At 71.9% G+C, this 45,507-nt stretch carries 41 protein-coding genes, 1 pseudogene and 1 riboswitch; of the genes and pseudogenes, 26 read left to right on the top strand and 16 right to left on the bottom strand.

Features of this window, described 5'->3' with window-relative positions; all coding sequences use genetic code 11:
- Positions 1-189, top strand: a pseudogene (locus tag ACWV17_RS30290) (hypothetical protein); the annotation flags it as partial.
- 14 nt (positions 190-203) lie between these two features.
- Here ACWV17_RS30290 and ACWV17_RS30285 read toward each other — a convergent pair.
- The 6 genes from ACWV17_RS30285 to thiO all read right to left on the bottom strand — a co-directional run bounded on the left by ACWV17_RS30285 (position 204) and on the right by thiO (position 6,084).
- Complete coding sequence (locus tag ACWV17_RS30285; protein ID WP_455362180.1) at positions 204-785, bottom strand: DUF4396 domain-containing protein; 582 nt, start codon at positions 783-785, stop codon at positions 204-206.
- 80 nt (positions 786-865) lie between these two features.
- Entirely contained in the window at positions 866-1,753 is an 888-nt protein-coding gene (locus ACWV17_RS30280) for a deoxyribonuclease IV (RefSeq protein WP_455362179.1), read from the bottom strand.
- 7 nt (positions 1,754-1,760) lie between these two features.
- The gene (pknB, locus tag ACWV17_RS30275; protein WP_455362178.1) at positions 1,761-3,725 is read right to left on the bottom strand and encodes a Stk1 family PASTA domain-containing Ser/Thr kinase; all 1,965 of its coding nucleotides are present in this window, start codon (positions 3,723-3,725) and stop codon (positions 1,761-1,763) included.
- A gap of 116 nt (positions 3,726-3,841) precedes the next feature.
- Positions 3,842-4,636, bottom strand: coding sequence for a thiazole synthase (locus ACWV17_RS30270; RefSeq protein ID WP_455355547.1), 795 nt, complete (start codon positions 4,634-4,636; stop codon positions 3,842-3,844).
- Between the two features lie 6 nt (positions 4,637-4,642).
- Positions 4,643-4,897, bottom strand: a complete 255-nt coding sequence (gene thiS, locus ACWV17_RS30265; RefSeq protein WP_455362177.1) for a sulfur carrier protein ThiS — start codon at positions 4,895-4,897, stop codon at positions 4,643-4,645.
- Positions 4,894-6,084, bottom strand: coding sequence for a glycine oxidase ThiO (gene thiO / locus ACWV17_RS30260; RefSeq protein WP_455362176.1), 1,191 nt, complete (start codon positions 6,082-6,084; stop codon positions 4,894-4,896). Before thiO ends, thiS begins: the two co-directional genes overlap by 4 nt.
- A riboswitch (TPP riboswitch) is annotated at positions 6,082-6,194 on the bottom strand. Its footprint overlaps the gene before it by 3 nt.
- A gap of 120 nt (positions 6,195-6,314) precedes the next feature.
- Between thiO and ACWV17_RS30255 the strand changes: the two genes are divergently transcribed.
- The 6 genes from ACWV17_RS30255 to ACWV17_RS30230 all read left to right on the top strand — a co-directional run bounded on the left by ACWV17_RS30255 (position 6,315) and on the right by ACWV17_RS30230 (position 11,128).
- Complete coding sequence (locus ACWV17_RS30255; RefSeq protein WP_455355550.1) at positions 6,315-6,656, top strand: hypothetical protein; 342 nt, start codon at positions 6,315-6,317, stop codon at positions 6,654-6,656.
- A gap of 28 nt (positions 6,657-6,684) precedes the next feature.
- Positions 6,685-7,923: an NAD(P)/FAD-dependent oxidoreductase gene (locus tag ACWV17_RS30250; RefSeq protein ID WP_455362175.1), complete on the top strand. Its 1,239-nt coding sequence runs from the start codon at positions 6,685-6,687 to the stop codon at positions 7,921-7,923.
- A 130-nt stretch (positions 7,924-8,053) separates the two neighbouring features.
- A complete protein-coding gene (locus ACWV17_RS30245; protein ID WP_455355552.1) occupies positions 8,054-8,419 on the top strand; it encodes an Rv2175c family DNA-binding protein in 366 nt (121 codons plus the stop codon).
- A 73-nt stretch (positions 8,420-8,492) separates the two neighbouring features.
- Positions 8,493-9,173 carry a thiamine phosphate synthase gene (gene thiE, locus ACWV17_RS30240; protein ID WP_455362174.1) on the top strand — a complete coding sequence of 227 codons (681 nt, stop codon included), beginning with the start codon at positions 8,493-8,495 and terminating at the stop codon, positions 9,171-9,173.
- A 122-nt stretch (positions 9,174-9,295) separates the two neighbouring features.
- Positions 9,296-10,213 (top strand): methylenetetrahydrofolate reductase [NAD(P)H], encoded by a 918-nt coding sequence (gene metF / locus ACWV17_RS30235; protein ID WP_455355554.1) that lies wholly within the window; start codon positions 9,296-9,298, stop codon positions 10,211-10,213.
- A gap of 42 nt (positions 10,214-10,255) precedes the next feature.
- Entirely contained in the window at positions 10,256-11,128 is an 873-nt protein-coding gene (locus ACWV17_RS30230) for a hypothetical protein (RefSeq protein WP_455362173.1), read from the top strand.
- Positions 11,129-11,704: 576 nt separating this feature from the next.
- Here the strand turns inward: ACWV17_RS30230 and ACWV17_RS30225 are convergent.
- The 6 genes from ACWV17_RS30225 to ACWV17_RS30200 all read right to left on the bottom strand — a co-directional run bounded on the left by ACWV17_RS30225 (position 11,705) and on the right by ACWV17_RS30200 (position 19,010).
- Positions 11,705-13,195: a phytoene desaturase family protein gene (locus ACWV17_RS30225; protein WP_455362172.1), complete on the bottom strand. Its 1,491-nt coding sequence runs from the start codon at positions 13,193-13,195 to the stop codon at positions 11,705-11,707.
- Between the two features lie 421 nt (positions 13,196-13,616).
- Complete coding sequence (locus ACWV17_RS30220) at positions 13,617-14,228, bottom strand: TetR/AcrR family transcriptional regulator (protein WP_455362171.1); 612 nt, start codon at positions 14,226-14,228, stop codon at positions 13,617-13,619.
- A gap of 47 nt (positions 14,229-14,275) precedes the next feature.
- Positions 14,276-16,360, bottom strand: a complete 2,085-nt coding sequence (locus ACWV17_RS30215; RefSeq protein ID WP_455362170.1) for a YhgE/Pip family protein — start codon at positions 16,358-16,360, stop codon at positions 14,276-14,278.
- Positions 16,332-17,114 carry an ATP-binding cassette domain-containing protein gene (locus ACWV17_RS30210; protein WP_455362169.1) on the bottom strand — a complete coding sequence of 261 codons (783 nt, stop codon included), beginning with the start codon at positions 17,112-17,114 and terminating at the stop codon, positions 16,332-16,334. The genes ACWV17_RS30215 and ACWV17_RS30210 overlap by 29 nt, the downstream gene beginning before the upstream one ends.
- A 73-nt stretch (positions 17,115-17,187) precedes the next feature.
- Positions 17,188-18,144, bottom strand: coding sequence for an MASE1 domain-containing protein (locus tag ACWV17_RS30205; RefSeq protein ID WP_455362168.1), 957 nt, complete (start codon positions 18,142-18,144; stop codon positions 17,188-17,190).
- Between the two features lie 41 nt (positions 18,145-18,185).
- Positions 18,186-19,010, bottom strand: a complete 825-nt coding sequence (locus ACWV17_RS30200) for a PP2C family protein-serine/threonine phosphatase (protein ID WP_455362181.1) — start codon at positions 19,008-19,010, stop codon at positions 18,186-18,188.
- 191 nt (positions 19,011-19,201) lie between these two features.
- Between ACWV17_RS30200 and ACWV17_RS30195 the strand changes: the two genes are divergently transcribed.
- The 3 genes from ACWV17_RS30195 to ACWV17_RS30185 all read left to right on the top strand — a co-directional run bounded on the left by ACWV17_RS30195 (position 19,202) and on the right by ACWV17_RS30185 (position 21,330).
- Positions 19,202-19,729, top strand: coding sequence for an SAV_6107 family HEPN domain-containing protein (locus tag ACWV17_RS30195; protein ID WP_455355561.1), 528 nt, complete (start codon positions 19,202-19,204; stop codon positions 19,727-19,729).
- Positions 19,730-19,913: 184 nt separating this feature from the next.
- Complete coding sequence (locus tag ACWV17_RS30190; protein ID WP_455362167.1) at positions 19,914-20,672, top strand: methyltransferase; 759 nt, start codon at positions 19,914-19,916, stop codon at positions 20,670-20,672.
- A 250-nt stretch (positions 20,673-20,922) separates the two neighbouring features.
- Positions 20,923-21,330 carry a DUF3040 domain-containing protein gene (locus ACWV17_RS30185; protein ID WP_455355563.1) on the top strand — a complete coding sequence of 136 codons (408 nt, stop codon included), beginning with the start codon at positions 20,923-20,925 and terminating at the stop codon, positions 21,328-21,330.
- 128 nt (positions 21,331-21,458) lie between these two features.
- Here the strand turns inward: ACWV17_RS30185 and ACWV17_RS30180 are convergent, their stop codons facing one another.
- The 4 genes from ACWV17_RS30180 to ACWV17_RS30165 all read right to left on the bottom strand — a co-directional run bounded on the left by ACWV17_RS30180 (position 21,459) and on the right by ACWV17_RS30165 (position 27,122).
- Positions 21,459-23,891, bottom strand: a complete 2,433-nt coding sequence (locus ACWV17_RS30180) for a transglutaminase family protein (protein WP_455362166.1) — start codon at positions 23,889-23,891, stop codon at positions 21,459-21,461.
- Positions 23,888-25,252, bottom strand: coding sequence for a DUF58 domain-containing protein (locus tag ACWV17_RS30175; protein WP_455362165.1), 1,365 nt, complete (start codon positions 25,250-25,252; stop codon positions 23,888-23,890). Before ACWV17_RS30175 ends, ACWV17_RS30180 begins: the two co-directional genes overlap by 4 nt.
- Positions 25,252-26,325 (bottom strand): AAA family ATPase, encoded by a 1,074-nt coding sequence (locus tag ACWV17_RS30170; RefSeq protein ID WP_455362164.1) that lies wholly within the window; start codon positions 26,323-26,325, stop codon positions 25,252-25,254. Before ACWV17_RS30170 ends, ACWV17_RS30175 begins: the two co-directional genes overlap by 1 nt.
- Before the next feature lie 245 nt (positions 26,326-26,570).
- A complete protein-coding gene (locus ACWV17_RS30165) occupies positions 26,571-27,122 on the bottom strand; it encodes a beta-class carbonic anhydrase (protein ID WP_455362163.1) in 552 nt (183 codons plus the stop codon).
- A gap of 272 nt (positions 27,123-27,394) precedes the next feature.
- Between ACWV17_RS30165 and rsmH the strand changes: the two genes are divergently transcribed.
- From rsmH to ACWV17_RS30085, 16 genes are all read left to right on the top strand, one after another.
- On the top strand, positions 27,395-28,351 hold the full coding sequence (rsmH, locus tag ACWV17_RS30160) for a 16S rRNA (cytosine(1402)-N(4))-methyltransferase RsmH (RefSeq protein ID WP_455357196.1): 957 nt from the start codon (positions 27,395-27,397) through the stop codon (positions 28,349-28,351).
- An 85-nt stretch (positions 28,352-28,436) separates the two neighbouring features.
- On the top strand, positions 28,437-29,015 hold the full coding sequence (locus ACWV17_RS30155; protein WP_455362162.1) for an FtsB family cell division protein: 579 nt from the start codon (positions 28,437-28,439) through the stop codon (positions 29,013-29,015).
- A gap of 4 nt (positions 29,016-29,019) precedes the next feature.
- A complete protein-coding gene (locus ACWV17_RS30150) occupies positions 29,020-30,972 on the top strand; it encodes a peptidoglycan D,D-transpeptidase FtsI family protein (protein ID WP_455362161.1) in 1,953 nt (650 codons plus the stop codon).
- 59 nt (positions 30,973-31,031) lie between these two features.
- Positions 31,032-32,729, top strand: coding sequence for a UDP-N-acetylmuramoyl-L-alanyl-D-glutamate--2,6-diaminopimelate ligase (locus ACWV17_RS30145; RefSeq protein WP_455362160.1), 1,698 nt, complete (start codon positions 31,032-31,034; stop codon positions 32,727-32,729).
- 4 nt (positions 32,730-32,733) lie between these two features.
- Complete coding sequence (locus ACWV17_RS30140; RefSeq protein WP_455357200.1) at positions 32,734-34,155, top strand: UDP-N-acetylmuramoyl-tripeptide--D-alanyl-D-alanine ligase; 1,422 nt, start codon at positions 32,734-32,736, stop codon at positions 34,153-34,155.
- Positions 34,152-35,222, top strand: coding sequence for a phospho-N-acetylmuramoyl-pentapeptide-transferase (gene mraY, locus ACWV17_RS30135; protein ID WP_455357201.1), 1,071 nt, complete (start codon positions 34,152-34,154; stop codon positions 35,220-35,222). Before ACWV17_RS30140 ends, mraY begins: the two co-directional genes overlap by 4 nt.
- The gene (murD, locus tag ACWV17_RS30130; protein WP_455362159.1) at positions 35,219-36,637 is read left to right on the top strand and encodes a UDP-N-acetylmuramoyl-L-alanine--D-glutamate ligase; all 1,419 of its coding nucleotides are present in this window, start codon (positions 35,219-35,221) and stop codon (positions 36,635-36,637) included. The genes mraY and murD overlap by 4 nt, the downstream gene beginning before the upstream one ends.
- An 86-nt stretch (positions 36,638-36,723) precedes the next feature.
- Positions 36,724-38,124 carry a putative lipid II flippase FtsW gene (ftsW, locus tag ACWV17_RS30125; RefSeq protein ID WP_455362158.1) on the top strand — a complete coding sequence of 467 codons (1,401 nt, stop codon included), beginning with the start codon at positions 36,724-36,726 and terminating at the stop codon, positions 38,122-38,124.
- Between the two features lie 6 nt (positions 38,125-38,130).
- Positions 38,131-39,225, top strand: coding sequence for an undecaprenyldiphospho-muramoylpentapeptide beta-N-acetylglucosaminyltransferase (murG, locus tag ACWV17_RS30120; RefSeq protein WP_455357203.1), 1,095 nt, complete (start codon positions 38,131-38,133; stop codon positions 39,223-39,225).
- A gap of 41 nt (positions 39,226-39,266) precedes the next feature.
- Complete coding sequence (locus tag ACWV17_RS30115; protein WP_455357204.1) at positions 39,267-40,067, top strand: cell division protein FtsQ/DivIB; 801 nt, start codon at positions 39,267-39,269, stop codon at positions 40,065-40,067.
- Between the two features lie 288 nt (positions 40,068-40,355).
- On the top strand, positions 40,356-41,570 hold the full coding sequence (gene ftsZ / locus ACWV17_RS30110) for a cell division protein FtsZ (protein ID WP_455357205.1): 1,215 nt from the start codon (positions 40,356-40,358) through the stop codon (positions 41,568-41,570).
- Between the two features lie 26 nt (positions 41,571-41,596).
- A complete protein-coding gene (pgeF, locus tag ACWV17_RS30105) occupies positions 41,597-42,307 on the top strand; it encodes a peptidoglycan editing factor PgeF (protein ID WP_455362157.1) in 711 nt (236 codons plus the stop codon).
- 3 nt (positions 42,308-42,310) lie between these two features.
- A complete protein-coding gene (locus tag ACWV17_RS30100; protein WP_455357206.1) occupies positions 42,311-43,030 on the top strand; it encodes a YggS family pyridoxal phosphate-dependent enzyme in 720 nt (239 codons plus the stop codon).
- A gap of 123 nt (positions 43,031-43,153) precedes the next feature.
- Positions 43,154-43,759 carry a cell division protein SepF gene (locus ACWV17_RS30095; protein ID WP_455362156.1) on the top strand — a complete coding sequence of 202 codons (606 nt, stop codon included), beginning with the start codon at positions 43,154-43,156 and terminating at the stop codon, positions 43,757-43,759.
- 70 nt (positions 43,760-43,829) lie between these two features.
- The gene (locus ACWV17_RS30090; protein WP_455357208.1) at positions 43,830-44,120 is read left to right on the top strand and encodes a YggT family protein; all 291 of its coding nucleotides are present in this window, start codon (positions 43,830-43,832) and stop codon (positions 44,118-44,120) included.
- 55 nt (positions 44,121-44,175) lie between these two features.
- Positions 44,176-45,306 (top strand): DivIVA domain-containing protein, encoded by a 1,131-nt coding sequence (locus ACWV17_RS30085; RefSeq protein WP_455357209.1) that lies wholly within the window; start codon positions 44,176-44,178, stop codon positions 45,304-45,306.
- The last annotated feature ends 201 nt before the right edge of the window (positions 45,307-45,507 follow it).

The following is a 45,507-nucleotide window of genomic DNA, read 5'->3' as shown; positions in this document are numbered from 1 at the left end:
AGGTGTCCCTTCAAGGCATCAAGAACTGGGGACGTTCATCCGTACGCGGGTGGGGACGTTCACGTGTACGCCGACACGGCCGACCGCCGCGGCTTCTGGGAGGAGCGGGGCTACCACAACATCGGTGACCCCTGGCGCGAGCAGCGTTACTCGTACCAGGAAGAGCCGGGGGACGGCCCGGAGCTCTGAACCCCGGACCGCCCTCAGTGGTGGTACTGGTGGACCACCGCGTGGCCCTTGCCGCGGCCGATCATCCACTTGTTCACGGGGGTGGTGATCAGGAAGGCGGCGAAGAGGGCGAAGGCGAGTACGGCCCAGAAGAACGCGTCGGAGAGGTGGGCGTCCATGGCGCCCGGCCACAGCGCGAGCACCCCGTTGTCGATCAGTTCCATCACGGCGATCGAGAGGGTGTCGGCGGCGAGCGCGACCCGGAACGCCGTCCGGAAGTCGACGCCGGCCTTGAGGATGCCGCGCAGGGTGAGCGCGTAGCCGAAGAAGAAGGCCAGGGTGATCGCGAGGATCATGGTCTGCACGTTGCCCCAGCCGAGGGCCGTGCCGATGACCATGCCGAGTACCTCGCCGATGGCGCAACCGGTGAGGCAGTGCAGCGTGGCCTTCGCGGCCATGGACCAGCTGACCTTGCCGCCGCCGTGACCCGCGTGCGCCGCGTGTCCCGCATGCGCGGCGGCCCCGTGGCCGGGTTCCGCATGGCCGGGTTCCGCATGGCCGTGTTCCGCGTGGTCGTGTTCGCCGTGCACGTGCTGGGCGTGAGCGTCGTGCTGCATGAGAGGGCCCCCAATGCCGGGTAGCGGTTCCTGCCTACAAGCAGGAACCGTATACCCCCATGGGGTATTCCTCAACGGCGTTAGAACTCGCGCAGCTCCTTCAGCCGTGCCACATCCGCCGCATGCCCTTCCTTGCCGCCCGGGGTCTCGATGATCAGCGGTACGCCCTCCGTCGCCGGATGCGAGTACAGCTCCCGGAACGGCTCCTCGCCGATGTGACCTGCGCCGATGTTCTCGTGCCGGTCCTTGTGCGCCCCGGCCACGTCCTTGGAGTCATTGGCGTGGATCAGCTTCAGCCGGCCCTCGCCGACCGTGTCGACCAGCAGATCGAGCGTCTGCTTCATCCCGCCCGGCTCGGCCAGATCGTGGCCCGCCGCGAAGATGTGGCAGGTGTCGAGACAGACGCCCAGCTTGGGGTGGGCGTCCAGCGCCTCGAAGTACGGCCCGAAGTCCCACGTGCGCGAGCAGAGCGAGAAGCCCTGGCCCGCCGTCGACTCCAGCAGCAGCTGAGGATCGTCGTCGTGCGTCAGCTCGTCGAGCAGCGGCAGCAGGTGCGCGCGTACCTGCGCGAGCGCCTCGGTACGCGGGCGGCCCCCGGTCGCCGAACCGGTGTGCACCACGACGCCGAGAGCGCCGATCTCGCGGCCGCGGCGCAGCGAATGCCGCAGTGATTCGACGGACTTCTCCACCGTGGCCTCGGTGTGCGAGCCGAAGTTGATGAGATACGGCGCGTGGATGTACGCGGGTATCCCCTCGGCGGCGCAGACCGCCCGGAACTCCTCGTCCTGGGCAGGGTTCCCGGTCGGCGTCGCCCAGCCGCGCGGATTGGCGACGAAGACCTGAACGGTCTCCGCGCCCATCTCACGGGCGTACGCGAGACCGGTCGAGGCGAGGCCCCCGGCCACCGGAACATGCCCGCCGACGGGATTGCGCAGGGTGTTCCGGGTGTGCCGGGTGTGCTCGCGCATGGTGTTCTTAAAGCCCCTTGGTCTTGATGGTGATCGTGCTGCCCTCGGGGGCCTGCGAGCCGCCCTCCACGGACTGGCTCTCGATGGTGTCGCTGAAGGACAGGAACGGGCGGTCCACCTCGACCTCGAAGCCGGCCGACTCCAGCTTGCTCCTCGCGTCGTCGACGCTCTGCCCGGTGACGTCCGGGACCGGCAGCATGCGCGGCCCCTTGGAGACGGTCAGGGTGATCGTGTCGCCGCGCGCGGCCTCGGCGCCCTCGGCGGCGGACTGCCTGGCAACCGTGCCCTGCTCCTGCGGGGAGTTGATCTGCTCGGCGGCGATCGTCACCTTGAAGCCGGCGTCCTCCAGCTCGGCCCTGGCGCCCTCGACCGGCTCGCCCACGACCCCCGGCACCTCGACCGGAGACCCCTTGCTCACGACCAGCGCCACGGCCGAGTCGGGCTTCCGCCTGGCCTCGGCCGCCGGGTCCGTACGGATCACCGAGCCCTGCGGGACCTCTTCGCTGAACTCCCGGCTGACGACGCCCGGGGCCAGCCCGATGTCCTTGAGCTCACGTTTCGCGCTCGCCAGCGGCAGGCCCGTGACGTCAGGGACCTTCACGATCTCCGGGCCACGGGAGAGGGTCAGCGTCACCGAGCCGTTGCCGCGGATGCGCGCGCCGGACGCCGGATCGCTGTTCATCACCGTGCCGCGTGCGAAGGAGTCGCTGAACCCGCGCTTGACCGCCTTCACGTCCAGCCCTGCGTCGCCGAGCCGGTTCCTGGCCTCCTGCTCGGTCTGGCCGAGGAGGCTGGGGACCCGGGTGAACTGGCCGGAGTTGATGTACCAGACGCCGGCGCCCAGCCCCAGGGCGAGCAGCACCGCGGTGATGACCGCGATCATGCCGCGCCGGGGGCGACGGAGGGCGGGACGCCTGCGGCCGGCCGGTCCCGGCGGCCCGGCGGGCGGCATCTCCAGTCGGCTGGTGTGGCTGACGTCACCGGCCTGGGAGTCGTTCCCACGGATCCGTACGGCCCGGGGGATCACGCTCGTCCGGTCCTCCGAGCCGTCATGACCCCCGGCGCGGGCCTGCGGCGGCGCCGCGTCGAGCTGCGCGTCGGTCAGGCCCGCGCGCACCTCCCGGGCGCGGCCGAGCAGCGCCACCGCGTCGTGCGGACGGATGCCGGGGTTGCGGGCGGTCGCGCCCGCGACCAGGTCGTCCAGCTCGAACGGGAGCCCGGGGACCACGGCCGACGGCGCCGGCACGTCCTCGTGCAGATGCTGGTAGAGGACCTGGGCGGGGCTGCCGCCGGTGTGCGGCTTGGCGCCGGTCAGCATCTCGTACAGGACGACGCCGCACGCGTACACGTCGACCCGGGGGTCGGCCGCGCCGCTCTCGATCTGCTCCGGGGCGAGATACGAGACGGTGCCGAGGACGGAGCCGGTGGTGCTGGTGACCGTGTCCACGGCCCGTACCAGGCCGAAGTCGGCGACCTTGACCCGGCCGTCGTCCCCTATCAGGACGTTCTCGGGCTTCATGTCGCGGTGCACGAACCCGGCCCGGTGCGCGGCGCCGAGGGCCGCGAGGACCGGCTCCAGGATGTCCAGAGCGGCCCGGGGCTGGAGCGCGCCGCGCTCGCGCAGCACGTCACGCAGGGTGCAGCCGGCGATGTACTCCATGGCCAGATAGACGTACGGGCCGTCCGTGCCCTGGTCGTACACCCCCACCACATTGGGGTGGTCGAGCCGGGCGACGGACTTGGCCTCGCGGATGAACCGGTCCACGAACGACGCGTCGGCGGCCAGCGCCGGGTGCATCACCTTCAGCGCGAGAATGCGGTCGAGACGCGTGTCCACGGCCCGGTAGACCGTGGCCATGCCGCCGACGGCGATGCGCGCGTCGATGCGGTAGCGGCCGTCGAGCACCTGCCCGACCATGGGGTCGTCTCCCCGGCCGGGGGCCGGGGAAGGGTCCTGAAGGGTCGTATCCACGCAGGAGAGTGTACGAGCGGACGCTGTGACCCCCGACCGGGCGGCGCTGTGCCCTCCGACCGGGCGGCACGGCGTCCGCCGCAGGACCGGGTCGTGTCCGCAGGCCCTGGCCGGGCTCAGAACGCCGGGCGCTCCGGGTCCAGCGCCGCCATGCCCGCCACCGGTGACGAGGCCTCCGCGAAGTGCCGGCGGGGGATCCGGCCCGCCCGGTACGCCAGCCGGCCCGCCTCCACCGCGTGCCGCATCGCCTCCGCCATCAGGACCGGCTCCTGGGCCCGGGTGACCGCCGAGGCGAGCATCACCGCCGCGCAGCCCAGCTCCATGGCGAGCGCCGCGTCGGACGCCGTGCCGGCGCCCGCGTCGAGGATGACCGGGACGGTTGCGCGCTCGGTGATCAGCTGGAAGTTGTGCGGGTTGCGGATGCCGAGGCCCGAGCCGATGGGGGAGCCGAGCGGCATGATCGCCGCGCAGCCCACGTCCTCCAGCTTGCGGGCGAGCACCGGGTCGTCGTTCGTGTACGGCAGGACCGTGAAGCCGTCGTCGACCAGGATCTCCGCCGCGTCCAGCAGCTCGACCGGATCGGGCAGCAGCGTGCGCTCGTCGGCGACGACCTCCAGCTTGATCCAGTCGGTGCCGAGCGCCTCACGGGCCAGCCGGGCGGTGAGCACGGCCTCGCCGGCGGTGAAGCAGCCCGCCGTGTTCGGCAGGACGCGGATGGAGAGCTTGTCCAGGACGGACAGGACGGAGCCCTGCACGGTCGGGTCGAGGCGGCGCATCGCGACGGTGGTCAGTTCGGTGCCGGACGCGGCCAGGGAGCGTTCGAGGACATCGAGGCTGGGCGCGCCGCCCGTCCCCATGATCAGCCGGGACGAGAACGTGGTGTCGCCGAGGGTGAGAAGGTCGTCGGCCATGTCGGGTCAGCCTCCCTGGACTGCGGTGAGGACTTCGACGCGGTCGCCGTCGCCGAGTGGGGTGGTGGGCCACTGGCCGCGCGGGACGACGGTCTCGTTGACGGCCGCGGCGACGCCGGAGCGTGCCCGGGTGAGCGTGGAGACCAGGCTGTCGAGGGTGGTGCCGCCGGGGATCGCACGGAGCTCGCCGTTCACGGACACGTTCACGTTCGCGGGTACGGGCGCGGATGCGGAAGCGCTCGGGGGCGGGGTCGCGGTCATGCGGGCTGCTCCTCACGCACGGGAGAGACGGCGGGCGGGAATCGGAGGGGGCTGAACGGGCGGGCCACCTCGGGGAGTTCGCCGGTGGTCAGTACGGCGGCCATCGCCTCGCCGGTTATGGGCGTCAGCAGTACGCCGTTGCGGTAGTGCCCGGTGGCGAGGTGCAGGCCGGGCAGGGCGGTGGGGCCGAGCAGCGGTGCGTTGTCGGGGGAGCCGGGGCGCAGGCCGGCCCGGGTCTCCGTCAGCGGCAGTTCGGTGATGCCGGGCACCAGCTCGTGCGCGTCGCGCAGGAGCTCGTACACACCGCCGGCGGTGACGGTCGTGTCCCAGCCGAGCTCCTCGCTCGTGGCCCCGACGACCAGTTCGCCGTTGGTGCGCGGCACCAGGTAGACATGGCTGCCGCGGACCACGGCCCGTACGGTCCGGGTGAGGAACGGGGCGTACGCGCGGGGCACCGTCAGCCGCAGCACCTGGCCCTTGACGGGCCGCACCGGCGGCAGCACCTCCGCCGGAACGCCGTCCAGCCGACCGCTGAAACTGCCCGCGGCCAGTACCACCTGGCCGGCGTCCAGCTCGGTGCCCCCGTCCAGGACGGCCCCGCGGGCCCGGTCGCGTACGACCGACAGGCGCGCGACCGTGGCGCGGTGGAAGACCACCCCGGCCCGCTCGCACGCGGCCAGCAGGGCGGCCGCGAGCCGGCGCGGGTCGACCTGGTGGTCACCGTCGACGCGCAGGCCCCCGCGTACGCCCGGCGCGAGCATCGGCTCCAGGCGGCGGCACTCGCGGCCCGTGAGCCACTCCGACTCCAGCCCGCAGCGCCGTTGCAGGGCGTGGAGTTCGCGGAGATGGGCCCGGTCGTCGGCGTCGAGCGCCACGGCGAGCGTGCCGCAGGTGCGGAAGCCGATGTCCTGGCCGCTCGCCTCGGCGAGTTCGGCGGCGAAGGCCGGATAGCGCTGCGCGGAGGCGAGGTTGAGCCCGAGCAGGGTCTCCTCGCCGTAGTGGAGTTCGGTGACGGCGGCGAGCATGCCGGCCGCGACCTGGGCGGCTCCGCCGCCGGGCGCGGGGTCGACGACGGCGGTGCGCAGCCCGCGTCCGGCTGCGCGCCAGGCCGTGACCAGGCCGATGATCCCGCCCCCGATGACGAGGACGTCGGATCCCGTCGGGGATCCCTTCCGAGATGCGTGCATGGGCGTCCAGCCCCTCCCTTCGCCGGCATGACCCGGATCAGGTTCGTACGGTCGGAGGCCGCCCAGCCTCCCTCTCAGCCCGGTACGTCCGGACTCCCGCGGTGGTTTTCTCTCCTGCTGGGGGTCCGGGGGCCCGCGGCGGCAGCCGCTGGTGTCCGAGCCCCCGGGTGGCAGCAGTACGGTGGCCACACTAACCCCCGGCCTCAGCGCGCAGTAAGGGAGCCGCCCCCGTGGCACGGTCGCTCGACGGCATGGTCCTCGCCCCGGTCGCCGATCAGGCGCCCGGTCAGGTCGGCACGCGGACCCGCTTCACGTACCACGAGGACGACGGCCGGATCTGGGCCGAGTACGCGGGCGGCGACATCGTGCACGGCCACCTCGTCGGCACTCGCGAGGGCGACCGGCTGGACTTCCGGTACGTCCAGCTGAAGACGGACAACACCACCTCCTCCGGGCACTGCGTGTCCCTCGTCAGCGAACTGCCCGACGGGCGCGTCCGGCTGGACGAGAGCTGGGCATGGGAGTCGCGGGCGGGCAGCGGGACGAGTGTGGTGGAGCAGGTCCCTTCCTGACGTTTAGTCAGCTGCGTATGGTGATCGGGTGAGCGAGCAGAGGCAGGCAGAGCAGCGCATCGTCGTCGTCGGCGCCGGGATGGCCGGTGTGCAGACCGCCGTCGCCCTGCGCGAACTGGGTTTCACCGGACCGGTCACCCTGCTGGGGGCCGAGCCGCACCAGCCGTACGACCGGCCACCGCTGTCCAAGGCGGTCCTGCTGGGCAAGGCCGAGGGGTCCGCGTTCGACGTGGACTTCGAGACGCTGGCCGTCGAGCTCCAGCTCGGGCGCGAGGTGACGGGCGTGCGCCCGGAGGCGCACGAGATCGACACCCCGGCCGGCCCCGTCCCGTACGACGTCCTGGTGATCGCCACCGGGGCCGAACCGATCACGCTGCCCGGCGGCGAGGGCGTGCCCGGCGTGCATCTGCTGCGGACCCTCGACGACGCGGAGCGGCTGCGGCCGGTGCTCGCCGACCAGCACGAGATCGTGGTCGTCGGCGCGGGTTGGATCGGGGCGGAGTTCGCGACGGCCGCCCGGGAGGCCGGCTGCGAGGTGACCGTCGTGGAGGCCGCCGACCGGCCGCTCGCGGGTGCGCTGCCCGCCGAGGTGGCCGCCCCGATGGCCGGCTGGTACGCGGACAGCGGCGCGCGCCTGATCACCGGTGCGCGGGTGGCGCGGATCGAGCCGGGCGCGGTGATCCTCGCCGACGCCGAAGGGACCCGGCTCGCGGCCGGGGCGGTCGTCGTCGGCATCGGCGCCCGGCCCGCGACCGGCTGGCTGGCCGGCTCGGGCATCGCGCTGGGACAGGACGGATCCGTCACCGCCGACGAACGGCTGCGCACCTCGCTGCCCGACGTGTACGCGGTGGGGGACTGCGCCTCCTTCCCGTCCGCGCGCTACGGCGAGCGGCTGCTTGTCCACCACTGGGACAACGCCCTCCAGGGACCGCGGACGGTCGCGGCCAACATCATCGCGGGTGCGGCGGGTCCCGGTGGTGTGCCGGAGGTCTACGACCCGGTCCCGTACTTCTGGTCGGAGCAGTTCGGCAGGTTCGTCCAGTACGCCGGCCATCACGGCGCCGCCGACACGATGCTGTGGCGCGGCGATCCGGCCGGTGCCGCCTGGTCGGTGTGCTGGCTGCGGGACGAGGAGCTGGTCGCCCTGCTCGCCGTGGGCCGGCCGCGCGACCTCGCCCAGGGGCGCCGGCTGATCGAGGCCGGGATGCATCTGGATCCGGTGCGGGCCGCCGACCCGTCCGTACCGCTGAAGTCCGCCGTCCGCTGACGGTCCGTGACGGACCGCGGCAGTGGGTGACGGCTGTCGGGGGCACCGTGACAGCCCGCCGGGGGACCGGCGACGCCCCGTCCGCCCTATCCGGCTACCGACTGTCAGTCCGGGATGGCACGCTTGTCCCGTGACCGAGATTGACGCAAAGATCGATGCTCTCGTCCCCGCCTGGCTCAACCTCCCCGACATCGCGGAAATGCTCGATGTCGAGGTGACGCGCGTCCGGCAGCTGGTCAAGGAGGGCCAGCTGATCGCGGTGCGCCGTGGTGAGAACCGGGTGCTCCAGGTGCCCGCCGCCTTCATCGGCGACGGGAAGGTGATCAAGGGCCTTTCGGGGACCCTGACCCTCCTGCGGGACGACGGCTTCAGCGACGAAGAGATGCTGGAGTGGCTCTTCACTCCCGACCCGACCCTGCCGGGCACCCCGGCCCAGGCCCTGAGCGAGAATCGCGGCACGGAGGTGAAGCGCCGCGCCCAGGCGCTCGCCGTCTGACCTGATCCGACACCGCGGTGTGCGGGCCGGCCCGCCCGGCGCGCACACCGCCCACCACGGGGGGAACGTCTCCATGTCCACCGCAGGGTCCAGCGCGGGGGCCACCGCCACCGCACGCGCACTGTTGTCCGACGCCCGGCTGTACCTGTGCACGGACGCGCGCAAGCGCCAGGGAGACCTTCCCGAGTTCCTGGACGCCGTGCTGTCCTCCGGCGTGGACATCGTGCAGCTGCGCGACAAGGGCATGGAGGCCGGCGAGGAGCTGGAGCACCTCCAGGTGTTCGCCGACGCGTGCCGCAGGCACGGCAGGCTGCTCTCCGTGAACGACCGCGCCGATGTCGCGCACGCCATCGGCTCCGAGGTGCTGCACCTGGGGCAGGGGGACCTCCCGGTCCCGGCCGCGCGGGCCGTCCTCGGCTCCGACGTGCTGATAGGCCGTTCCACCCATGCCGAGTCCGAGGTGGACGCGGCGGTCGCGGAGCCCGGCGTGGACTACTTCTGCACCGGCCCGTGCTGGCCCACCCCGACCAAGCCGGGGCGGTACGCGCCGGGGCTCGGCCTCGTGCGGTACGCCGCCTCGATCGGCCAGGACCGGCCGTGGTTCGCGATCGGCGGGATCGATGCGGGCAACCTGGACGAGGTGCTGGACGCGGGCGCCCGGCGGGTCGTGGTCGTACGGGCGATCACCGAGGCGGACGACCCCGGTGCGGCGGCGGCGGAGCTCGCGAAGCGGGTCGCGGCGCGGAGCGAGTAGGCCGCGCCCTGCCCTTTGGGCCGGAACGTCCCCGACTGTCCTCGGCTGTCCATCGCTGTCCACGGCTGTCCGAGTGGTGGACGCTCTTGGGTCTGTCCGCGGACCCTGGCTAATCTTCCGGTATGGCCCTTGGCACAGCTTCCACCAGGACAGATCGCGCACGAACCGTGCGCGAGATGCTTGAGACGGGTGAAACCTCGTACTCCTTCGAGTTCTGGGCGCCCAAGACCGAGAAGGGCGAGCGCAATCTGTGGAACGCGCTGCGCCGGGTGGAGGCCGTGGCTCCGAGCTTTGTCTCCGTGACGTACGGCGCGGGTGGCTCGACCCGGGCCGGCACCGTGAAGGCCACCGAGCAGATCGCCGCCGACTCCACGCTCACACCGGTCGCGCATCTGACGGCCGTCGGCCACTCGGTCGCCGAACTGCGCAACATGGTGGGCCAGTACGCCGACGCCGGAATCCGGAACATCCTCGCGGTGCGCGGTGACCCGCCGGGCGACCCGATGGGGGAGTGGGTCGAACACCCCGCAGGCGTGCGGTACGCCGCCGAGCTCGTCCGGCTGATCAAGGAGTCGGGCGACTTCTGTGTCGGCGTGGCGGCCTTCCCCGAGATGCACCCGCGGTCCACGGACTGGGACACGGACATCCAGTTCTTCGTGGACAAGTGCCGGGCAGGTGCGGACTACGCGATCACTCAGATGTTCTTCGACCCCGAGAGCTATCTGCGGATGCGTGACCGAGTCGCCGCGGCCGGCTGCGAGACCCCGATCATCCCCGAGATCATGCCGGTCACCAGCGTCAAGCAGCTGGAGCGGCTCGCGCAGCTCAGCAACGCGCATTTCCCGCCCGAACTGAAAGACCGGATCCTCGCCGTCAAGGACGATCCGGCCGCTGTACGCTCCATTGGCATCGAGTTCGCTACGTCGTTCTGTGCGAGGCTGCTCTCCGAGGGTGTCCCGGGGCTGCACTTCATCACGCTGAACAACTCCACGGCGACGCTCGAGATATACGAGAACCTGGGGCTGAATCAGCGGCCCTGACCGGCCGTAACCAGGGGCGACGGCCGTACGAGAGGGGCGTACATGGGCTGGACGGTCCTCTACATCGCGTTCGGAGTCGTCGCGCTGTGGCTGCTGGGCGAGGTGCTGCTGCAGTACAAGGCGCGGCTGCGCTGGCGGCTGCTCGCCTTCGTCGGCTTCCTGGGCGTCGTCTTCGGTGTGCTGCTGTCCTCGGTGATCGTCATCGGGGTCGGCGCCATCGCGTTCGCGATAGGGCAGACGTACGTCACGCTCTCCTTCCGCCGGGGCTTCTCGACGGGCTGGGCGATCGGCGGCAATCCCGGGGCGAGCCGACGGCGGAAGTCCGGCGGGGAGGCCCCGCCGCGGCCCGAGCCGACGCTGGAGGTCTCGGACCTGGCGTACGAGCCGGTGCCGGAACCCGCGGAAGCGGCGGCCGACGTGTACGAGCCGCAGCCGCTGCCGGACGACACCGGGCAGTACGGCGTCTACCGCGAGTCGGCGTTCGCGACGGCCGCGGAGAGCGGTGACCAGGGCGGCGGGTACGACGCGGGCGCCGGTGCCGGCGCGGGGACGTCGGCGTATGCGGGCTACTACGACCCGCAGGGCCAGAACCAGGCCGACCAGGGCCAGGACGCGTACGCCGGCGCCGGCCAGTACGACTACGGGACCGGCCAGCAGCAGTACGCCGCGTACTCCGACCCGTACATCGGCACCCAGCAGTACAGCCCGTACGACTACGGCACCGCCGGCGGCCAGCAGTACGCCGAGCCGTACGCCCAGCAGCCGCAGCCGTACGGCGAGACCCCGCCGGGCGGGGTCTGGGTCCCGCAGCAGCGCGACGGCGAGGAGCCGTACGCAGCGGGAGCCGACCAGCGCTACCCGTACCAGAACGACGGCCAGGACACGGGCGACTACAACGAGCAATACCGCTACTAACCCCCGGCGGGTACCCGCCCGGCGCCCTCCGGGCCCCGGCCGCTTGCCCCGGCCTTCGTGGTCCCCTGGACCGCGCGCCCTCCAGTGCCCGCGCCCGTCCGGTGCGCGAGCGCGCCCGATGCCCGCCCGTGCCGGTGTCCTCCGACCCCGGCCGCCGTGCCCAGCCCGTGGACCGCGCGCCCCCGGCCCGGCACCGTCGGCCTCGCCCCCTCCAGGCCCCGCTGCCCGCAGCGCCTGGTGCCCGCCCGTCCCGGTGTCCCCCGACCCCGGCCGCTTCGCGGCCCCGTGGACCGCGCGCCCTCCAGCGCCCGCGCCCGTTCGGTGCGCGACCGCGCCCGATGCCCGCCCGTCCCGGTGTCCCCCGATCCCGGCCGCTTCGCGGCCCCGTGGACCGCGCGCCCTCCAGCGCCCGCGCCCGTCCGGTGCGCGACCGCGTCCGATGCCCGCCCGTGCCGATGTCCTCCGACCCCGGCCGCCGTGCCCAGCCCGTGGACCGCGCGCCCCCGGCCCGGCACCGTCGGCCTCGCCCCCTCCCCGCCCCGGCCCCGCCCCGCCCCGGCCCGGCCGCCCGCCCGGCTACTGCGAGCCGCGGAAGGCCGCTCCCTCCGTGATCAGGCCGGCCACCAGCGCGCCCGACATTCCCGCGTGTGCCAGGCCGCCGCCCGGGTGGGCGAAGCCGCCGGCGAAGAGCAGGCCCGGGACCGGCGAGCGGTTGTCCGCGGGCAGGTAGTCGCCCCGCGCTCCCGCCAGTGCGGGCGCGGGTACCTGCCGCAGGCCCGTCTCCCGCAGGGTGTCGTCCGGCGTCCGCACCTCGCGCCACAGCAGCCGCTCGCGCAGGCCGGGCACGGCGGCGGCAGCCGCCTCCAGCACGCCGTCCGCGAAGCGGTCGGTGACGTCCGCCGACCACAGGTCCGCCGCCGGGACGACGGCGGACAGCGTGACCGACTCGTGGCCCTCGGGGCGGAGTGCGGGATCGTCCGGGCGCAGCACCGTCACGGTGGGCCGCTCGCAGAGCCGGCCGTCGAAGAGCGCAGACAGCTCGGCGGACCGGTCCACCGCGTGCACCACCGTGCGGTGCGCCACGTCGCCCGGCCGCGCGCCGCGCAGCGCCACGCACATCACGAACCGCCCGGTGGCCGGGCCCCGCTGCCAACGGGGCCAGTCGTCGGAGTACTGCCAGTCCAGTACATGGTCCTGGTAGAGCGCCGGGACAGGGGCGCCCGAGACGACGAAGTCCGCCTCCGCGCCCGCCTCGTCGTCCGCCAGCTCCACCCCCGCCGCCCGGCCGTCCTTCTCCCGGACGCCCACGACCTCCGCGCCGAAGGCGAACTCGACACCGCGGGCCAGGCAGCGCTCGTACAGTGCCCGCGCGAGCGCCCGCATCCCGCCGCGCACATACCAGCTGCCGAAGGTCTGCTCCATGTACGGCAGCACCGCCGCCGCGGCCGGCGCGCTGCGCGGATCGAGACCGTACGCCAGCGCGCTGCTCTCCAGCACCGCCACCAGCCGGGGATCGCCCAACTCGCGACGCGCGACCTCGGCGAGCGTCGGCGGCCGGCGCCGCAGCAGCCCGCTCTTGCGCACCGCCGGATACGGATCGCGCCCCAGCCCTCTCAGGTCCCCCCGCAGCGGCTCCTCCAGCAGCGGCCTGCGGGTGGCGTCCCAGGCGTCCCGCGCGCGGACGAGGTACGCGCTCCAGCGTTCCCCCGCACCCGCGCCCAGCGCCTGGTCCAGCGCGGAAGAGACGCCTCCGCGCGAGGCGTTGGGCAGCGAGACGTCCGTACCGTCCGCGAAGACGTGCCGCACGGCCGGGTCCACCTGGGTCAGCTCGACGCACCGCTCCAGCGGCTCCTTGCCCGTCTTGACGAACAAGTCGCGGTACACGGCGGGCAGGTGGAGCAGCCCCGGGCCGGTGTCGAAGGCGAAGCCCTCGCGCTCGAACCGGCCGACCGAGCCGCCGTACGTGCCGGAGCGCTCGAACACCGTCACCCCGTGGCCTGCCACGGCCAGCCGGGCGGCCGCCGCCATCGCGCCCATCCCGGCGCCGATCACCGCAATACGTGCCATGTCAGGGACTTTATCCGCCCCCACTGACAGCCCGGACGGCCCAGGTGGCCAGGTGTAACCAGTTGGCGGTCACCGGTCCTGGGGATGAGCACGTAGGACTGAGTACCCGTACCTAGTGGTGCAGATGAGTAGGTGCGCGGATGGGCCCCCACCTGCGGAGAAGGAAGAGTGGAGGCCACGGAAGGGGCGCGGCGCCGGCACCGCCGACACGGGGCGGCGGATACGGCGCGGCACCCCCGACGGGTACGGGGGCGGGGGAGGTACGGGGGGAAACGCCAGGCCGGCGGGGCTCGGGGGGATCGAGCCTCGCCGGCCCGGTGCTGTCCCGGCCCCGCGCGGGTGCTGTTCCGGCCCTGTCCCGGCCCGCGCCGGTGCCGTGTACCGGGCCCGCGCGGGTGCCGTTACGGGGGCTGCGCCGCGGCTACTGGTGCCCGCTCACCCGCCCGTGCAGCAGTCGCGAGAGCGCCGCGTGCACCTCGTCGATCGACCGCTCACGCTGGAACGCCTGCCAGTCGAGCGCCGCCACCAGCACCATCCCCACCAGCGCCGCGGCCGTCAGCGGGATGTCGATCTCCGCGCTGAGCTCGCCGTTGTCGATGGCCTCCCGCAGCACGGTCTCGACCACCGCCACCGCCTGCTGCCGTACCACCAGGAGCGTGGACTGCCAGGCACGATTGGTGCGCCACAGCTCGGCCACGTACAGCTGCGTGAACGCCGGATAGCGGTCGATGAACTCCAGCCCGGCCCGGATCATCGCGTCCAGCGCCTCGACCTTGCTGCCGCCGCGCTTCTCCGTGTCGTCGGCCGCGGCTTGGAGCGAGTCGGTGAGCAGGCCGACGCCGTGCCGCAGCAGCTCCTCGAACAGCACCGTCTTGCTCGCGAAGTTGTAGTAGACCGTGCCCTTCGCGACCCCGGCGCGCTCGGCGATCTCGTCCACCGTCGTCGCGGAGAAACCCTGCTCGGCGATGAGCGTGACGGCCGCCTCGTAGAGCTTCTGCCGGGTGGCCTGCCGTCTGGTGCTGCTGCTGTCCATGACGTCGATTCTCACAGGTCTCGCAGGTCTCGAAGCTCTCGAAGGTCTCACAGGCTCAGCTCCGGATGCAGGCGGTCGAGGGTCCACACCTGCTTGCGCCGTGCCGACCACGCGGTCAGCGCGAGCGCGCCGGCCGTGAACGCGAGCAGCACCGCGCAGCCGTGCCAGACCGGGCCGAGCCCGCCGCCGGTGATGAGTCTGCGGAGCCCCTCGACCACATAAGTCATGGGCAGGTAGGGGTGGATGGCATTGAAGAAGCCCGGACTGGTCTGTACGGGGTAGGTGCCGCCGGCCGAGGTCAGCTGGAGCATCAGCACCGCGAGGACGAGGATCCGGCCGGCCGCGCCGAAGCGGGCGTTGAGCCACTGGACGATGGCGGCGAAGCAGCCGGTCACCAGGACGAGGAAGCCGACCGTACCGGCGGCCCGCTCCATCTGGAGGCCAAGTCCCCAGTGCAGTACGGACATCAGCGCCCCGACCTGGAGGACGCCGAGCGCGGCGACCGGCAGCCAGCCGGCGAGCGCGATCCGCCAGGCGGAGGCGCCGGCGGCGAGCGCGCGCCGGTTGAGCGGCTGGATCAGCATGTACGCGACCATGGCGCCCACCCAGAGGGAGAGCGGGATGAAGTACGGGGCGAAACCGGTGCCGTAGTTGGGCGCGGTGTGCAGCGACCGGGAGGCGAGCTGCACCGGATCGGCCATGACCTCGGTGCGCCGGTCGCGCTCGCCCTTGTCGTAGTCGGGGATCTTGGCGGCTCCGTCGTGGAGTCCGCCGGCCAGCTCGCCCGAGCCGCCGACGAGTTTGAACAGGCCGCCGTCGAGGCTGTTGGCCCCCGTCGTCAGCTTGCCGATGCCGGCGTCGAGGTCGTTCGCGCCGGTCTTGGCGGAGGTCAGGCCGGTGTGGAGCTTGTCCGCGCCCTTGGCGACCTTCTGGGCCCCGGCGTTGAGCGCGTTGATCCTGGCGACCGCCGCGTCCAGGTCCTTGCCCAGGTTCGGCGCGCGGTCGGCGAGCGCCTGGGCCTGTTTCTGCAGCGTGGCCAGGTGCCCGTCGAGCTTGGCCATGTCCCCTTCGTAGCCCTGCACCACCTGGTTGACGCCCTTGGCGACCTTGGCCGAGTCGGCGGCGGCGTCCTTGGCCCGCTTGATCTGGGGGCAGGCCGGGTTGGGCACCGGCGCGTCCACGCAGAGCTCCGTGTGGACGGCGGTCAGGTCGTCGGCTGCCTTGCGGGAGGCGGTCTCCGCGATCGGCGCGGCCTTCACGAACGTGCCGAGGTGGTCCCGGATAACGCGTGAGGAGTCGGCCACCAGCTGGGCGGTGTCGCCGATCGTCCTGTCGTTGTCCTTCAGGAACGGGCCCACCTTCGCCGCGGTCCCGTTGACCTTGTCCGCGAGCGTCTGGGTGCCGGCCGCCACCTGCTTCGCGCCCGTCTCCAGATCAGCCGCGCCCTTGTCGAGCTTCCTGACCCCGCCGGCCAGCTTGCCGCTGCCCTCCTTGGCGTCCCCGAGGCCGGTCGCCAGGTCCTGTGAGCCCTTCTTGGCCTTGCCGATACCGCTCTTGAGGCTGTCCGCTCCCTTGGCTGCCTTCTCGGTGGCGCCGTGGATGTCGGAGAAGTTGATGAAGATCTTGTCCAGGAAGGAGCGGGAGGCGTTGGTCGAGGCGGCGGTCCGCACCTCGGAGAACACCGTCCGGGAGATCTGTCCCACGATGTAGTTGTTGGCGTCGTTCGTACGCACCTGGAGGGCGCCGGTCTCCGGGGAGGCGCCCGAGCTGGAGGCGATACGGCTGCTGAAGTCGGACGGCATGGTGAGGGAGAGGTAGTACGTGCCCTCCTCGACACCCGCGCGGGCCTCGGCGGCGCTCACCTCGTGCCACTCGAAGACCTTGCTGTCGTGCAGTCCCGCGGTGATCTCGTCACCGGCCCTGATCTTCTTGCCGGCGGCCACGACACCCTTGTCGTCGTTGACGAGGGCGACGGGTATCCGGTCCAGGCGCCCGTACGGGTCCCAGAACGACCAGAGGTAGAGCGCGCCGTACAGCAGCGGCAGCAGCAGGAGCGCGGCGAGTGCGGCCCGTGGCAGCTTGCCCCTGCCGAAACGCTTCAGCTCAAGCGCGGCCAGTCTCGGCGATCGCATCCGCCGCCCCCTTCTCGTCGATGTCCGTGGTGTCCGTGGTGTGCGCGGTGTCCGTGGTGTCCTCCACCGTCGAGACGCGGACCGCGCCCTCGGGCGCCTCGCTGCACACCGCCACCACCGTCGTCCCGCTCGCGGCCACGGAACGCAGCAGCGCCCAGGCCTCCTCGCGTTCCGCGTCGGAGAGCTTCATGTCGGCGTCGTCCACGCCGAGCAGCCGCGGGCCCCCGATCAGCGCGAGCGCCACGGACAGCCGCAGCGCGTCGAGCCGCTCCAGGTCGCGCACGGAGGTGCGGGGCCCCTTGGGCAGCGCCTCCAGGTCCAGGCCGGCGGCGGTCAGCGCGGTGTCGACGCGTGCGCGGGCCCCGGCCGCGCGCTCGGAGCGGGGCCGCAGCCATGTGCGTACCGAGCTGCCGAAGCGGCGCTGGAGCAGGGCGCGTTCGCGGAGGTGCTCGCCGACGGTCAGGGCCGGGTCGAGATCGGTGACCCCGGACACCGGACCCAGCGCGCTGATCCGCCGTACGGCAGCCATCCGCTTCGGCAGCGGATGGCCCCCGGTCTCGGCCCGGCCCGCGGTGGCCCGCATCCGGCCGGTGAGCGCGAGCAGCAGGCAGGTGCGGCCGGAGCCCGAGGGGCCCTCGATGGCGACGAGTGATCCGGGCCGCGCGTCCAGCCGCACCCCGCGGAAGGCCCAGCCGCGTGGGCCCTTCAGTCCGAAGTCCTCGGCCGTGACGGCTGCGCCGTGCGGGCTGTCCACGGACCCTCCCCCTGGTAGTGAAAGTATTCTGTACTGACTGGTCAGTACAGAAACTAGCACGCCGGAAAGGTGCCTAGCGGTCGCGGTCCTCGTCGGCGACCAGCTCGGCAAGCTGTGCGCAGACCCGCTTGATCTCTTCGTGGGTGTGGTTCCGCTCGGCGATGACCGCCGCGAGCAGCAGTGCCGTCAGCGCGGTCACGCCGTTGAACGCCTGGAGGGTGATCATGTTCATGATGAGGTCGTGATGGGCGAACGGCCCGACCTCCCGCGCCGCGGCGAGAATCGCCAGCGTCGACACGGCCAGCGCGCAGGGCGCCGCGCCGGCCAGCTGGAAGCGGAACGCGGCCCAGATCAGGAACGGGAAGACGAGGAAGAGCAGGGAGGCGTTGCCGATGCCTGTCGCCATGTACGCGGCGAAGAGGGTGCTCAGTGCCAGAGCGGCCGCCTCGGCCCAGCGGGCGGGAGACGCGGTCCGCGGCCACTGAGCCGTACGGATGGCGAGCAGGAAGGGGGCGACCACGAGCACGCCCATCGCGTCACCCGTCCACCACACCCACCACGTCGGCCACAGGTCACTCGCGGGCAGCGCACCGGCGAGCACCAGTACCCCGCTGCCGATGGTCGAGCTGATCAGCATCGCGCCCAGGGCGCCGAGGAAGACCAGCGCCAGCACGTCCCGCAGCCGGTCCAGTGTGTTGTGGAACCCAGCGCGTCGCAGGAGCAGAAAGGCGCAGAGCGGGGCGACGGTGTTCCCCGCGGCGATGGCCAGGACGGCGAGGAGGGTCGGTCCGATGGACACGTTGACCAGGAAGGCGCCGAGGGCGATGCCCGGCCAGATCCGCAGGCCGAGGAGGAGCAGCCCGGCCACGGCCACGCCGGTCGGCGGCCACAGTGGGGTGACCTGGCCGCGCACCAGTTGCTGGAGGAGTCCCAGCTCCGCGGACGCGTAGTACACGGCCGTGACAGCGAGGATCCACAGCGCGGCGGAACCGTACCGCCGGATCTCCTCGTTGCGCGCCACAGCAGTCACCGGCCCAGCTTATGTATCACCACATTCAGGGGCGTATCGAACTATTCCGGCATGCCGTCGTAGCGGGCGACGAGAACGGCGGCATCGTCGATGTGGCCGGTCAGATCGGCCACCCTGATGACTTCGGCGGCCAGCATCTCGGGGTCGGCGTCGAACCCGGCGCACACCAGCCGGGCCACCTCGGCCAGCCCCTCGTCGATCGGATACGTCGGGCCTTCCACGACTCCGTCGGTGAGCAGGGCCAGGGACCCCGCGGCCGTCAGCCGCCGACGGGTCACGGGATAGCGCTCCCCGGGCACGATCCCCAGCGGTGGGCCGCCGTCGTGGAGGGTGATGCCGGAGTCTCCGTCGGAGTTCGCCCAGACCATCGGGACATGCCCCGCACGGGAGAGGGCGAGATCGCCGCGGACCGGGTCGAAACGCAGAAAGCAGCAGGTCGCGAAGAGTTCGCACCCCATCGCGATGAGCAGGTCATTGGTGTGGCTCAGCACCTCGCCGGGATCGGTCGCGGCGCCGGCGAGGGCGCGCAGACTGGTGCGGACCTGCCCCGCGAACGCGATGGCCTCCACGTCGTGGCCCTGCGCGTCGCCGATCGTGATCCCGACCGATCCGTCCGCCAGCGGGAAGGCGTCGTACCAGTCGCCGCCGACATCCAGGCCGTCCTGCGAGGGCGAGTACCGGGCCGCGAGACGCAGGCCGGGCACCTGCGGAAGTCCGGGCGGAAGCATGTGGCGCTGCAGGGCCATGGCCAGCTCCACCCGGGCCCGCTGGAGCTTGATCCGCTCGAGAGCCAGGTCGACCAGATGCCCGAGGGTGACGAGGAGTTCCTGTGCGTCGTCGGGCGAGTGGGTGCGGCGTTCGCGCATGACCGCTCCGGACATGTCCCTTTGATCCTTTAATCACCTTAGCCGCTCGCTCTCGCGAGAGCCCTGCCGCCGATCGCCCGTCATCCCCTTCCGCGGGGAGAGAGGCCCAGGTCAGGGCCAATTGTCAGTGGTGGCCTCCACGATGGACACATACGGCCACAGAGCCGTCACAAGACGACAGGAGGTTCGTCATGGCCAGTCCGTCCGCAGCCGCCGCCCGTCGGCGTCGCGCCGCCGGCCCTGCCCCCTCACTGACCGGTCCCGCGAGCGATGTCCACCCCGTGCTGCGCCGTGCCACCGCTCCGCCCGCAGCCCTCGACCTGCTCGCCCAGGCGCGTACCGGCCTCGAAGAGGCCGCCGTCCTGGACTTCCCGAACGAGCGCTACGCCACCGCCCACCTCGCGGCCCTGCGCACCGCGGCCGCCGTACTGGCCGCGCGCGGCCGCCCCGAGACCAGCCCGCGCCGTCGGCAGAGGATCCGCAGCGCCTGGGAGGTCCTGCCCGAGATCGCGCCGGAACTGACCGAGTGGAGCGCCCTGTTCGCGTCGGGAGCCCAGCGCAGGGCCCGGGCGGAAGCAGGCATACGCGACGCGGCCAGCAGCCGCGACGCCGACGATCTGCTGCGCGACGCCGCCATGTTCCTGCGCCTGGTGGAGCGGATGCTGGTGCTTCAGCCGGTACTGCCGCAACCACGCCCGGAGCGGCCCGACGCGGGGTGACCCGTCCCGGTCGGCGAGCGGGTCGGGATGGCGTTACCCGGCCTCGCCGGCGGGGACGGCGCTCCGGGCTGAGCGTGGCACCGGGGATGACGCTCCGCCCCGTCGCCGACCACTAGGGTGGAGTGCGCCGTTCACCGTTCGAGACCGCCGCCCGAGGCGGCACCGCGCCGAGGAGTCACCTGCCGTGTCGGACCGTCCCCGCCCCCGAGCCTCTCTCCGTACCGCCGTGGTGTGGGAGGTGCTCAAGGACGCCCTGGAGCGCCGGGTCAAGGCGACCGGGCGCGATGTCCTGGACGTGCTCGACACCGGCGGCGGTACGGGCAACTTCGCCGTGCCCGTCGCCAGTCTGGGCCACCGGGTCACCGTGGTGGACCCGAACCCCAACGCCCTCTTCGGGCTTGAGCGCCGCGTCGCCGAGGCCGGGGTCGCCGACCGGGTCCGCGGGGTACAGGGCGACGTGCAGGGGCTGCTCGACGTCGTCGAGCGCGAGGGGTACGACGCGGTGCTCTGCCACGGCGTCCTGGAGTACGTGGACGACCCGGCCGAGGGCGTCCGGAACGCGGTCGCGGCCCTTCGCCCCTCCGGCACCCTCAGCCTGCTCGCCGCGGGGCTGGGCGGCGCGGTCCTGGCCCGCGCGCTGGCCGGGCACTTCACCGACGCGCGGCACGCGCTCAGCGACCCGGCCGGCCGCTGGGGCGAGGGCGACCCGGTGCCCCGGCGCTTCACCGCCGAGCAGCTCACCGGGCTGGTCGGCGACGCCGGACTGGAGGTCGGCGCGGTGCACGGCGTCCGGGTCTTCGCCGACCACGTCCCCGGTGTTCTGGTGGACACCGAGCCGGGCGCGGTGGACGCGCTGCTCAAGCTGGAGATGGCCGCGGCGGAGCTGCCGGCCTTCCACTCCGTCGCCACCCAGCTGCACGTTCTCGGCGAGAAGCACGCCTGATCAGCGGCGCAGTCGCAGATGGAGTACGCCACAGGACCCCCGCTCAGCCGCCGCGCGCCGTATGATCGGGGGACACGGTCCGGCATGACGGATCGGCCGATGGGGAATCAACGCCTCAGCAGCCGAATCACCATGACGTCCGGTTTGGCGAAATGGCGTAGAGGGGCGGGTTTCACGGGGGCGATTCCCTGCCTATCCTGAAGGGGACCCCCCGGTCGCTCCCCGCGACCGACGGATGAGGAGGACTCCCGTGCCGCTCTCGGAGCACGAGCAGCGAATGCTCGAGCAGATGGAGCGAGCGCTGTACGCCGAAGATCCCAAGTTCGCGACAGCGCTTGAGGGAAGCGGGCTGCGTACGTACACCCGGCGACGGGTCTACCAGGCGGTCGCAGGCTTTCTGGTGGGTATCGCGCTCCTCATGGCCGGAATGGTCGCACAGCAGATCTGGGTCAGCGTGGTGGGATTCCTCGTCATGCTCGGCTGCGCGGTTCTCGCGGTCACCGGCTGGCGCAAAGCTCCCAAGCCCGGTGAGCAGCCGCAGTCCGGCGGCGAGACTCCGGGTGGCACGGCCACGCGCAGACAGGCCAGGCAGCGCCGCTCGATGATGAACCGCATCGAGGAGCGGTGGCAGCGCCGCCGCGACGACCAGGGTCACTGACGCGCCGGCCACTGAAGCGCCGGCCACACAGACTGATCAGACGGGCGAGGGCCCGGGATGTGAGTGAGGGGAGACCGCCTTCGGGCGGTCTCCCCTCACTCGTCTCCGCGTCCACCGGTTGCGACCGGTCAGCCCCGCTGCCTCAGCGGCCGTCGCAGGTTCGCGGCCCACCGTTCGGTCCGCTGCCCGGCCTCGGCCATACGGGCCGCCACCCCGTCCCACCGCTCGGAGACCACCCAGAGCACCCGGGCCGCCGACCGGGGGGCCAGCAGCGCCCGCAGGCGGGTCCCCAGGCCCAGCCCGGCCCAGAGCCCGGCACGTATCCGCCGCACATCCTGGCCCAGGCCCATGGCCGGCCGCGGCACGGGCGCGTAGAGCACCTGCTCGACGGCGGCCGCCACCCGGTGTACCGCTTCCGCGGCCTCCGTGTCCAGCCGGCCGATCCTGACGATCCGCGCCGCCGCCATGCGCGGCGACTGCGCCTCATCGGGCAGGATGCCGAGGTCCCAGGCCGAGTCGTTGACCTCCTGCCAGGCCGCCAGCGTCCGCGCCATCGCGTCCGCCGGGGCCCGGCCGTCCGAGCCGGCCAGCCGCCGCGACCGCATCTGGATCCGCCACAGCATGGGCAGCAACGGGATCAGCAGCGCCAACAGCACCAGAGGGACGACCCACAGCAGGGTCAGGAACAGTCCGGTCCACCCGGAGTCGCTCGGACCGCCACCGCCCACGGCCTGGTCCGGGCCGCACTCCAGCTGCCGCTGCAACTGCGGGGTGCAGCTGCTCGACGCCGAGGGCGCGGCCGACGGTGCGGCCGACTCGCTGGGAGCGTCCGTGGCCGGGCTGGAGGGCTGCCCGGACGGGGTCTCGGGACGCGTGTACTCCGGTGTGCTGCCCCGCGAGGGGGTCGGCTCGAAGCGGGTCCAGCCCACTCCCTCGAAGTAGAGCTCGGGCCACGCGTGCGCGTCCCGCAGACCGACGGACATACTGCCGTCCGACTTCGGGGTGCCGGGCGTGAAGCCCACCGAGACCCGGGCCGGGATCCCCAGCGTCCGGGCCATCGCGGCCATCGAGAAGGAGAAGTGGACGCAGAAGCCCTCCTTCTGCTTCAGGAAGTCGACGATCGCCGTCGATCCCGTGCCGGACCGCACCTTGGTGTTGTAGGTGAAGCCGCCGTCCGACGCGAACCAGTCCTGGAGCCGCACCGCCTTGGCGTAGTCGTCCTTGGCCCCCTGGGTCACCTTGAGCGCGGTGCTCTTGACGACGGCCGGCAGGGAACTCGGCACCTGGGTGAACTGCCGCTGCAACTCGGGCTCCGGCCGGATGGCCCCCGCCAGCTGCTGCGCGGTGGGCCGTACGACCAGGTTCTTGACCGTGTACTGCACCCCACGCGTCGACTGCCCGCGGTCGCCCACCAGAGTCCGGCCGGTCGGCTCGAACCGCCAGCGCCCCTTGATGTCCACTTCCGAAGCGGGGTACGGCATCGGCAGGTACGTCTGCCCGTACCAGCCGGCCGCCGAGACGCTGGTCGTGACCTCGGTGGTGGCCACCGACGGGTTCAGCCCCGGCGGGTTGGGGAGCTCCTCGGGCACATCGGTCAGCCGGCGCGTCGACGTCCGCCACTCGGTGCCGTCGAACTGGTCGAGGGCCACGATCCGGATGTACTGGTCCTGCACCCGATCGGCGTTCGTCCGGTACTTCAGCACCTCGCGGTCCTCGGGCACATTGAGGCTGTTCTGCAGCGAGACCAGCGGGTTCACCGCGGAAATCGTGCCCCCTCCGGAGCCCGACCCGGGCCCGCCGCCCGTACCGTCCAGCAGCCCGCCGTCCAGCGCGGGCAACGCGGCCGGCACCACCAGCGCGATGCCGAGGGCGACCGCGCCGATCCGCCGGCCGGTGCGCACAGGGGCGAGCGCCGCCCCGCCGCCCGACTCGAGCCCGGCCGCGACCCGGCCCGGTGCGCGCGCCGCGCCGCCGAAGACCCGGCCCCACTGGGAGAGCCGGTCCCGGCCCTCCGCCAGGAGCAGCAGCAGATAGCCGGCGGCCGCCAGTACGAACCACAGCCAGCTCGCGCCGCCCTGGGTCAGTCCGGCCGCGACGGAGTACAGCGCCAGCAGCGGCAGCCCGGCCGGTGCGGCGCTGCGGAACGTCACGGCGATCACGTCGACCAGCAGGCCGATCAGGAGCACCCCGCCGACCAGCATCAGCCGGATGCCGTCGGTCACCGGCGCCGGTATCGCGTACCGCCCGACGTCGTCGGCGCCCGAGGACAGCAGGGTCCCGAACGCCTGGACGGCGTCCGGGCCGGGCAGCACACCGAGGACCGCCTGCTCACCGACGAAGATTGCGGTGAGCAGCAGCAGGGTCACCAGTGCCTGCGCGGCGATCGTCAGGGACCGCGCCAGCGGCACCCGCCGGGCCAGTGCCCCCACGCCGCTCTGCACGGCCACCAGGAACCCGGCCTGGACGATCCAGGTCGCCGGGTGCACCAGCGGCAGCAGTGCGCAGGACGCCAGCACGGTGGCGGCGAAGGCGCACAGCGCCAGCCTCGTGCGGCCGCTCATGACCATCCCCCCGAGGTTCCTGTGAGGCCGCCCGCCGCGGCCTGGGAGTGCGAGGCGGCGCCGGCCTGGCGCCACACATCGGCGAACGACGCCCCGGGCGGCACGGAGACGGCTGTCCAGCCCGACTCCCGGAGCAGCCGCAGCCGCTCCTCGACCGGCCCGGACACCCCGGTGGCGGGCCCGTGCATCCAGCTCTCGCTGTCCAGTACGAAGGCGACCGCGCCGCCGCTGCGCTGCCGCATCCGGGCCGCCATGGCCGCCTGCTCCTCGTCCAGGTCGCCGAAGAAGGCGACCAGCAGTCCTTCGTTCCCGCTCCGGATGACGTCGTACGCCCGGGAGAGCCCGGCGCCGTCGGAGTGGTCGATCACCGCGAGGGTGTCCATCATCAGCCCGGCCGCGTCGGCCGACTCCTGGGTGGCACCGGCGAAACCGCCGGCCCCCTCGGTCGGCACCGTATTGCCGGTGTCGGTCAACAGCCTGACCGAGAAGCCCCGTTCGAGCATGTGCACCAGGACGGAAGCCGCCCCGGACACCGCCCACTCGAAGGCCGAGTCGGGGCCCGCCCCCTGGTGTGCGATCTCCCGGGTGTCGAGCAGGACCGTGCAGCGGGAGCGCTGCGGCTGCTCCTCCCGGCGCACCATCAGCTCCCCGTAGCGCGCGGTGGAACGCCAGTGGACCCGGCGCAGATCGTCGCCGTGCCGGTACCCGCGCGGGATCACGTCGTCCTCGCCGGCCAGCGCCAGCGAGCGCTGCCGGCCCTCGCCGTACCCCGACGACTCGACCGAGAGCTTCACCGGCGGCAGCGGCTCGGTCCGCGGGATCACCGTCAGAGTGTCGTACGCGCTGAACGACCGGGTCAGCTCGCACATGCCGAACGGATCGGTGAGCCGCAGCTGGAGCGGCCCCAGCGGATAGCGCCCGCGCAGATCGGACCGCACCCGGTACGACACCTCCCGCCGGCCGCCCGCCTCCACCCGGTCCAGTACGAACCGGGGCCGCGGCCCGAGTACGTACGGCACCCGGTCCTGGAGCATCAGCAGCCCGGTGGGCAGCCGGGAGACGTTGTCCATCCGCAGGTGCACCCGCGCCTCGGAGCCCGCGGGCACCCGGGCCGGCGCGAGCCGCCGGCTGCCGGAGACCCGGTAACGGGTGCGGTGCAGGACGTACGCGCAGACCAGCGGCAGTACCGCCAGGAACAGCCCGACCCGGAGCAGGTCGCCCTGCCCCAGGACGTACGCGCAGATCGCCGCGGCGACGCCCGCGGCGAGGAAGGAGCGCCCCCGCGTGGTCAGACCGGCAAGCGCGGCCCGGAGACCGCCCTTGTCCTCCTCGGCCCGGCCCGCGGGCCCGCCGGCCGCCATCAGAAGCCCCGGGTGCCCGGCGGCTGCCGGCCGTACGCCGGAGCGACGGCATGCGGCGCGACCGGCGAGACGGGCGAGACCGCCGCCGGATGCTGTGCTCCCCGCGGGGAAGCGGTCGGAACGGGCGTGCGCTGGAGGATCTCGGCGACGACCTGTTCGGAGGTACGGCGGTTCAGCTGGGCCTGCGCGGTCGGCAGCAGCCGGTGCGCGAGCACGGGCGCGGCCAGCGCCTGTACGTCGTCCGGCAGGACGTAGTCCCGCCCGCTCAGTGCGGCGGAGGCCTTGGTCGCGCGCAGCAGATGCAAAGTGGCGCGTGGTGAGGCGCCGAGTCTGAGGTCGGGGTGGGTGCGCGTGGCGGCGACGAGGTCCACCACGTACCGCCGGACGGGCTCGGCGACGTACACCTCCCGGACCGCCTCGATCAGCTTGACTATGTCGTGCGCGTGCGCCACGGCCTGGAGGTCGTCGAGCGGCGAGACCCCGCCGTGCACGTCGAGCATCTGCAGCTCGGCCTCGGCGCTGGGATAGCCGACCGAGACACGGGCCATGAAGCGGTCGCGCTGCGCCTCGGGGAGCGGGTAGGTGCCCTCCATCTCCACCGGGTTCTGCGTGGCGACCACCATGAACGGACTCGGCAGCTCGTATGTCTGCCCGTCCATGGTGACCTGGCGCTCCTCCATGGACTCCAGCAGCGCGGACTGCGTCTTCGGCGACGCGCGGTTGATCTCGTCGCCGATCACGATCTGGGCGAAGATCGCGCCCGGCTTGAACTCGAACTCGCGGCGCTGCTGGTCGTAGATGCTCACCCCGGTGATGTCCGAGGGGAGCAGGTCGGGCGTGAACTGGATGCGCTGTGCCGAGCAGTCGATGGACCGCGCGAGCGCCTTGGCGAGCATGGTCTTGCCCACGCCCGGGACATCTTCGATGAGCAGATGGCCCTCGGCCAGCAGCACAGTCAGCGAAAGCCGTACGACCTCAGGCTTGCCCTCGATCACACCCTCCACCGACCTGCGGACCCGCTCCGCTGTGGTGGTCAGATCTGTGAGGCTCGCTCGATCGTCATAGGTCGTCACCCGGCCCTCCTCGGCCCGTTCCAGGGCCGGCGCCATTACGAGCGATCGGCCCACCGCGAAACACGGACATCGCCCCCGGACGGTTCCGGGGGGATGCCACACCCGCATTCTTGTTGCCGTTACCGCTTCGTGTCACTCGCCTGTGGACAAGTGAGTGGGTTATGTCGGGGGTTGCGCTCTTTTCGGCTCCCGAGCTGTTGCCGAGCTGTTGCGCAGCGGCACTCCGCGCCGCCGCTCGGGGGCACTCAGACGGCCGGGTCGATCTCCCGCAGCAGCCCGGTCTTCACGTCGAAGACAAAGCCGCGGACGTCGTCGGTGTGCACCAGGAAGGGTGAGGTCCGTACCCGCTGCATCGACTGGCGGACGTCCTGCTCGACATCGCGGAAGGACTCCACCGCCCAGGCCGGCCGCTGTCCGACCTCGACCTCCAGTTCGTGCCGGAAGTCCTCGGTCAGGCTCTCCAGGCCGCAGTTGGTGTGGTGGACGAGGATGACGCTGCGGGTGCCCAGGGCGCGCTGGCTGATGGTGAGCGACCGGATGGCGTCGTCGGTGACCACGCCGCCCGCGTTGCGGATGGTGTGGCAGTCGCCGAGTTCCAGGCCAAGGGCGGCGTGCAAGTCCAGGCGGGCATCCATGCAGGCGACGACGGCGACACCCAGAACGGGGCGCGCGGCCATCCCCGGGTCGCGGAACGCGGAGGCGTAGCGCCGGTTCGCCTCGACGAGCCGGTCGGTGACGCTGGCACCGGTCGCGGCCTGATCTGCGGACTCGGCGGAGAAAGATGCAGAAGTCGACATGCATATGACGGTAGTCGTCACGCGAGGTCCCGGCCCGCTGTGAGGTGGGACAAAGAACGTCAATGCGGCTTGTTGTGAGGTAACCCACAGCGGTGGAGTAACCCGACCCGTACGGGTGATCTGTTCCGTTTGCGCCTCCGGCCGGGGCATGCTTCGCGACGCGCAGGTCCGTTGATTGACCGGGAGGTCACGTGGACTAAAGTGACGCGAAGTCCCGAATTCCCCGCGTGCGCGGCGCGTACGTACGGCCGCGCCGTTATCTGAGAGGGCGCATGAGCGAGAGCCGACATGTCCCGGTGATGCTCCAGCGGTGCCTGGACCTGTTGGCGCCGGCTCTGGACCGGCCCGGGGCTGTCGTCGTCGACTGCACCCTCGGCCTCGGCGGGCACAGCGAGGCCCTGCTCACGGCCTTCCCCGAGGCCAGACTGATCGCCCTCGACCGGGACAAGGAGGCGCTGCGCCTCTCCGGTGAGCGGCTCGCGCTCTTCGGCGAGCGGGCCACTCTGGTGCACGCCGTGTACGACGAGCTGCCCGAGGTCCTCGACCGGCTCGGCGTCCCCCGCGTGGACGGCATCCTCTTCGACCTCGGCGTCTCCTCGATGCAGCTCGACGAGGCCGACCGCGGTTTCGCCTACGCCCAGGACGCCCCGCTCGACATGCGCATGGACCAGACCACCGGAGTCAGCGCCGCCGAGGTGCTGAACACCTACCCGCCGGGCGAGCTGGTGCGGATCCTGCGCGCCTACGGCGAGGAGAAGCAGGCCAAGCGGATCGTCGGCGCGATCGTCCGGGAGCGCGAGCGGGAGCCGTTCAGCAACAGCGCGCGCCTGGTCGAGCTGATCCGCGACGCGCTGCCGCAGGCCGCCAAGCGCACCGGCGGCAACCCGGCCAAGCGCACCTTCCAGGCGCTGCGGATCGAGGTCAACGGCGAGCTGACCGTCCTGGAACGGGCCATTCCGGCCGCGGTGCGCGCGCTCGCCCTCGGCGGCCGGATCGCCGTCCTGTCGTACCACTCCCTCGAGGACCGGCTGGTCAAGCAGGTCTTCGCGGCCGGGGCCGCCAGCACGGCGCCGCCCGGGCTGCCGGTCGTACCCGAGCGCTACCAGCCGAGGCTCAAGCTGCTCACCCGTGGCGCGGAACTGCCGACCGAGGAGGAGGTCGCGGAGAACCGCCGCGCCGCTCCCGCCCGGCTGCGCGGAGCGCAGCGCATTCGCGAGGAGGCGTCGTGAGCGACCGCCGCGCACCACACCGGGGGGCTGAGTGACGAAACCGGCCAAGCCACTGCGGGGACGGGCGGCCAGACTGGCCCGGCTGATGCCCTCGGGTCCCGCCACGGCCGCGCGCACCCCCTTCGTCCTGCTGGTCGTGGTGCTGCTCGGCGGCGGGCTGATCACGCTGCTGCTGCTGAATTCGGCGCTCAATCAGGGATCGTTCCAGCTGAGCCGGCTGAAGAAGCAGACCACCGACCTCACCGACGAGCAGCAGGCACTGCAACGGGACGTCGACGCATACTCCGCACCCGACGCCCTTGAGCGGCGGGCCCGTGAACTGGGCCTGGTGCCCGGCGGCGGACCCGTCTTCCTCGAACCGGACGGCAAAGTCCGCGGGCTGGCCGGCAAGGTGAAGGCCGCCCGGTCACCCGCGTCCGCCTCCGAGTCCCCGACGGCCTCGCCCCTCGCCTCGCCGCCGGCCTCGCCCTCCGCAGCCCCGTCGGCGACCGCGAGCGTGACGGCGGGCCCCGACACCACCCCGGCCACGCCCGCCGCCGCGGCTCCGTCCCCGGCCCCGCCCGTGACCCCGCTCGTGATCCCGTCCGCGTCCGCGTCGGCGTTCCCGCTGTCCGGCGCCACGCCCAGCACGTCCGCGCAGCCCACCCCAGACCCCGGCAGGTGACGTCGTGACCGCCAAGGAACCCCCGCGCCGCCGGGTGCCCGGCCCCAGCGCGCGCTCACGCGGCGGGCAGCGCCCCGGGACCCGCCGGCCGCGCCCGGCGGCCGCGCCCCAGACACCGGGCGCGATCAAGCTCGCCAACCCCCGCCCCCGGCTCCGGCTGGTCAGCGTCGGGCTCACCCTGGTGATGCTGGCCTTCGTCGTACGGCTGCTCCAGGTGCAGGCCGTCGACGCCTCCACGTACGCCGCCAAGGCCGAGCGGAACCGATACGCCAGCCACAAGCTGACCGCCGAACGCGGCGAGATCACCGACCGCCGCGGGGTCGCGCTCGCCACGAGCGTGGACGCGTACGACATCACGGCCGACCCGTCGATGTTCACCCCGGAGTTCAGCAAGACCCCCGACGCGCCCGAGCAGGCCGCCGCGCTGCTTGCGCCGATCCTCGGCCAGGACGCGGAGGAGCTGGCCGCAAAACTGCGGACGCCGAAGACGAGGTACGTCGTCCTCGCCCGCCGCCAGACCCCGCAGACGTGGAACCAGATCAAGGACCTCAGGACCGTCTTCGAGGAGAAGGCGCGGGCCGACCGGGCCAAGGGAGGCCCCGGCGCCAACGCCATGGCGGGTGTCTTCCAGGAGCCGAGCAGCAAACGCGTCTATCCCAACGGGTCGTTGGCCGCCGGGATACTGGGCTGGGTCAACGCCGAGGGCAAGGGCGCGGGCGGCCTGGAGTCCAAGCTGAACAAGGAACTCGCCGGCAAGGACGGCGAGATCACCTACGCGCAGTCCGGCGGCCGCCGCGTCCCCACGGTGAGTGCCCGCGAGGAGCACGCGGTCCCCGGCTCGGACATCGAGCTGACCATCGACCGCGACATCCAGTGGGCCGCCCAGAACGCCATCTCGGAGCAGGTCGCCAAGTCCGCGGCCGACCGCGGCTACGTCATCGTCCAGGACACCCGCACCGGGGAGATCCTCGCCATGGCCAACGCCCCCGGCTTCGACCCCAACGACCTGTCCCAGGCCGACGCGGCGGCCATGGGCAACGCCGCGCTCCAGGACGTGTACGAGCCCGGCTCCACCAGCAAGGTCATGTCGATGGCAGCCGTGCTGGAGGAGAAGGCCGCGACGCCCGGCACCCATGTCACCGTTCCCAACCGGCTGCACCGCGGCGACCGGCTGTTCAAGGACGACATCGACCACCCCACCTGGTACCTGACACTCAACGGCGTACTCGCCAAGTCGAGCAACATCGGCACGATCCTGGCCACCGGACAGCTGGGCAAGACACAGTCGGCGGCCAACAAGGTCCTGTACTCCTATCTGAAGAAGTTCGGGATCGGATCGCCGACCGGCCTCGGCTACCCGGGCGAGTCGCGGGGCATCCTCGCCAAGCCCGAGGACTGGTCCACCTCGCAGCAGTACACGATCCCTTTCGGCCAGGGCCTGTCGATCAACGCGATGCAGGCGGCCTCCGTGTACTCGACCATCGCCAACGGCGGCGTACGGATCGAGCCCACCCTGGTGCGCGGCAGCAAGGGGCCCGACGGCAGCTTCACCCCGGCCGCCGAGCCGAAGAAGACCCGGGTGGTCAGCGAGAAGACGGCCAAGACCCTCGCCGCCATGCTCGAATCGGTCGTCGACGACCGGGAGGGCACCGGCACCAAGGCGAAGATTCCCGGCTACCGGGTCGGCGGCAAGACCGGAACGTCCAACCGCGTCGATCCGGCCACCGGCCGCTACAAGGGCTACACCGCGTCCTTCGCCGGCTTCGCCCCGGCCGACGCCCCGCGCGTCACGGTCTACTGCGCCATCCAGAACCCCACCAAGGGCAGCTACTTCGGCGGACAGATCTGCGGACCCATCTACAAGCAGGTCATGGAGTTCGCGCTGAAGACCCTCCAGATCCCACCGACCGGCACCGCCCCCGCGGGGCTGCCGGTGACCTTCAAAGCCGGCGAGTGACGCACGAGAGACGCACGAGTGATGCCCGGCTGACGCCCGCGTGACGCAAGGAACCACCAGTGACGACCATCACCCAGGACCCCGGCAACGACGGCCCCCGGGGCCCCTCACTTAGCGACCGGCCGGGTCCGCCCGGTACGCTCACCGCCGTGCCCCACGCTGATCAGTCCCCAACGCCCCAGAAGGAAGCCCCGGTGAACCACCCGGGAGCGCCTCGGCCCGCACAGGTCCGCCCGATCCCGCTCGGTGAGCTGGCCGGCCTGCTGGGCATCGAGAACCCTGGACCGGGGGAGGCCACCGGCATCACGCACGACTCGCGCGCGGTCCGCCCCGGTGACGTCTACGCGGCCCTGTCCGGAGCCCGCCTGCACGGCGCCGACTTCGCGGCGCAGGCCGCGGGCCTCGGAGCCGCCGCGATCCTCACGGACCCGGCCGGCGCGGAGCGCGCCGCCGCAACGTGCCTGCCGGTGCTCGTCGTCGACGACCCGCGCGGCCGGATGGGCGAACTCGCCGCCGAGATCTACGGACGGCCCGGACGCGACCTGCTCCAGATCGGCATCACCGGCACCTCCGGCAAGACCACCACGGCGTACCTCGTGGAGGGTGGCCTCAAGGCCGCCGGCGGGCTCACCGGTCTCATCGGTACGGTCGAGATGCGCATCGGCGACGAGCGCATCAAGTCCGAGCGCACCACCCCCGAGGCCACCGACCTCCAGGCCCTGTTCGCGGTCATGCGCGAGCGCGGGGTCCGGTCGGTCGCCATGGAGGTCTCCAGCCACGCCCTGGTGCTCGGCCGGGTCGACGGCTGCGTCTTCGACGTCGCGGTGTTCAACAACCTGAGCCCGGAGCACATGGAGTTCCACTCCGACATGGAGGACTACTTCCAGGCCAAGGCGCAGCTCTTCACCCCCGAGCGCAGCCGTGTCGCAGTGGTCAACTTCGACGACGAGTACGGCCGCAGGCTGGTCAAGGAGGCGACCGTGCCGGTCACCACCTTCTCCGCCGAGGGGCACCCGGACGCCGACTGGCGCGCCGAGGACGTCGAAGTCGGCCCGCGGGGCAGCACGTTCACCGCCCTCGGCCCGAACGGTGAGCGGATCAGCGCGTCCGCGCCGCTGCCGGGCCCGTTCAACGTCGCCAACACGCTCTCCGCGATCGTCACCCTCGCGGTCGCCGGAACGGACCCGCAGACCGCCGCCGACGGCGTCGCCGCCGTCTCCGGGGTGCCGGGCCGCCTGGAGCGCGTGGACGCCGGCCAGCCGTACCTCGCGGTCGTCGACTACGCGCACAAGACGGACGCCGTCGAATCGGTCCTGCGCTCGCTGCGCAAGGTGACCGAGGGCAAAGTGCACATCGTCCTCGGCTGCGGCGGAGACCGGGACAAGACCAAACGCGGCCCGATGGGCGCCGCCGCCGCGCGGCTCGCCGACACCGCCGTACTGACCTCGGACAACCCCCGCTCCGAGGACCCCCTCGCGATCCTGGCCGCGATGCTCGCGGGCGCCGCCGAGGTGCCGGTCCACGAACGCGGCGACGTCCTGGTCGACGCCGACCGTGCCGCCGCCATCGCCGCCGCCGTGGCCCGTGCGGAGCCCGGCGACACCGTGCTCGTCGCGGGCAAGGGACATGAGCAGGGCCAGGACATCCACGGGGTGGTACGCCCCTTCGACGACCGCCAGGTGCTGCGCGCCGCGATCCTCGCCCACCGTCACGAGAATCGTCACGAGAACAGTCGTCACGAGAACAGTCAGGGATGAAGCAGTGATCGCCCTCTCCCTCGCCGAGATCACCGAAATCGTCGGCGGGCAGTCGCACGACATACCGGACCCGCAGGTCCGGATCAGCGGCCCGGTCGTCATCGACTCCCGCCAGGTGGAGGCCGGCAGCCTCTTCGCCGCCTTCGCGGGCGAACAGGTCGACGGCCACGACTACGCGCGGCGCGCCGTCGAGTCGGGCGCGGCAGCCGTACTGGCCGCCCGTCCCGTCGGCGTCCCCGCCATCGTGGTCGAGGACGTCGAGGTGGCGCTCGGCGCGCTCGCGCGCGCCGTCGTCGAGCGCCTCGGCACCACCGTCGTCGCGCTCACCGGCTCCGCGGGCAAGACCAGCACCAAGGACCTCATCGCGCAGCTGCTCCAGCGCCACGGCCCGACCGTGTGGACGCCCGGCTCGCTCAACAACGAGATCGGTCTCCCGCTCACCGCGCTGCGCGCCACCGAGGACACCCAGCACCTCGTCCTGGAGATGGGCGCCCGCGGCATCGGCCACATCCGCTACCTCACCGGCCTGACCCCGCCGAAGATCGGCCTGGTGCTCAACGTCGGCACCGCGCACATCGGCGAGTTCGGCGGCCGGGAGCAGATCGCCGTGGCCAAGGGCGAACTGGTGGAGGAGCTGCCGGCGGACGGTCTCGCGGTGCTCAACGCCGACGACCAGCTGGTCCGCGCCATGGCATCCCGGACCAAGGCCCGCACGCTCTTCTTCGGAGAGGCCGAGGACGCCGACGTACGCGCCTCGAATGTCCGGCTCACGGCCCAGGGACAGCCGTCCTTCATGCTGCACACACCCACCGGGTGCGGTGACGTGACCTTGCGGCTGTACGGTGAGCACCACGTGTCGAACGCGCTCGCCGCGGCCGCCGTCGCCCATGAGCTGGGCATGTCCACCGAGGAGATCGCACGCGCGCTCTCCGAGGCGGGCACGCTGTCCCGCTGGCGGATGGAGGTCACCGAGCGTCCGGACGGCGTGACGATCGTCAACGACGCCTACAACGCGAACCCGGAGTCCATGCGGGCAGCGCTCCGCGCGCTGGCCGCCATGGGGGAGGCCGCCAAGGCCGAGGGGGGCCGTACCTGGGCGGTGCTCGGCGCGATGGCCGAGCTCGGTGACGAGTCGCTCGTCGAGCACGACGCGGTCGGACGGCTCGCCGTGAGGCTCAATGTGAGCAAGCTCGTGGCGGTCGGGGGCAGGGAAGCGTCCTGGCTGCAGCTGGGCGCATATAACGAGGGTTCGTGGGGTGAGGAGTCGGTGCACGTGTCCGACGCGCAGGCGGCCGTCGACCTGTTGCGCAGTGAACTGCGCAAGGGCGACGTCGTGCTGGTGAAGGCTTCCAGGTCGGTCGGTCTGGAGCGGGTCGCACTGGCGCTGCTCGACAGCGGTACCGAGGGCGAGGTCGCCGTCCGATGAGGCAGATCCTCTTCTCGGGAGTCATCGGGCTCTTCCTGACCCTGGTCGGTACCCCGCTGCTCATCAAGCTGCTCGCCCGCAAGGGCTACGGCCAGTTCATCCGGGACGACGGCCCGCGCAGCCACGGCAGCAAGAAGGGCACGCCCACGATGGGCGGTATCTCCTTCATCCTGGCCACGCTCATCGCGTACGCCCTGACGAAGGTGATCACCTCCAGTCAGCCGACGTACTCCGGGCTCCTCGTCCTCTTCCTGATGGCGGGCATGGGCCTGGTCGGCTTCCTCGACGACTACATCAAGATCGTCAAACAGCGGTCTCTCGGCCTGCGGGCCAAGGCGAAGATGGCCGGCCAGCTGATCGTCGGTATCGCCTTCGCGGTGCTGGCCCTGCAGTTCTCGGACATCCGCGGCAACACCCCGGCCTCCACCAAGCTGTCGTTCGTCACCGACTTCGGCTGGTCGATCGGCCCGGTGCTGTTCGTGGTGTGGGCGCTGTTCATGATCCTCGCGATGTCGAACGGCGTGAACCTCACCGACGGTCTCGACGGTCTGGCCACCGGCGCCTCCGTGATGGTCTTCGGCGCCTACACCTTCATCGGGGTCTGGCAGTTCCAGGAGTCCTGCGCCAACGCGCAGACCCTCACCAACCCCGAGGCGTGCTTCGAGGTCCGTGACCCGCTCGACCTCGCGATCGTCGCCTCCGCCCTGATGGGCGCCTGCTTCGGCTTCCTGTGGTGGAACACCTCGCCCGCCAAGATCTTCATGGGTGACACCGGCTCGCTCGCCCTCGGCGGCGCGCTGGCGGGTCTGGCCATCTGCTCCCGCACAGAGCTGCTGCTCGCCCTCCTCGGCGGCCTCTTCGTGATGATCACCATGTCGGTGGTCATCCAGGTCGGCTCCTTCAAGCTGACCGGGAAGCGCGTCTTCCGTATGGCGCCACTGCAGCACCACTTCGAACTCAAGGGGTGGTCCGAAGTCCTTGTGGTGGTCCGCTTCTGGATCATCCAGGGCATGTGCGTGATCGTCGGCCTCGGACTCTTCTACGCGGGCTGGGCGGCCCACAAGTGACCGGTCCGGCCTGGGCGGGCGTGAACGTCACCGTCGCCGGTCTCGGCGTGAGCGGCATCAGCGCCGCCCGCGCCCTGGCCGGCCTCGGCGCGGTCGTCACCGTCGTGGACGGCGGCGACAGCGATACGCACCGCACACGCGCCGCGGAGCTGACCGCCGAGGGGATCGCCGTACGCCTCGGTGACGCGGAGACGCTGCCGCCCGGCACCGCCCTGGTCGTCACCTCGCCCGGCTGGAAGCCCACGAGCCCGCTCTTCGCGGCCGCCGCCGAGGCGGGCGTGGACGTCGTCGGTGACGTCGAGATCGCCTGGCTGCTGCGCGGCCCGGACGCCGCGCCCTGGCTGGCGGTCACCGGCACCAACGGCAAGACGACCACGACCCAGATGCTCGCCTCGATCCTCTCGGCGGCCGGCCTGCGGACCGTCGCCGTCGGGAACATCGGCACCCCGATCATCGACGTGGTCCTGGGCGAGGGGAAGTACGACGTCCTGGCCGTCGAGCTCTCCAGCTACCAGCTGCACTGGGCCCCCTCGCTGCGCGCCCACTCCGCGGTCGTCCTCAACCTCGCCCCCGACCACCTCGACTGGCACGGCTCGATGGAGGCGTACGCCGCCGACAAGGGCCGGATCTACGAGGGCAACACGGTCGCCTGCGTCTACAACGTCGCCGACCCGGCCACCGAGGACCTGGTCCGAGCGGCGGACGTCGAGGAGGGCTGCCGCGCGATCGGCTTCACCCTCGGCGCCCCCGCTCCGTCCCAACTCGGCGTCGTGGACGGCATCCTCGTCGACCGGGCGTTCGTCGAGAACCGCCGGCAGCAGGCACAGGAGCTGGCCGAGGTCGCCGACGTGAATCCCCCCGCCCCGCACAACATCGCCAACGCGCTGGCCGCCGCCGCCCTCGCGCGGGCCTTCGGGGTCGCGCCCGCGGCCGTACGCGAGGGCCTGCGCACCTTCCGCCCCGACGCCCACCGCATCGAGCATGTCGCGGACGTCGGCGGGGTCGCGTACATCGACGACTCCAAGGCGACCAACACGCATGCCGCGGAGGCCTCCCTCGCCGCGTACGAGCCCATCGTCTGGATCGCCGGCGGCCTCGCCAAGGGCGCGACCTTCGACGAACTCGTCGCCAAGTCGGCCAAGCGGCTGCGCGGCGTCGTCCTGATCGGCGCCGACCGCGCCCTGATCCGCGAAGCCCTCACGCGACACGCCCCGGAAGTCCCGGTGGTCGACCTCGACCGGACCGACACTGGGGCGATGTCGGCGGCGGTCCGGGAGGCGGCACGGCTCGCCCGGCCCGGGGACACCGTACTGATGGCCCCGGCGTGTGCCTCGATGGACATGTTCGCCAACTACAACAAGCGCGGCGAGGCGTTCGCGGAAGCGGTACGCGAGCTGGCCGCCGAGAGCGCCTAGCCGGCCCGGCCCCCACGCGGTACTGCGGCTCCGCAAGTCGACTGACGTCAGGCGGCACCGGGCACGAGTGGAGGGGAACACCAAAGATGCCGGCCGACGACACCGCCGAGTCTCCCGGGTTCGCGCAGCGGCAGCGCACCGCCGCCGCCGCCGGACGCCCGTCCGCCCCGCCCAGGATCCAGGGACGGCGGCGGCCCGCGCCGTTGCCCGGTCCGCCGGGGCGCAACCCCCTGGAGCGGGTCCTGGGGCTGTTCCGGCAGGCGCAGCGGGCCTGGGACCGGCCGCTGACGGCGTACTACCTGATCCTCGGCAGCGCCCTGCTCATCACCGTGCTCGGCCTGGTGATGGTGTACTCCGCTTCGATGATCAAGGCGTTGCAGCTCTCGCTGCCCGCCTCGTACTTCTTCGGCAAGCAGTTCGTGGCAGCCCTGCTCGGCACCGGCCTGCTGCTGATGGCCTCGCGGATGCCGTCGAAGCTGCACCGCGCCCTGTCCTACCCGCTGCTCGCGGGGACGGTCTTCCTGATGATCCTGGTCCAGGTACCGGGGATAGGGCATTCCGTCAACGGAAACCAGAACTGGATCTATCTCGGCGGCCCGTTCCAGCTCCAGCCCAGCGAGTTCGGCAAGCTGGCCCTGATCCTCTGGGGCGCGGACCTGCTGGCCCGCAAGCACGACCGGCGGCTGCTGGGCCAGTGGAAGCACATGCTGGTGCCGCTCGTCCCGGTCGCCTTCCTGCTGCTCGGCCTGATCATGCTCGGCGGGGACATGGGTACGGCGATCATCCTCACCGCGATCCTGTTCGGCCTGCTGTGGATGGCCGGCGCCCCCACCCGGCTCTTCGCCGGGGTGCTCGGGGTCTCCGCCGTCCTCGGTCTGCTGCTGATCAAGACCAGCCCCCACCGGATGGACCGGCTCCAGTGCATCGGTGCCACCGAGCCGGGGAAGGGGGACGTGTGCTGGCAGGCGGTGCACGGAATCTATGCTCTTGCCTCGGGCGGATGGTTCGGATCCGGCCTGGGTGCAAGTGTGGAAAAATGGGGCCAACTACCCGAAGCGCACACCGACTTCATCTTCGCCATCACCGGGGAGGAACTGGGTCTGGCGGGGACGCTGTCGGTACTCGCCCTGTTCGCGGCTCTAGGCTATGCGGGTATCCGCGTGGCCGGACGCACGGAGGACCCCTTCGTGAGGTACGCCGCGGGAGGTGTGACCACCTGGATCACGGCCCAGGCCGTGGTCAACATGGGTGCGGTGCTCGGCCTGCTGCCGATCGCCGGTGTCCCGCTCCCGCTGTTCTCCTACGGAGGCTCCGCCCTGCTGCCGACCATGTTCGCCATCGGGCTGCTGATCGCGTTCGCGCGAGAGGAGCCCGCGGCGCGTGCGGCGCTTGCCATGAGACAGCCTGTCTTCGGCAAGAAGCGGGCCGGGGTGAGATGGAAGTCGATGAGGCGGCGCGTCAAGAGACGTCCGTCCGGAGAGCGGTGAATTTCGGTGCATGTCGTACTCGCCGGTGGGGGGACCGCCGGCCACATCGAGCCGGCGCTCGCCCTCGCGGACGCCCTGCGGAGGCAGGACCCGACCGTGGGCATCACAGCCCTCGGCACGGAGCGCGGTCTGGAGACCCGTCTCGTGCCCGAGCGTGGTTACGAGCTGGGGCTGATCCCCGCCGTACCGCTGCCCCGTAAGCCCACGCCGGAGCTGATCACCGTCCCCGGGCGGCTGCGCGGGACCATCAAGGCGGCGGAGCAGATCCTGGAGCGCACCAAGGCCGACTGCGTGGTCGGCTTCGGCGGCTATGTGGCGCTGCCCGGTTATCTCGCGGCCAAGCGGCTCGGGGTGCCGATCATCGTCCACGAGGCCAACGCCCGCCCCGGACTGGCCAACAAGATCGGCTCGCGCTACGCGGCCGGCGTCGCCGTCTCCACCCCGGACAGCAAGTTGCGCGGCGCCCGCTACATCGGCATCCCGCTGCGCCGCACCATCGCCACCCTCGACCGGGCCCGGGTCCGCCCCGAGGCGCGCGCGGCCTTCGGGCTCGACCCCAACCTGCCGACCCTGCTGGTCTCCGGCGGCTCGCAGGGCGCCCGCCGCCTCAACGAGGTGGTCCAGCAGATCGCTCCGGTGCTCCAGCGCTCCGGAATCCAGATCCTGCACGCGGTCGGCCCCAAGAACGAACTGCCGCGCGTGGACAACATGCCCGGAATGCCGCCGTACATCCCGGTACCGTACGTGGACCGGATGGACCTCGCGTACGCCGCGGCCGACATGATGCTCTGCCGCGCGGGCGCGATGACCGTCGCCGAACTCTCCGCCGTCGGGCTCCCCGCCGCGTACGTCCCGCTGCCGATCGGCAACGGCGAACAGCGGCTCAACGCCCAGCCGGTGGTCAAGGCCGGCGGTGGTCTGCTCGTCGACGACGCGGAGCTCACCCCCGAGTGGGTCCAGGCCAACGTACTGCCGGTACTGGCCGATCCGCACCGGCTGTACGAGATGTCCCGCGCAGCCGCCGAGTTCGGCCGCCGGGATGCCGATGATCTGCTTGTCGGAATGGTCTACGAGGCGATTGCCGCACGAAGGAACCGCTGAGCGCCCAGCACGGGCCTCATACGCAGGAGGCGACAGGGAGCGTGGCCGGAGCGACGACCGCACAGCGCGGTGAACGACAAGCGGCGGGGCGGCCGGGCCCGTCCCGCCGCCCGGACCGGCCCCGCCGCCGGCTCGGGTTCCGCGGCCGGCGGCTGCTGGTCCTGGCGGCCCTCACCGCCGTCTTCGGCGGGACCGGCGGCACCTGGCTGCTCTACGGCTCGACTTGGCTGCGCGTCGAGCGGGTGAGCGCGTCGGGCACCGAAGTTCTGACGCGTGACGAGGTGCGTGAGGCGGCCGACGTCCCCCTCGGCGCCCCGCTCATCGCCGTCGACACCGACGCCATCGAGCGCCGGTTGCGCAACCGGCTGCCCCGGATCGACTCGGTCGACGTGGTGCGTGCGTGGCCGCACGGAATCGGTCTGAGAGTGGTCGAGCGAAAGCCCGTCCTGCTCATCGAAAAGGGCTCAAAGTTCATCGAAGTGGACGCCAAGGGTGTGCGTTTCGCCACGGTCCCGAACGCCCCGAAAGGCATCCCGCTGCTCGAATTGACGGCGGATCAGTCGCCGAGCCTGCGCCGCTTCGGCACCGGCCGGCTGGTCCGCGAAGCGGTACGGGTCACGGGCGCACTCCCCGGCGAGATCGCCGAGGATCTCCGGGCCGTCAAGGTGCGTTCGTACGACGCCATCTCGCTGGAGCTGCGCGGCGACCGCGTGGTCGTGTGGGGGAGCGGCGAGCGGAGCGAGGCCAAGGCGCGGGCCCTCACGGCACTCATGAAAGCAGCTCCCAAGGCCGGGCACTTCGATGTGAGTACCCCCACCGCACCGGCAGTGTCGGGGAGTTGACGCACATACGACCTGGCCAGCACCCTGGTTGGCCACCGATATGGGTGATCACATAGGGTGAAAAGAAAAACGGGAGGTTCGGCGTGTTCGTTGAACGTGCGCCACTTGTCGACTTAGTGTCCTGTTCGGAAGAGTCAAGGGAACGGACACACTGGTAACCCTAAACTTCAGCGTTAGGGTTCGGGTCGGTCGGCAGACGGGTTGGTCGGGCCGCCCCATTTCGGCATCAGTCGTCGCGGCGCGGCCCGCGAAGCGGCGACACGTAACTCGAGGCGAGAGGCCTTCGACGTGGCAGCACCGCAGAACTACCTCGCAGTCATCAAGGTCATCGGTGTCGGCGGCGGTGGTGTCAATGCCATCAACCGAATGATCGAGGTCGGTCTCAAGGGCGTCGAGTTCATCGCGATCAACACTGACGCGCAAGCCCTGTTGATGAGCGACGCCGACGTCAAGCTCGACGTTGGCCGTGAACTCACCCGGGGCCTCGGCGCCGGAGCGAACCCGGCAGTCGGCCGTAAGGCGGCAGAGGACCACCGCGAGGAGATCGAGGAGGTCCTCAAGGGGGCCGACATGGTCTTCGTCACCGCCGGCGAAGGCGGCGGCACCGGCACCGGCGGCGCACCCGTCGTCGCCAACATCGCGCGCTCGCTGGGCGCCCTGACCATCGGTGTGGTCACCCGGCCGTTCACCTTCGAGGGCCGCCGCCGCGCCAACCAGGCGGAGGACGGCATCGCCGAGCTCCGCGAAGAGGTCGACACCCTCATCGTCATCCCCAACGACCGGCTGCTGTCCATCTCGGACCGCCAGGTCAGCGTGCTGGACGCGTTCAAGTCCGCCGACCAGGTACTGCTTTCCGGCGTCCAGGGGATCACCGACCTCATCACCACCCCGGGCCTGATCAACCTCGACTTCGCCGACGTCAAGTCCGTGATGTCGGAGGCCGGTTCGGCCCTCATGGGCATCGGCTCGGCCCGCGGCGACGACCGCGCGGTGGCCGCCGCCGAGATGGCCATCTCCTCCCCGCTGCTGGAGGCGTCCATCGACGGCGCCCGCGGTGTGCTGCTCTCCATCTCCGGCGGTTCGGACCTCGGTCTCTTCGAGATCAACGAGGCCGCCCAGCTGGTGAGCGAGGCCGCACACCCCGAGGCCAACATCATCTTCGGCGCGGTCATCGACGACGCCCTCGGCGACGAGGTGCGGGTCACCGTCATCGCGGCCGGGTTCGACGGCGGCCAGCCGCCGGCCCGCCGGGAGAACGTGATCGGCTCCGCCTCCGCCAAGCGCGAGGAGCCCGCGCCGCCGGCCAGGGCGGCCGAGCCGGGCCGCCCGTCGTTCGGCGGGCTCGGCAGTGTCACCCCGCGCGAGGACGTCCAGGCACCGGTCGAGCCGGCCCCGGTGAACGAGGTCCCGGCCGCGCCGCCGGCCCCGCCGCAGGTTCCGACCGCCCGCCCGTACCAGGACAGCCAGGCCGAAGAGCTGGATGTCCCGGACTTCCTGAAGTGACCGTGCGGCACGACCCGGTGATATCTGTGAGCGGCGCGCACTTCGCCTTCACCGACAGGTGGGGCGGGGTGAGCGCCGCTCCGTACGAGGAGCTCAACCTCGGCGGAGCGGTCGGCGACGCCCCGGAGGCAGTACTGACCAACCGGGCGCTGGCGGCGAAGTCCCTCGGCCTCGACCCGGGCGCCGTCGTCTGGATGAACCAGGTGCACGGCAACGATGTCGCCGAGGTCGAAGGACCGTGGGGGACCGGACAGATCCCGCCGGTGGACGCAGTGGTCACCGCCCGGCGCGGACTCGCCCTCGCCGTACTGACCGCGGACTGCACGCCGGTTCTGCTCGCCGACCCGGTCGCGGGAGTGGCCGCCGCGGCGCATGCGGGACGCCCCGGACTCGTCGCGGGAATCGTGCCGGCGACGGTCGAGGCCATGCTTTCTCTGGGGGCCGAACCGGAGCGGATCACCGCCCGGACGGGGCCGGCGGTCTGCGGACGCTGCTACGAGGTCCCCGAAGCGATGCGGGCCGACGTTGCCGGCGCCGTACCGGAAGCCTGGTCGGAGACGAGCTGGGGAACGCCGGCCGTCGACGTCACCGCCGGGGTGCACGCCCAGCTCGAAGCGCTGGGGGTGCGGGACCGGCAGCGGTCCCCGGTCTGCACCCTGGAATCCCGCGACCACTTCTCGTACCGCCGCGACCGGACCACCGGGCGGCTCGCCGGATATGTCTGGTTGGACCGATAACACATGACGGACCGCAGGACTCAACTCGCTTCGAATCTGGCGCAGGTGGAGGAACGTATCGCCTCCGCCTGTGCGGCCGCCGGGCGCAAGCGGACGGAAGTGACCCTGATCGTGGTCACCAAGACCTACCCCGCGAGCGATGTACGGCTGCTCGCGGAGCTGGGCGTCCGTCATGTCGCCGAGAACCGCGACCAGGACGCCGCCCCCAAGGCAGCCGCGTGCGCGGACCTGCCGCTCGACTGGCACTTCGTCGGACAACTTCAGACGAACAAGGTCCGTTCCGTGGCGAGTTATGCCGATGTGGTGCAGTCCATCGACCGGCCGAAGCTCGTTTCCGCTCTCTCTGCCGCGGCGGTGCGGGCGGAGCGTGCGATCGGCTGCCTGATCCAGGTCGCACTCGACGCGGAGTCGGGTGAGCGAGGGGACCGGGGCGGTGTGGCGCCGGACGGAATTGGGGAGTTGGCGGCTTTCGTGGCGGAATCGCCCGGACTGCGGCTGGACGGTCTGATGACGGTCGCGCCGCTCGCCGGTCCGTACGCGGGACGCGAACAAGCAGCATTCGAGCGGCTGATGGAATTCTCATCCCGCCTGCGCGCGGACCATCCGGCTGCGAACATGGTGTCAGCTGGGATGAGTGCGGACCTCGAACAGGCCGTGGCCGCCGGGGCGACACATGTACGCGTCGGTACTGCGGTACTCGGAGTCCGACCCCGGCTCCGGTAACGTCGCCAAGAAGTCGGACCACAGCAGAAAATATGGTCATTTCCGCCAATAGGCGGTCAGACCCAGTGGATCGCGGGCGCTTGGCGGCGAGGCGGATCCACCACAGAGCGGAGGACTCAGAGAATGGCCGGCGCGATGCGCAAGATGGCGGTCTACCTCGGCCTCGTGGAGGACGATGGGTACGACGGCCCGGGGTTCGACCCCGATGACGAGTTCGAGCCCGAGCCGGAACCGGAGCGGGACCGCCGGCGGCATCAGCCTTCGCATCAGCAGGTGCAGGACGAACCCGTACGAGTCGTACATCCTCCCGCGCAGCGCGAGCCCGTTGCGCTCCCCGCTGAAAGTGGACGTCCGGCACGAATCGCCCCCGTGGCATCCATCACACCTGAACGCTCGAACCTGGAGAAGAACGCACCGGTGATCATGCCCAAGGTTGTGTCCGAGCGGGAGCCGTACCGCATCACCACACTGCACCCCCGGACCTACAACGAGGCCCGTACCATCGGGGAACACTTCCGTGAGGGCACCCCGGTGATCATGAATCTCACCGAGATGGACGACACCGATGCGAAGCGACTTGTCGACTTTGCCGCGGGACTCGTCTTCGGTCTGCATGGCAGCATTGAACGAGTGACGCAGAAGGTGTTCCTGTTGTCGCCTGCTAACGTCGATGTCACGGCGGAGGACAAGGCCCGCATCGCTGAGGGCGGATTCTTCAACCAGAGCTGAGACACGACACCGGGAACGAACCCGGCCGCGAGGCCGGAAACGCGAGAGCCAGGGGAGAGGGAAGCGCGAGATGGGCGTGGCACTACAGGTGGTCTACATCGCGCTGATGTGCTTCCTCATCGTGCTGATCTTCCGGCTGGTCATGGACTACGTCTTCCAGTTCGCCCGGTCATGGGAACCTGGCAAGGCGATGGTGGTCGTTCTGGAGGCCACCTACACTGTCACCGATCCACCGCTCAAGCTTTTGCGGCGGTTCATTCCGCCGCTGCGTCTCGGGGGCGTGGCACTCGACCTGTCCTTCTTCGTTCTGATGATCATTGTCTACATCCTGATCAGTCTCGTGGGCAGCTTCGCGAGGTGAGTGTGGACGATACGGTCTTGCCGACTGCCGACGACTACGTAGAGGTGAAGAAGAGATGCCGCTGACCCCCGAGGACGTGCGGAACAAGCAGTTCACGACCGTCCGCCTCCGAGAAGGCTATGACGAGGACGAGGTCGATGCCTTCCTCGACGAGGTCGAAGCCGAACTGACCCGCCTGCTCCGTGAGAACGAGGACCTGCGCGCCAAGCTGGCCGCCGCGACGCGTGCCGCCGCGCAGAACCAGCAGCAGCAGGGCATGCGCAAGCCGCCGGAGCCGCAGGACGGCCGTGGTCCCGGTGCGCCCGTGCCCGCCGCCATATCTGGACCGCCGGTCCAGCAGCAGCCCCCGCAGATGGGTCCGCCCCAGCTGCCCGGTGGCGCGCCCCAGCTTCCCGCCGGCCCCGGCGGACACGGCCCGCAGGGCCAGCACGGTCCCGGCCCCATGGGCCAGGGTCCGATGGGCGGCCCCATGGGGCAGCCGATGGGCGGTCCCATGGGCCAGCAGATGGGCGGCCCCATGGGCGGCCACGGCCCGCAGCTGCCGCAGCCCGGCCAGGGCCCCGGCGGCGACAGCGCCGCGCGTGTGCTCTCGCTGGCGCAGCAGACCGCCGACCAGGCGATCGCGGAGGCCCGTTCCGAGGCCAACAAGATCGTCGGCGAGGCGCGCAGCCGCGCCGAGGGCCTGGAGCGGGATGCCCGTGCCAAGGCCGACGCGCTGGAGCGGGACGCGCAGGAGAAGCACCGCGTCGCGATGGGCTCGCTGGAGTCCGCGCGCGCGACGCTTGAGCGCAAGGTCGAGGACCTGCGTGGCTTCGAGCGCGAGTACCGGACCCGTCTGAAGTCCTACCTGGAGAGCCAGCTGCGTCAGCTGGAGACCCAGGCGGACGACTCGCTGGCCCCGCCGCGTACGCCGGCGACCGCGTCGCTGCCGCCGTCCCCCTCGATGAGCGGCTCGATGGCTCCGGCCGGTGCGGGTGCGATGGGTCACACGATGGGTGGCAACCCGTCGATGGGCGGCCCCTCCATGGGCCACGGCCCGTCCGGTGCGCAGTCGTACGGCGGCCAGCAGCAGATGTCGCCCGCGATGACGCAGCCGATGGCGCCGGTGCGGCCGCAGGCGCCGCAGCCGATGCAGCAGGCTCCGTCGCCGATGCGCGGCTTCCTCATCGACGAGGACGACAACTGACGGCCCCGCGCTGAGCGCGTAGCCGTCGGCAGTCAAAGGGCCGGGCCCCGGGATCTCCCGGGGCCCGGCCCTTTGCCGTACCCCCCGCCCCGTGCGGCGAGGGCCCGTCGCTCGGCGCGGAACGCAGCGGGGGGGGGGGGGGGGGGGGGGGGGGGGGGGGGGGGGGGGGGGGGGGGGGGGGGGGGGGGGGGGGGGGGGGGG

The sequence above is a fragment of the Streptomyces mabaensis genome (genome assembly GCF_053763515.1).
The sequence above is the reverse complement of the archived record's forward strand: the minus strand, read 5'-3'. Positions and strand labels throughout refer to the sequence as shown.

What these genes read in the sequence shown, in the direction of transcription:
- ACWV17_RS30270 (WP_455355547.1), bottom strand. Translation starts at nt 4,636, where the DNA reads ATGGCCGACGACCTTCTCACCCTCGGCGACACCACGTTCTCGTCCCGG.
- ACWV17_RS30165 (WP_455362163.1), bottom strand. Translation starts at nt 27,122, where the DNA reads ATGTCGACTTCTGCATCTTTCTCCGCCGAGTCCGCAGATCAGGCCGCG.
- ftsW (WP_455362158.1), top strand. Translation starts at nt 36,724, where the DNA reads ATGCCGGCCGACGACACCGCCGAGTCTCCCGGGTTCGCGCAGCGGCAG.
- ACWV17_RS30215 (WP_455362170.1), bottom strand. Translation starts at nt 16,360, where the DNA reads ATGCGATCGCCGAGACTGGCCGCGCTTGAGCTGAAGCGTTTCGGCAGG.
- ACWV17_RS30175 (WP_455362165.1), bottom strand. Translation starts at nt 25,252, where the DNA reads ATGGCGGCCGGCGGGCCCGCGGGCCGGGCCGAGGAGGACAAGGGCGGT.
- ACWV17_RS30085 (WP_455357209.1), top strand. Translation starts at nt 44,176, where the DNA reads ATGCCGCTGACCCCCGAGGACGTGCGGAACAAGCAGTTCACGACCGTC.
- rsmH (WP_455357196.1), top strand. Translation starts at nt 27,395, where the DNA reads ATGAGCGAGAGCCGACATGTCCCGGTGATGCTCCAGCGGTGCCTGGAC.
- ACWV17_RS30230 (WP_455362173.1), top strand. Translation starts at nt 10,256, where the DNA reads ATGGGCTGGACGGTCCTCTACATCGCGTTCGGAGTCGTCGCGCTGTGG.
- ACWV17_RS30225 (WP_455362172.1), bottom strand. Translation starts at nt 13,195, where the DNA reads ATGGCACGTATTGCGGTGATCGGCGCCGGGATGGGCGCGATGGCGGCG.
- mraY (WP_455357201.1), top strand. Translation starts at nt 34,152, where the DNA reads ATGAGGCAGATCCTCTTCTCGGGAGTCATCGGGCTCTTCCTGACCCTG.
- ACWV17_RS30180 (WP_455362166.1), bottom strand. Translation starts at nt 23,891, where the DNA reads ATGAGCGGCCGCACGAGGCTGGCGCTGTGCGCCTTCGCCGCCACCGTG.
- ACWV17_RS30200 (WP_455362181.1), bottom strand. Translation starts at nt 19,010, where the DNA reads ATGCGCGAACGCCGCACCCACTCGCCCGACGACGCACAGGAACTCCTC.
- ACWV17_RS30090 (WP_455357208.1), top strand. Translation starts at nt 43,830, where the DNA reads ATGGGCGTGGCACTACAGGTGGTCTACATCGCGCTGATGTGCTTCCTC.
- ACWV17_RS30285 (WP_455362180.1), bottom strand. Translation starts at nt 785, where the DNA reads ATGCAGCACGACGCTCACGCCCAGCACGTGCACGGCGAACACGACCAC.
- metF (WP_455355554.1), top strand. Translation starts at nt 9,296, where the DNA reads ATGGCCCTTGGCACAGCTTCCACCAGGACAGATCGCGCACGAACCGTG.
- ACWV17_RS30220 (WP_455362171.1), bottom strand. Translation starts at nt 14,228, where the DNA reads ATGGACAGCAGCAGCACCAGACGGCAGGCCACCCGGCAGAAGCTCTAC.
- ACWV17_RS30100 (WP_455357206.1), top strand. Translation starts at nt 42,311, where the DNA reads ATGACGGACCGCAGGACTCAACTCGCTTCGAATCTGGCGCAGGTGGAG.
- ACWV17_RS30095 (WP_455362156.1), top strand. Translation starts at nt 43,154, where the DNA reads ATGGCCGGCGCGATGCGCAAGATGGCGGTCTACCTCGGCCTCGTGGAG.
- thiS (WP_455362177.1), bottom strand. Translation starts at nt 4,897, where the DNA reads ATGACCGCGACCCCGCCCCCGAGCGCTTCCGCATCCGCGCCCGTACCC.
- thiO (WP_455362176.1), bottom strand. Translation starts at nt 6,084, where the DNA reads ATGCACGCATCTCGGAAGGGATCCCCGACGGGATCCGACGTCCTCGTC.
- ACWV17_RS30195 (WP_455355561.1), top strand. Translation starts at nt 19,202, where the DNA reads ATGGCCAGTCCGTCCGCAGCCGCCGCCCGTCGGCGTCGCGCCGCCGGC.
- ACWV17_RS30155 (WP_455362162.1), top strand. Translation starts at nt 28,437, where the DNA reads ATGCCCTCGGGTCCCGCCACGGCCGCGCGCACCCCCTTCGTCCTGCTG.
- ACWV17_RS30280 (WP_455362179.1), bottom strand. Translation starts at nt 1,753, where the DNA reads ATGCGCGAGCACACCCGGCACACCCGGAACACCCTGCGCAATCCCGTC.
- thiE (WP_455362174.1), top strand. Translation starts at nt 8,493, where the DNA reads ATGTCCACCGCAGGGTCCAGCGCGGGGGCCACCGCCACCGCACGCGCA.